The organism is Deinococcus metallilatus (assembly GCF_004758605.1).
GTDB classification, from domain to species: Bacteria; Deinococcota; Deinococci; order Deinococcales; family Deinococcaceae; genus Deinococcus; species Deinococcus metallilatus.
This window is the reverse complement of the sequence record NZ_CP038510.1, coordinates 84,689-139,871: the sequence shown is the minus strand read 5'-3', so window position 1 is coordinate 139,871 and position 55,183 is coordinate 84,689. Positions and strand designations below refer to the sequence as shown.

Here is a 55,183-nt window from a genome sequence, read left to right as displayed (position 1 = left end):
CCGACGGGGAACTTCAGGCCCCCGTACACCGCGTACAACACCACCAGATGCAGGCCGTAGACCTCGTTATACACGCGGACGAAGGGGAGATCGCGTCCCGTCTTCGGGACGCTGGTCAGGTCCACGCACAGCCGCAAGCGAGGATGATGTTTGCGCCGTGCCGCAAGGAGCAGGGCCTCCCATTGGGCCTGGACCAGGGTCGCCCAGCAAGCCGCCGTGTCCCATTCGTACACATTCAGCAGGCGACTCAGGGCACTGGCGCTGACTGTGTGAGCCCGGTGCAGCGCCTTTTTCGTCTTCAGGTCGAGGAAGAGCCCCAGCGCCGCCTTCAGGCTGCGCTGCTGATAGGAGCTGCTGGGGACAGCCAGGAGCGCGTCTGCCAAAATGGAGGCGCGCTCCCCGCGAAGCTTGAGGTTCCACACACCCTCTTTCTCGCGTCTGGGAGCGCTTTTTCGCCACCTATTCAGGTGCAAGTTCTAAGCATGACCCTTAATCTAGTTAAAAACGTTATTTACAAGATGCCTCTGGATGTTCTGCCTTATAGGCTTCTATAATTCTTGCTACGGCGCCTTCCATAGCGGATTCCGGTTCACCTGTTCCAAAATCAAATCCGTTTAACATACTGTATTGATTTTGGCCCACCGTAGTCTCCGGGTTATACAGATTATTGTAAGTCTCATACCCAGAGAAGCTAGGTACTCGACCCGACGGAAAAGACCAGTTCGGGTCATAAGCTAACCATAGAATGTAACGGCTAATATTCTTGTCCAACCCAACAGCTTCATACCTACAAAGCTCTCTTCCGTAGCTGATAACAGGTTGAGTCCTCCAAGTCCCTTCCCAGGGATAAGGCCTATAGCCTGGCCAATCAAAGCTAGCTTTGCACTCCACATTCACCTGCACAGTCTTCGCCTCCACCCCCACATCCGTACTCCCCACCGTCACCGTGTAGGTGCTTGTTCCCGCCACCTCACACAGCTTGCTGACGCTCACGCTGGCGGCCTGCTCGGCGTTGAGGGTGCCGCTGGTAGGCGAGAGCGTAAGGGCGAGGTCGGAGCTGGTGAGGGTGTAATGGAGGGTGGAGCCAGGGTCACCAGAGTTGTTGAAGGAGAAAGTGCCAGTGGCGGTTTGGCCGACGGCAGCAGAGATGGAGAGAGGATTAGGTGTTGAATCAGAGATGAGCGGCTTCAATTTGTCGTCATAACATTCTACTGAAACTGCGCCAGCTAGGTTGATGGGATCTGTCGCGTTAGTTGCTAGGACAATGTTGGAGACAAGATTGCCTACCTGAGTGCAGGTCCAAGATATAGGTAAAGCATGTCCTTCACCTGGCGCTAACAATCCCAAAGATTTAACTCCGTGAGTAATACTATCGCTATTGCTGCTAATGCTTGCCGACGATACCAATGTTGCGTTTGGGGGACGCTGCGTGTTGTTTGTGGTATTACTTATCAACAATTGGATAGTGTCAGAATTCCCCACAGGGGTACGACGCTGCACAAACGGTGGAATGTCGGCCCCAACAATACATTCTTGGTGAGTCCTTATGCAAAGTAGATAAAGCTTCCACATCTCTTTATAGGAGATGTCATAAGATCCCGCTTCTGGATCAATTATAACCAAAGCCCCTCCAACTTCTGGTGCGAAGACCGCAATTAATCCATCTTCAAAAAAACCAGCTACTCCACAAACAGCGTTTCGATAATACAAAGCGGCAGAGGCGCATGCTCCCCCACAGTCTGGGGGAGGAGGGAGGAGGAGGTTGCACAATCCGTCAGTAATTACTTGAGGAGTTAAGGTACTACTTGGTTGGGTAGAGCTTGAATTATATATGTTATTGTTAAGGAAGAGAACTAACCTTTTTTCAAAATTTGATTTCTGTTTAGAAGTTTGGCTTCCATCAGGGTTTATATACAAAGACACATCCCCTAAAATCTCTTTGGTTGAACCAATCTCATCCGTAAGAGTTATTATTGAGGAGTCTATATTTAGAGTATTAAGCATAATTAACTTATTATCTTTAACACCCGCCTCGATAAAGCCACTTTTGTTAGGCTTCGGGATATACAGGAAGAAGCTGCCGTTATTGAGCAAAACAGTCTTAGTTTTTAAGGGATCTGGAGTAATTCCCAGTAACTTGAACTTTGGGTCGCCTTGTAGAGCAGATAAAGCTATTTGATAATTAGACCCCGTGGGGTACATACCTGCAGTTGGTACAATTTGCTTTGACTGACTTTTGCTGCTCCATTCCAACTGTATGGTACCAGAATTTACAGTGCCTCTAAAGTAATCTATGCGAATATCATATTTATGGCCAGACAACAATTTGACAATGCCATTATTAGTCCTCTTGTTATGGTCGGACCAGTCATTTATTATGAGGTGACCGTTTACAAATAAGCGAGTCCCACCGCTTGAAGTTACGTAGAAGGTGTACTCTTCATTATAATTCGGTGTAATCTGTCCATTCCAACGAATACTATACGTTGTAGGGTCTATTCCCCCAACAGGTGCCGTGGTTCCCCAACTCTTGTTGATCGTCGCATCTATCTGGGTCACGGACGTTCCCGTGAAATCCATGTTGTTGTAGTAGGTGCCGGTCAATCCCGTGGTTCTGGCGGCCTGGGTCTCCAGCGTCTCTGACCCCGCTGGAAGAGTGGCGGCCGGTGTAGGCGCTTGCCCACACCCGACCAGGGCAGCTACCACGCTAAGGACAAAGAGCGAGGCCCACCACATTCTAAACGTTCGTACCATTCCTGCCTCCTGCTCCCTAGCAACTTCATGTGAGTTATCTGGGAAGACAGTGAAAGCATATATGAGCAGCATCCTCACGAAGCCGCACATCCGGCACCTGGCTACTCCTCAAAACGTCACAGAATGTCCTCACGGTAGCAATGGAACGGCGAACCAGCATATGGCCCTTTTTATTCGTGCAGCACGTCATCGGGGTCACGTAAAGGGCGCAGCCCACCCTGTTTCACCGCCTCGGCCAAGGTGAAGGCATACCGCCCCTCCAGGTGGATATGCTCGAACCGCAAGGGGGACAGCCGCTCCACATCCTCATCGCGCACCTCGCAGCCCTGAGCGCGCAGATGCTCGACGGCCAGCCCCAGATACCGGCTGTTCCACAAGGTGATGGCGTTCAGCACCAACCCGAGCGGACCCAATTGATCTTCCCGTCCCGCCCGGTAGGGCTGACGCAGCTCCCCACGCCGTCCCCCGAACACGGCGCGGACCAGGCTGTGCCTGGCCTCCTGCATGTTGCGCTGCGTCCCGATGGTGCGGCGATACTGCGGGTCGTCGTGATAGGTCAGCAGGTGCAGGGTGGCTGGAACGCGCCCGAAGGCTTCCAAAGCCCGTGCTAACGACCCCTTGGGCTTCACACCGATCACCTTCAGCAACTCCGACGCCTTGACGGTGCCCGTGACCAGAGAACCCGCGATCCGCAGCAGGTCGTCCCAGTGGGCCGCAATCAGGCGCGTGTCGATGCGGTGAGCGGCGAGGGCATTGAGCTTCCCATAGTCGGCCCCCCTGTCCATGCGCCAGTAGCGGCGCTCGGCGATGTCGGCGAGAAGCGGGCTGAACTGGTAGGACAGCAGTCGGAAGAGGCCGAACACCATCTCCGACGACGCGCCGGTATCCGAGATGAGCCGCTGGGGCTTCAGCGATGTGTTCTGTTCCAGCAGGCCGTCGAGGGCGTAGAGCGAGTCGCGCAGGGTGCCGGGCACGACGATGCCGTGAAAGCCGCTGAACTGAGGGTGACCCGGTTTTGCGCAGATGGAGATAAGCCTCGAAGATAGGGGGCACCATCATGACGAACCGCAGAATCCATACCGCCGAGTTCAAGCGTTACGGCCGTGCAACTCGCCCGAACCAGCGGCAATCTCTCGGGCACGGCCCGCGACCTGGGCATCAATGTCTCGCTGCTGCGCAAGTGGATGAACGCTGAGCAGGAGAAGGGGGAGGCGGCCTTTCCTGGTCAGGGGAAGCAGATTCTGACCCCGGAGCAGCAGGAGATCCAACGGCTCCGCAAAGAGAACGAAACCCTGCGACAGGAGCGTGAGATCCTGAAAAAAGCGGCGGCCTTCTTGCCCAGAGCAGGCCCCAAAGCGGTTTGGGGCCTTGGGCGCTTCTTCGCCAAAGCGACCACTCGCTGAGGTACCGCTTCATCAACGCTCACCGCGAGCAGTACCGCCTGGACGTTGTCGCCGCCGGGATAAATTGGTTCTGGCGCGATCTCGATACCGCTGGCAAACCTCCTGCGCCTCACCCCCGCGTCACTCGGCGGCTGTGAAGTGGAGGCAACGGAGGTCGAGTATGTCGATGAAGTCCTCGTCCGTGACCGTCGTGCCCGAAGACACTGCCCGCGTGGCGAAGGCGGTGTTCAAGAAGGGGAACCGCTACCTGACGTTGCGCGATACCTTCGGCGACCTCTTCGACGCCACCGAGTTTGCCCCGCTGTTCTCCAGCGAGGGCAAGCCCGCCGTCAATCCCGCGCGGCTGGCCCTGGTCACGATCATCCAGTTCGCTGAACAGCTCTCCGACGAGGTGATGGCCGACCAGGTGCGCAGCCGCATCGACCTCAAATACCTCCTGGCGCTGCCGCTGGATGATCCTGGGTTCGACGCCTCGGTCCTGAGCGAATTCCGGACCCGGCTGGTCGAAGGCCGGGCCGAGAAGCTGCTCTTCGAGCAGCTTTTGGCACGCTTCCGGGAACACAAGCTGCTGCGGGTTCGCGGGCCACAACGCACGGACAGCACGCACGTCCTGGCCGCGGTGCGTGCCCTGAACCGGGTAGAAGTCGTCACGGTCACCTTCCGCAACGCCCTCAATGCGCTTTCTGTAGCCGCCCCCGATTGGCTCACCGGCCATCTCCAGCCCGAATGGCGCGAGCGTTACGGGTACCGGCTCGAACCGGGACCCCGGCCACGCAACAAGGCCGAGCGTGCCCAGTTCGCTCAAACCGTTGGCGCGGACGGAATCGTGTTGTTCCGTGCCCTGTCGGCGGAAGATGCTCCTGGTTGGCTCTGGCAGCTTCCAGCCATCGAAACCCTTCGGCAGGTATGGCTCCAGAATTACGCTCCAACCCACGAGGGCGCGCTGAGCTTTCGTGAGCAGGACCATCCGCCCGCCGGGCGGTTTGTGAGCTCGCCTTTCGATGCTGACGCCAAGCTCGGCGTCAAGTACTCGACGTCGTGGGTTGGGTACAAGGTTTACCTGACCGAGAGTTGCGACGAGGATCTGCCCCACCTCGTGACGAATGTCGAGAGTTCGCCCGCCACGACGTCCGACATGGCCGTGCTACCGGAGGTCCATCGACATCTGGAGCTGCGAAATCTCTCGCCCGAACGCCACTTCGTGGACAGCGGGTTTATCGCGGCCGAGTCGCTGGTGCAGGCCGAGGATCAGGGCATCACCTTGCTGGGCCGAGCACGGCCGAACGTCCAAAGGCAGCTTTCGGGACCGGAACGGTTCTCGATCGAAGATTTTGTGGTGGACGACGCAGAGCAGCGAGTGACGTGCCCGGCGGGCAAGGTGAGCCAGAGTTGGACGTCTGCCCACAATCTCGACCAGGCCGTCATCAAGGTCAAGTTTTCCCGCACCGACTGCTTGCCCTGCCCATTCCGGGAGAGGTGCACCAACGACGCGCGGCGATCCATCACTCTTCGCCCACAGCGGGTTCGTGAGGCTTTGCAGCGGCGACGAGTCGAGCAGGAGACGCGGGAATTCATCCGCACCACGCGGATACGGGAGGGGATCGAAGGTACGATCTCGCAGGGCGTGCGGGCCTGTGGGATGAGGCGTTCACGCTATCGAGGGCTCGCCAAAACGCAGTTGCAGCACCTGGCGGTGAGTTCGGCGATTAACCTGCAACGGGTAGCGGATTGGCTGATGGGGGTGCCGCGCGAACTGACCCGACAGGCCGCCTTCGTTCGGCTCTACCCGACGGCCGCGTAGGTTTGCCAGCGGTATCGAGAGGGCGCCAGAACCATTTTTATGGGTCTCCCTAGCTTTTGGTGACGCGGGCTGCAGGATGCGGATACTCAGGGCATGGACCTCCAGCTCTGTCTCCCCGATCCCGAGCTGCTGGCACTGCAAGCCACGACGGTGCAGCCTGAAGTGTTGTGGCTCGACCTGGAAAGTCGAGCGCCGAGCGGCGTCTGCCCCAGGTGTGGTCAGCCTTCGTCTCACCGGCACAGCCGCTACACCCGCATCCTCAAGGACGTCGCCCTGCTGGGGCGACGGGTACGTTTGCGCCTGACGGTCCGCAAGTTCTTCTACAACTCGGTCGGATACGCGTAGCGCATCTTCTGTGAACGCTTGCCCTCAGTCGCCTTCCCCTGGCGGCGCAAGACGGTGCGGCTGGAGCGGCAGAACACCTTGGTCGCCTTGGAAGTGGGTGCCGAAAGTGCGGCCCGCGTCCTCGGGCACTGTGGCTGCCCGGTGAGTGCCGATACCCTGCTCGCCGGGATCCGGCGCCTGTCCCCCGCACCCAATGTCGTCCCAGTTCTATATCTGGGCATCGACGACTGGGCATGGTGCAAGGGGAAGGCGTACAGCACCATCCTATCCTGGTGGACCTGGAGCGGCACTGCGTCGTCGATCTGTTGCCGGATCGGGAAGCGGACACGCTGGCGGGGTGGCTCGCGAGCCACCCCGAAGTCGAACTGATCACCCGTAATCGTGGTGGGGCCCATCAGGAAGGGGCCGCGCGAGGGGCGCCTCAAGCCCAGCAAGTCGCCGACCGCTGGCATCTGCTCAAAAATCTGCGCGAGACCCTGGAGCGGTATTTCCAACGCACGCACACGACCTTCGCCGCTTTGCAGAAGGCTCTTTCCGCGTCCGATCCTGTGCCAGATGAAGCTGTAGAGGAAGGAACGCCGGAAGAGCCTGCCGCCCAGCCCCAGACTCAGCCTCATCCCCCTTCCGCCCACAAGCAGCACTGCTTCGAGGCGGTCAAACGCCTGCTGGCCCAGGGACGGTCGGTCAAGCAAACGGCCCGTGAGGCGGGCGTCGCCATCGGCACGGTCAGGAAATACGCCCAGTTCGAGCAGCATCCCGGCTCAGCGGCGCGGCCACCGCGCCGCCGCGTGGTTGCCCCCTACCAGACGTGGCTGACTGCGCAATGGCAGGCGGGCAGGTGCAACGCTATGACGTTGCACCAAGAGCTACGGGGGCAGGGCTACCCGGGCGGCTACACGGCGGTCCGTGAGTTCTGTCGACAACTTCGCCTGGCCGCGCTGCCAGGGACGCCGGGCAGCTCAGCCCAACGTCGCTTCGTCTGTCCCTCACCCAGGACGCTTTCCTGGGCTGTGTTGATTCCCGGAACCATTCGCGTATCGGAAGTGGGCGCGTTGCTGGAAGCGGGTCGGGCCACGGTGCCCGAGTTCGTGCAGGTGGAACGGCTGTTGACGACGGACTGGAAGCTGCTGGGGGGGCACGAGGCCCAGCCCCTGCGGGGCTGGCTGACGGAGCTGGAGAAAAGCGGGATCAAAGAACTTCAAGCGTTTGCGGTTGGGCTTGACCGCGACTTCGACGCCGTGATGGCGGCGTTGGAGACGTCGTACAGCGACGGACAGGTGGAGGGACAGGTCAACCGCCTCAAGACCATCAAGCGGGGGCTGTACGGTCGGGCGGGCCTGGACCTGCTCAAGGCCAGGGTGCTACACCGCGCCCACCGCCCGGCGGCCCGCGTCACCAAAAGCGAGAGATTTTGGGTCTTCGCAGATCTTGGTGAACCGACCTCAGGCTTCCATACTCGGGAATGGACGTGTCCGCTTACCTCCCGAATCCCGGCACCTTCACCCTCGTAAACACCCGGGTCACGTCCCAGGTCGTCTGGCTCGAAGTCGAGAGTCGAGCTTGCTCGACTCCCTGCCCCCGGTGCGGTGTGCCCTCCACCCGCCGTCACAGCCAGTACACCCGCATCCTCAAAGATCTGCCCCTCTTCGACTGTCGTGTTCGTTGGCAGCTGACGGTACGTAAGTTCTTCTGCGACGTCCTGGACTGTCCACAACGGATCTTCTGTGAGCGACTGCCAACGGTGACCGCCCCCTGGCGGCGGGCGACCTTGCGACTGGAAAGGCAGCAAGGCCGAGTCGCCTTGGAGGCAGGGGCACAAAGTGCGACCCACATTCTCAGAGAACTCGGCAGTGGGGCAAGTGCGAACACGCTGCTGGTGCGGCTCCGGGCGTCACCGACATCGGCCCCGCACCTGCCCGTCCGGTCGCTGGGAATCGACGACTGGGCGTGGCGCAAAGGACAACGGTACGGCACAATCCTGGTCGATCTGGAGCGACACCAGGTCGTCGATCTGCTTGCAGATCGAGAAGCAGCCCCGCTGGTCGCCTGGCTCAACCAGCATCCTGAAATCGAACTCATCACCCGCGACCGCTCCACGGCGTATCAAGAAGCGGTCACCCTCGGTGCGCCCCAAGCGGCTCAGGTGGCGGACCGCTGGCACCTCGTGAAAAACGTACGTGAGACGCTGGAACGGTTTGTCCTTCGCACCTATAACACTTTCCGAACCATCACCCGCACCTTACCCACAGACCCCGTCCCGCCCCCTCCGAGTCCTGCCGTTCAAGAACCGCTCCTCTCCATTGACGCTGCGCCTTCGGGGATGGGTCCACCGACGTCCAGGCAGACAGCGCGTTTTGTGGCGGTGAAAGACAAATTGCAGCAGGGGCTGTCTGCCAAACAAGTCGCCCGCGAAGCTGGGGTTGCTCTGGGAACCGTCAAGAAATATCTCCACCTGGAGCAGCATCCCGGTAATGCCCGGCCCAAGAGACGACCACGCGAACTCGCGCCATTTCACGGCTGGCTCCAACAACAGTGGGCCGGTGGGACAAGAAACGCCTCTGCGCTTCATGCGGAGCTTCGGACCAAGGGCTATACAGGTGGATATACCACTGTTCGAGAATACTGTCGGCAACTTCGTCTGGGAGATCCGACACAGCCCCGTCCCTGGGTTTGTCCGTCGCCCAGGACGTTGTCCTGGGCCATCCTTAACCCCCTGCTGATCCGGGCACCTCAACTCGTGACCTTGCTTGAACGGTGCGCGACCGAACATCCTGAATTCTCCAAGGTCGCTCAGATCCTCACGAACGGCTGGAACATGTTCAGGCGGACGTCAACGACCCCTTTGAGAGCATGGCTCACAGCCCTGACGGACAGTGGGGTTCAAGAGCTTCAAGCGTTCGCGGTCGGAATTGACCGCGATTACGACGCGGTCCAGCGCGCCTTGGAGACCGCGTACAGCAATGGCCAGGTGGAAGGTCAGGTGAATCGACTGACATCTTGCAGTTTTAAAAAAAGACGTCTGGAACGTGCTTTTGGCCCCATAGTGGGGTGTGTATCCAAAAGAACGGCGTCCCAGACGACTTTATTCTGACATCCTGCGCTGCTTTTCCCGTAAGCAGCACCGGGAGTCGTTCGAGGTCTTCCTCGACCTGCTGCTGGACGGTTCGGGCAGACCGCTGCCGGAACGGGCCACCGTCAAATCACCCTCGGCCCTCAGCCGCTTCCTCAACCATGCGGCTTGGGATACCCGGCGGCTCTGCCGGGTGATGCGTCGGCACGCCCAAGAGACCTTGCAGGACTTCTAGCGACAGCAGCCCCATCAGCGCCCCCGACTGGACCTGCTGGTGGACCTGACCAGCCTGGAAAAGACCGGCAAGTTCAGCGAACTTGCCGACTGGGTTCACACCTTCAACAGCGTCCACGGCGTACATCTCGTGGTGCTGTACCTGTGCTGTGGAGAGCTCCGGCTGCCCTGGGCCTTCCAAGTCTGGCGGGGGAAGGGGTCCCCTTCCCCCGCGCAGCTCGCGTTGAAGTTGCTCCGCACCGTTCCTGCCGCCCTGCTGGCTGGAAAACGGCGTCCCCGTCAGCGTGCAGACGGGGGATTCGAGAGCGCCCAATTTATCCAGGGTGTGTTGAGTCGAGGGTTGGACATCGTGGTGGGGGTGCGTTGCACCCGCAAGCTGGAGGATGGCCGCCAGATACGGGACCTGATGGTGCGAGACAGCCGAGTCAAGCCCCGTGGGCTTGACCCGACCATGTGCGTCTCCTGGGTCTGGTTGTACCGGAACAAGGAGCCAGAACAACGGTTCGTGATGTCGAATCTCGACCTGGGCGGCAAGTACCTGGCCCGGGTGGGGAAGCGCCGCTGGCGGATCGAAGCGTTCTTCAAAACAGTCAAGGGCCGCTTCGGACTCGAACGCTTCGCCCAACACAGCAAACAGGGGGTATTGCGCTGGTGGTGCCTCTCCGGGATGGCCTTCCTCCTTTGCCATTTCCAGGATCTCGACCTGTCTGTGGCGGTGCGGGAGACCTGGCCGGACTGGGGCAACTTGGCGAGAACCGTTCGGTTCTCGTTCGTCCCCGAGGTGCGTCGCCGAGCACTTCAACTGGAACTCATCGCGCTTGACGCCTTCCAGCACGCACTTTTTGCACCCTCAGCTTAAACTGCAAGATCTCAGTCGACTTAAGACGCTGAAACGGAGCATGTACGGTCGGGCGAGACTGGAGTTGCTCCGGGCACGGGTGTTGTACCGCTCGGGCTCCGCCTGAGGGCGGTTCACCAAGATCTGCGAAGACCCTTTATCCCGCCATCGTCAGTGGAGGGTTACCTTGTCGCCTCCTGCACCTCCAGCGTCCGCTCGCCGTCCTCGGTATCAAAGGTATAGGCGCGCACCGCCAACTCGTCGCACTCCTGCCGGAGCACCAGCAGGGGCCGGTGGCGGTCCACCAGTTGCAGCGCATGCGCCTGGCGCACCAGACGCGCTTCCTCCTCCGGGCCACCCACGCCGGTGGGAAAAGCCAACCACTGTCCCACCCAGTCGATGCTCGGGGAGACGGTCACCCGCAGCGCGTCCGTCCAGCCCAGGACGTACTCGGACTGCATCGCAAACGGCTGCCCGGGGTCGTACTCCACCCAGCGGATGTAGCCCGCCAGGGACGCACAGACGATCTGGAGCCGCTCGCCCTCCGCCTCCCAGTGTCCGAACACTGGGCCGCTACGGTAAGCCGGGGTCACCCCCAGTTGGTTGTGGAAGAAGGCCACGGCACCCTCACTCAAGGACACGCTTCTGGTCGGCTGACTGCCGGGGTGGTCCTGGGGCTCCCACGCTGGAGTCAACCCTAGGAAACGGCGGTGGGCACGGGCAAGTTCAAATTCCATAACTTCCTCCTCCAGAACATGAGTGACGGAGCAGGTGGTGGGCAACCAGCCGGAGAGAACCGTGAGGGAGGTCAGCAGGGTGACCGTGAGCATGCTCGTCCCGAGCTGACCACCCCTTTTGATCCTCAGAGCCGGCCGCCTCACTGCTTCTCGGCAGGTGAGGTCCAGGAGGGGTCGCAAGGAATCTCCTCGCCTTCCTCATCCCCAGACCAGGCCCGGATAATGGCCTGCTCCCGGGTGCGGCCCAACACGATCAGCGGACGCATCTCATCAATCAGCCCCCGGTCGTACGCCGCCCGTAAGAAGGCCTCCTGGTCGGTGTGGCTTCGACCCGACCACACCCAGTACCCCACCCAATCCACCTCGGCCCCCTGATTCAGCGCGTCCACCGCACCCAGCACATAGGGTGCATCCATCTCCAGGGGGCCACTGACCTGCCAGGGGTAGCCCCCGGCGATGAGGTGGGTCACCCACACCTCTCCCCCCTCCCGTCGGCCCAGAGCTGGACCCCCGGCTGCCAGCCCGGGCGGGCTGAGCAGGCCCTTGGCCTGCCGAACAGCGTCCGGTTCGAGCCGAACCCCGGTCACGGGTTCCGGGGTGGGACGGGGGACCACCAGGCCCAGCAGGCGGCAGTGCAGATCGGTGATCACGCGACCTCCCCGCCGTTCTCGACCCGCTGCACCAGTGACACCAGCACCGTGTGGATCACGGCCTGGAGCATCCAGTCGATCAGTGGCGGCCGCCTTCCGGGGAGCAGGATCACCAGCAGGTGATCCGGGGACAGCCGGGGGCGGACCACCACGGTCATCGGCGGGGTCATCCGCGCTCCCCGGCCATCTGGGCCTCCTCACGCATGGCGATCAGGCGCAGGGCGAGCAAGGCAGCCGTCGCGCAGCCGCTCAACTGCCAGTCGATGATGCCGCCCAGAGGCCGCTGGGCCGGATGGTAAAGCTCATAGTCGATGTCGCTGACGAGAAAGGGAGACTGACCTTCGTGAATCTCCCAGTCGACCTGCTCGTCGGTGATGACTTCGGCGCTGCGGGCGAGGAGGGTCAGCAGAACCTCCGGGCGGACGAGGTGCCGCCGGTAGACCCCGGGGCTGACGGTCAGGGTGGCCCGGGGATTCATGCCCGCACCTCCAGGGGGCGGATCGAGCGGACGTCATCCGAGCCGATGAGAATGCGGGCCGAACCGTTCTCCGCGTCGTAGAGGTCGATGTAGCGGTCGGTGATGGCCTCGACGGCGTAGCGCTCCCGGCGGTAGGTCACCAACTGACCGACGCCATACTCCGCGAGAATCGCCGTGGCTGGAGAGCCTGTGGGCGCAGCAGCCTGTGGCCGCGCCCGCCACGCCTCGGCACGCCCAAGGGCCTTGGGCAGCAGCGTGTCGATGCCAAAGCGCTTCGCGGTCCAGAAGCTGTCCTGCGCGACTTCCCTGGTGGCATCGGTCAGCAGCGAGAGAGCAGCCTCCAGGTCTCCGCCACAGTCGGACAGCAGGGTGTTCAGGGCCTTACGGCGGGGAGTACTCAGCCCGCTGGCCTCGGGCAACCCTCCCCGGTGCCTGTTCCAGGTGTCCAGCAGCCGGGCGAGCGCCTCCGTGCTTGCCAGTGGGATGCTGCACACGTCATCCTTGCCCTCTGGAGGCAGGAATTTCTTTTCAACCTTCTCTCTAAAGGAAGGGGGTGGGGTCTGCCGGACAACTGGCGGCTGGGTTTCCCCGTCACTGGAAACGGTGGGCAGCCCCGTCAAGGAAGCGCGGGGAGCAGTGGGTTCTGCTTCGCCTTTCTGCCGGGTTATCCCCTCCCCGACTTCCGCAGGGGTCTGAAGTGTCACCAGGCACTCCCGGATGTGTTCCGGGTTCACCCGGTAGAAGTTGCGGGCCGGAAGCCCCTTGCGCCTGACCTCGACCATCCCGGCGCAGACGCGCAGGCAGCGGCGGATCTGCTCCGGTGAGAGATTCAGGATTCTCCGCCAGGCCTCGTGCGATTGCTCGAACCAGCCTTCGGCGTCGGCAGCGTGTTCGCTGAGATAGCAGCACTGAGAAAGGAAGGCCGCAGCGGTGCAGTCGCCCAATATTTTGATGAACGGTGCCGGTACGGCGATCACGGGCTGCTGACCGAGGGTCTCCCTCACCAGCGTCACCGCCAGCCCCGTCCGCCCAACAGCGGTGTAGGATGTCATTTGATCCTCCAATACGTTGGATTCCCGAAGGGGAAGGTTTCCTAGGCCTTCTATCCCCTTCGGTGCAGTGATAGTAACATATTCTGTTACCATAGGTCAAGTTTCCTAACGTCTTGAGGTAGGCGGCAGTGATAACTTGACGGGGATGAACGAGGATGTCCGCGCATTCGTCAAGCAGGTCATGCTTGAGCAGGACATGTCTCAGGGAGAACTTGCTCGCAGGACTGGTCTAGCGCGCCCAGCAGTCACCAGACTCTTAAATGGCACGGTTGGCAAAATTCCCGAAAACTGGCAGCGCATCCTTGACGAACTCGGGATAGAGATCATCGCTGTCAAGAAATCTGATCGGTGAGGGGCGTTTCCGGCGTCGCCTTCTCCCCGTCAAAGGGCATCTACCGCACTCCTCTCCATATGGAGAGCTTTGATGGGGTAAGCTGACAGTAGAAACACAGCCCGCACCACAAAGGCAGCGGAAGGGACGAGTTTGGCCTCATCCCTCCCGTGTCGCCTGCTCACGGGTCTTCACTCCTCGCGCGGCATTGGCCCCCCGGCCTGTTGCAACGACCCCCAGCGGCTCACGCTGTTGGCCGCCAGATTGATGGTCAGGTTGTCCCAGGTCTGCCCCTCGTCGTTTGTGACGTGTAGGGTAAACGGCTTCCTGAGGTCCAGCTTGAGGCTCCCCCGCAGGCCACCGTCCACCCACAGCGGCTGCGGCTTCCCTCCCTGGGTGACCGAGATCGCCCCATGGCTGGGGCCGTCCAGCACGCTGATCCGGCCATTCCTGAGCGTGTAGGTGACCAGATCAAAGGCGCCCAGATCGATTGCCAGGGCGTCCTTCTTCGGCGTCCAGGCCAGCGGTCGCGGTGGTTGGGCGCTCCAGTGGACATCCAGATCGAGCATCTCCGGGTCAGTCCGCGACGAGGTCCACCACTTCATCAGGCGGGGATCACTCACGGTCAGCTTCATGCCCTCACAACTGGCCTTGAGCGTGCCCAGTTGAAACGAGGTCTTCGTGACCCTCGCGCCGCTCGCCTTGGCGTAACGGCCATCGTCATCGTCGCCGAGAACCTCCAGACCATCGCGACAGTTAAAGGTGAACTTCGTGGTGACCGAAGGTTTGGGGAAAGCGGCCGGGAAGGTCACATCCAGTTTCAGTTGCGGCACGGACAGACGATTCCCCAGCGCACTGTTTAGCGTGACGTTGCTGAGGGTCACGGCCGAGGCGGCAGAACTGGAGCACAGGGCCAGCACAAGCAATTTTTTCATGGGCACACTCCTTCGGTCTTCTCGAGATAGGGTTTTTCACGCAGGGCCGGGATCAAGTTGGCTTCGGCCAGGTGGAGGTCACCGCCAACACAGTTCATCGCCCCTCCGATTTCTGGTCACGGCCTTCCAGATGCCCCAGGGCACATGGACACATGGAGGCGGCGCTCGGTCGCGACTCCGGAAAAATCGAGGAGAGAGCGTTCACCCGCTGGAGAGCAACGAACCCAGACCCAGAGACTTTCTCCGGCAACACCTCCCCAACTCGCAGGCTTGCGCGTCCAGGCGTGCCCATCCTCAGCGCTTCTCTGCTTCCCAGGTGTCACCACTCTTGTAGAAAACGAGGGAGAGTGGGACATGGCTCGGGTCGTTACGGGTCGGCCCAAAGGCCGCCAGCACCTCGCGCGTGGCCCAGACCTCCGGCTCCAGGGTCAGCTTGCCGTCCGCGAGGTACTTGTCCGGCGCCGCCTGCCTGAGGTTGGACAGAGACGTCAGCCTGGATTTGCCGAAGCAGAAGCGGGGGATACCGTACGTGTCGATCCGGGCATGCTGGAGCAGAGCCTGATATTTGGCGGTAGGAGTCACTTTGTACTGCCCGTTGCCGAGGTCCGTCACAGCGAAATAGCCCGCCTTGATTGCCGCCTGGGTCTGGTCATCCTCATAGGACGACGCGCTGATCTTGGTCGGCGCTGCGGTGAAGATGGAGACGGTGCAGAACGTCCGCTCGCTGGTCGACGGCTTGGTCTGCGCCGCCTTCAGCAGGGTGTCCTTTATGCCGTCCCCGGTCTTCTGAGCTGGGGCGGCGCTCGGTGATTCCTGTGTGACCGCCTGTTTCGCTGGGCAGGCCGTCAGCAGCAGGGTCAGGGCAAAAAACAGGGGGGACAGGCTCTGGTTCACGGCGAACTCCAGGGATAGGAAACGGGGCACATTTCCAGTATTTTGACTATAAAAGAACCTTCTGTAAAGCGACGCTTCCTGGCAAGTCGCATGCGGGGTCGGCGCCCCACACCCTGAGGGGATGCCCCGCAAGCCCCGCAAGGTCCATCGGCCCGACGAAGACGAACTCGCCTTTCGCCGCGCGCTGGGTCAACGCATCCGCGACCTCCGTACACCAAAATTCAGTCAAGACGAGTTTGCGGACGAGATTGATGTGTTTCGCAGCCACATGAGCACCATTGAGCGCGGCAAGACCGACCTCAAACTCTCCACCGCCCGCCGGATCGCCAAAGCCCTCGGCATGGAACTCGATGAACTGCTGAAGCTGGAGAAGTGATCGGGGCTTGCAGCCACACTCACGGGGAGGAATCTGGGGCAGGGGCTGACACGGGCGCGGAACAGGACCGGCGGTGAGCGGTCAGCCTGGCGAGCAGCTCGGCTGAACCTGGCAAACACACCCACGGGCAGGCCATCCTGGAGTCATGACGGAGACAAGTACGGACCACGCCGCCACCGACCCGCAGTACAAGAAGCTCTCGGAAATCGCCCAGCAGTACCAGCCCGAAGACCTGCTGCTGATCCTCGATCCCTTCGGGGAGGGGCTGAGCAGTGCCGTGCAGGCGCTGCCCCTCGCGGACAAATTCGATGTGCGGGTAATGGAACAAGACGGCCAGATCAAGAAACGCCAGATGCCCGACGAGTTGGTAAGGCTCACCCCGGAAGGCGAAGCCTGGTTTGACCACAAGGCGCAGGAAACCCGCCAGGTTCACCTCGAAGAGCGGGGCAACATCGCCGTGAATGCGGAGCGCATCCTCTCCGGCCAGGATGATTTCGCCGCCCTCTTCGAGGCCCGCCGCAAGTTCATTGTCCAGAAACTCAAAGACGAGAAGAAGGGCAAGGCAGCGACCAGCACCACCACCGGCAAGAAAGCCAGCGGCAAAACCGCCACCGACAAAGCCACCCGAGCTTCCCAAACCAAACCCACCCAGAACGGCGGCGCACCTGCTTCCGCTCCCAGCGCCAGCCCCACGACGCCTGAAGCATGACCCGCGAAAAACGCCCCCCCAACCGCCAGCCCGTCCCCCTGATCACGCCGGGGGAGAAGCAACACCTGACGAAACTCTACATGGACGACGGTGCCTGGACCTACAGCGAGGCCGTCTCCTTCCTGGGGGAAGCCCGCTTCCGCGAGATGCTGCAAGACCGCCTGCTCGGCAGGCAGGACACCGAGATGGGGCCGGTGTACCACCTGCTTGCCCGGGGCAGGCTCGCGGCCTTCGGCACCGCCGATGAAGCCGCCTCGCTCACCAGACAACTGGACCTCGCCTACCTGCGGCTGAGCATGGCCGAACTGGGCTGGCGCTTCACGGACAAGACCTCGCCCTTCTACCGGGGATTCGACAAGCTCTTCCCCGGCCTCAAGTTCAGGGAGGCCGAAACCACTCTGGGCCGGGTGCTGCTGGCTGGCAAGCTGAGCGGCGGGGGCTACAGCGTGGACGGGATCGAGCGGCTGATGCGGCAGGTCAAGAGTACCGCCCTCTCCCGCAATCTGCTGTTTGTCATCCTGACGCCACACGCGCGCCGGGGCCAGCAGCGGGCACAGGTCCACAGTTCCGCGCTGCGCCTGATTCACCACCTACCCCGGGTGGGCGGGGCAACCTTACCCGCTTCAACCCGGTGTCAGGCCACAAGACAAACCCCGACCCCAACCCCATCCTGACCTCCGTGGGTGCCCAGAAGCAACGCGAACGCGGCGTCATCCCGGACCTCACCCTGGACATTCTGCAGATGAACCGCAAGGACCGAATCGAACAGGCACAAGCCGCCATCGAGGTAGATCAGGTCCTCTCGGAAGCCCAGCTCGCCCGGTACTACGGCCTGGGTCCCGCGGACCTCACGGGCCGCCTGGTCACCCAGGCCATCCTGCGGCCCAGCAAAAATCGGAGCGCACACGAAGTCCAACAACGGGTCGTGGTGGCCGACCGGCGGGTGGCACGGCTGGACGACAGCAACCTGAACCACCGCCTGACCACCGCACAGATGCGCCTGGACCTGGGCATCGCCGCCGACCCGGAACGCTGGCGCGTGGAACAGAGAAACGCCCTGAAACTGGAAGTCCCGGACGCAATTCACATCACCGGAGACGGCGAACGTTGGGCCATCGAAGCGGACACCGGGCAGTACAACATGCCCACCATCCTCCGCAAATTGCAGGCGTTCAAGGACCAGGAGTACGCCGAGATCATCTGGGGCACGCCGTCCAGTGTGCGGGTCAAGAATCTCACGCAGAAGATCGGACGCGATCTCCGGCCCACACTGAAACTCACCCAATGGTGGTGATTCATCTGCCCCAACAAAGCCGCTCTCCTGACCGGGAGTGGCCTTCTTCCTGGCCGCGACATCCTCACCTCTTCCTGCAGCACAGGCTCAACGGCAGGCCACGGACACGACCCGCTGTACCCGCCCTCATCGCTCCGGTCCACAGCCCATGAGACGGCTCCCGAAACGCTCCCTGTCTCTGGGTTGCGGCCTGTTCCTTGCCGTTCTGGGTCTGCTGCTGCTGGCATATCCGTTCGCCAATTCCTGGGTAACGGAAAGAATGGTGGCGCAAGATGAGCAGGCGGCGACCCTGTTACGAGTTCGGAAGGTGCAGGTTCTCCAGGCCTGCGAAGCACATCTCCACGCCAGAAAAGTGTCGGGACACGTCCTGCTCCCTCCCCAGAACAGCCTCATGCCAAGTGGCTACATGAGCCGTCTCAGCACCGGCAACCGCCACCTGTGGACGGTAAGCGGAGAGTGGCAGGACAGGGCTGGAACACCTCCCCGGTTCTTCACATGCTCCGCGACAGAAGACGAACATGGCCTCCGGATAAACCACGTGAACTGGAACTGAAGCCAGCACACGGACCCGGACAATGTGCCGGTTGGGGACTCCAGAGGTCGCGCATCAGCACCAGAAAAGGGCCGCCTCCAGTTCACAACCCTGTCCTCTCTGTTGCCCCTTCACCTCCAGTTCTGATCCACGAAACTGCACTGTGAACGTGCATGGCACACCCGGCAAGAGGACGAACTCTGATACGCTTCTTCTAGTTCGTCCTGCTTCCCGGAATTACCGTTCCTCACGAATCGCACCCTCTCACATAAAGAGAGCCGGGTCCAACTTCGTAGGAATAAAATGGGCCTTTGAGACCCTCAAGGCCAAACTTATCTGGAACGGGGAAGCGGAAATCAGACCCTCAAGGCCAAAGGTGTCTGGAAACGAAAGCGTTCCTACTACATAGATAGATTGCCCCAACCTTCCCCCCGCCCCCGGCATTCCCACCCTGGCCGGAAGGCTTGTGCATCCGCCCCCACGCCACCACCCGGCCCTGGTCAGGGTGCGAAACACGCCGACCTTCACTTCTGCCTTGGCCTCTCACGCTGCCTGCTTCTGCGTCTGCCTCAGCGTCTCCTCTGGCCCTGGGTGGAGCGGCGGTCTGGGGGCGGCAGCGCCCGGACCCTGCGGGTCCTGTGGGGCGCTGCGCTGGGCATCACAGGGGAGAGGCGTCACCCCTGGCGGGGTGCAGGCGGGCACCTCCGTGAACGGGAAAGGCAGGTGAGAGTTGACCGAGCGACGTGACGACCTCCACACCTGGGAAGCTTCGGCTTCCCATTTTTTTTGCCTGACTTGCCCCGAGCCGGGGGGGAGAGCGGGGACGCGGTTTCCCCGAGCGCCGTCCTGTCTTGAGGGGAGTGGCGTCACCCTGACGGGTGAAGGCAGGGGCAGTTCCGGAAGGACCGAAGGGCCAGCCGCGCCCGGTGTCCGCACGTCACCGAACTGGTCTTCCCCGCAGGCCGCCAGCGTTCACCCCACGCCTCTTTTCCGCCCGGCTCTCCCCTCCTCCGCGGGGCAAGGACGGTCCCCATGAAGTAACGCCACCCCCCACAATTCACGGGAAGTCTGCGCCGGGCTTCCCACTTTTTTTTGCCTGACTTGCCCCGAGCCGGAGAGAGAGGACGCGGTTTCCCCGAGCGCCAGCCTGTCTTCTGGGGAGCGGCGTCACCCTGACGGGTGAAGGCGGGCATGGGATACGACTTTCACGGTCAGTGGCACGCGGCGAACCCGGACGGCACCTTCGAGACGCTGGAGTTGGGGCGGAACGCGGAGCTGTTCTCCCTGTTCGGACTAAAGTGCTCGAACCTGGACCTCCCGCCCCTCCGGCAGGTGGAAGCGCCGACGGCGCTCGGCCTCCAGCGTTACCCGGACGCGCCGGTGCAGGGGTGCGTGACCCTCACGGACCTGCTCGCCTACGACTCGTAGTCGTAGGCGTGGCAGTAGCGAAAGTTCTTCTTGCTGGCTGGCAAACTGCCGGTGCCGGTGGGCACCCGATATCTCCGCGAGTGCATCCTGCCCCGCGTGCGGGAGCTGGCGCGGGGGCGCGAGGTGTACTGCACCTACGTGCGCGGGTCATCGACTCGGGAGGCCCGTACAGGGCTTCCCATTTTTTTCAGGGGCGCGGCGTCACCCCTTCACGGGGTGAAGGCACGCAGGAGGAACACCATGCATCAGATGCCCGACTTTGACTGCCACAGACCCGGATGCGGGGAGACGGTCACCGGTCCTTCATGCGGCCGACCCTCGATGCGGGCGGGCGCCAGCTGCGGGTGTACGCCACCGGCCGCGGCGGCAACCAGGCCAGCGCCGTGCAGGCGGTGAGCGTCGGCAAGCCCTGGACAGCCCCACGGCCTTTTTGAGAGGAGAGCTTTGGCACCGAGGCTCTCCTTCTTCCTGCGCCTCTCCGGTGCCAGCCTTCACGCCGCGCGCCTGGCCCTTACCGCGCCGTGATCCGGTCCACCTCGGCCAGTTCCCCGGCGCTGAGGGACCAGGTGACGGCGGCGACGTTCTGTTCGACCTGTTCGGGGCGGGTGGCCCCGGCGATCACGCTGCTCACCACGTCCTGCGCGGCCAGCCAACTGAAGGCCAGTTCAAGCAGGGTGTGCCCGTGCCCCCGGCTCTCCGCGAACTGGCGCAGGTCCTCGACCACCTGCCAGTTGCGCTCGTTCAGGTACCGGTCCTGGGCGCCGGGTGACCCGGCCAGACGGGTGCCCTCGGGAAGTGCCTCTCCCTGATGGTACTTGCCGCTCAGCAGACCGCTCGCCAGCGGGAAGTAGGGCAGCAGGCCCAGCCCCAGTTCGCGCATGGTCGGGAGCAGCTCCGCTTCCGCCCCCCGCACCAGCAGGCTGTACTCGTCCTGGCAGGACGTGAAGCGCGTCAGGTGCTGCCGCCGGGCGACGGCGTCCGCCTCACGGACCTGGGCGGCGGGCATGTTCGAGCAGCCGGTAAACCGGACCAGGCCGCGCTGCACCAGTTCATCCAGCGCGCCCAGCGTGTCCTCGATGGGCGTGTCGGGGTCGGGCCGGTGGAGCTGGTAAAGGTCGAGGTAATCGGTCCCCAGCCGCTGCAAGCTGGCCTCCACCGCCCGGCGGATATAGGCAGGCTTCGCGCCGCTCAGCTCGCCGTCTTCCCCCATCGGGGCACCGAACTTGCTCGCCAGGACGATGTTCGCGCGCTCCCGGCCCAGCGCCTTGCCCAGCATCACCTCCGAGCCGCCCCGGTTGCCGTAGATGTCCGCCGTGTCGAACAGGGTGATGCCCAGGTCCAGCGCCCGGCGCACCACCGCGTCCGTCCCCGCCTGGTCGAGCCGCCCCCCGAAGTTGTTGCAGCCCAGCCCCACGAGTGAAACCTGCAATCCGGAGTGTCCCAGCGCGCGTGTCTGCATACGGGCCATCCTTCCCGCGCGGGCAGGCGCGGAGAGTAATTCCGCCCACAGACCTGTCTTCGCGATTTCTAAGGAAAGACCACGCGGGCAGAGGACGCCCGGCCCGTCCGAACTCCGTCTGCCCGCGCCGACCAGGCACCTACACGCCCATCAGCTCCTGCACCAGCGCCCGGTTCTCCGCCAGGTGCGCGGCGTCGCCCTCGAAGGCGACGGTCCCGTGGTCGAGGACGTACACCCGGTCGGCCACCGCCAGCGCGAGGTCGAGGTTCTGCTCGGCCAGCAGGATCGTTTCGCCGCTTCCCCGCAGGGTGAGCAGCACGTCGCGCACGACCGTGACCATCAGGGGACTGAGGCCCTCGGTGGGTTCGTCGAGCAGCAGCACGTGGGGGTTCTGGAGGAGGGCGCGGCCGATGGCGACCATCTGCTGCTCGCCGCCGGAGAGGGTGGTGCTGAGGCTGTTCTTGCGCTCCAGCAGGCGCGGGAAGGTCTGGTAGACGCGCTCCAGCGTCCACTTGCCGGGGCGGGCGGCGAGGCGCAGTTCCTCGTCCACCGTCAGTTCGGCCATCACCCGGCGGCCCTGGGGGACCAGCGCGAGTCCGCGCCGCGCCAGAGCGGCGGGTGGGAGGCCCGCGACCGGCTGCCCATCCAGGTTGACGGTCCCCGCCCAGGGTTTGCGCCAGCCCATCAGGGTGGTCAGCAGCGTGGTCTTGCCCATGCCGTTGCGGCCCAGCACGGCGACCACCTCGCCGGGGCGCACGTCCAGCGAGGCGTTCTCGATGGCCTGCGCGCTGCCGTACCCGGCGGTCAGGCCGGACACGCTCAGCAGCGGCGGTTGGGCCATTTCCCCGGCGCTCACCTCGCGGCCCTGGCGTTCCAACGCCTCCCCCACGTACACGGCCTGCACGGCCTCATTCGCGCGAATCTCGGCGGGGGTGCCGGTCGCCAGGTGTTCGCCGTTGCTCAGCACGGTCACGTGGTCGGCAAAGGCCAGGCAGAAGGGCAGGTCGTGTTCGATCAGCACGGTGGTCAGGTCGCGCGGCAGGTTCAGGACGAGGTTCATCACATGGTCGCGTTCGTGCGCGCTGAGGCCCGCCAGCGGCTCGTCGAGCAGCAGCAGCCGGGGGTCCTGGGCCAGCACCATGCTCAACTCCAGTTGCCGTTTTTCCCCGTGCGAGAGGGAATCGGCGGGCGCAGCGGCCTGGGCGAGCAGACCCATCCGGTCCAGCGCCGCGTCGGCCAGCCGCCCGGCCTCGCGGTGGGCGGCGAGGGGTCGCCACAGGTCCCGGCGGGCGGGCGTGTGGGCCAGCACGGCCAGCACCACGTTCTCACGGACGCTCGCCTGGGGAAAGAGGCTGCTCGTCTGAAAGGACCGGGCCACACCCAGCGCCGCGATGCGGTTCGGCGGCAACCCGTTCACCTGGCGACCGTCCAGGCTGACGCTCCCCTCGCTCGGTGGGTATTCGCCGCTGATCACCCGGAAGAGGGTGCTCTTCCCGGCCCCGTTCGGCCCGATCACCGCGTGCCGCGCGCCGGGAGGCACCTCCAGGCTGATGTCCCGCAGAGCGGTCACGCCCCCGAAGCGGCGGGTGACGTGGCTGACCTTCAGGTCCAGCCCCTGCACGGCGGTCGTCATGCTTTCCTCCTCCGTGCGAACAGGGCCCACAGGCCGCCGCTGCCCGACAGCACCAGCGCGATCAGCAGCAGCCCGACCAGCCCCGCCCACAGGTCGGTGTGCGAACTCACCAGGGCTTGCAGCAGCGTGTACAGCACCGCGCCGATCACCGGCCCCCACAGCGAGCGCGCGCCGCCCAGCAGCACCATGATCAGCAGCACCGCGCTTTGCAGCCAGAACAGGTCGGTGGGCGTGACGATCCCGCGGTGATACGCCCCCAGCGCCCCCGCCAGCCCGATAAAGGCGGAGGCGATCAGCACCGCGCCGTACTTGTAGGCGAAGACTGGATAGCCCAGGGCGCGGGCGCGGGTTTCGTTCTGGCGGATGGCCTCCAGCACCCGGCCGAAGGGCGAGCGGGTCAGGCGCGTCAGCAGGAAGAGGGTCAGGGCCAGCGCGCCCAGCACGGTCAGGTACAGGCCCCAGTCGGGCAGACCCGATTTGAAGGTCAGGCCGTCGGTGCCGCCCGTCACGGCGCTCCACTTTTCGGCCAACGCCTGCATCATCTGCGCGAAGGCCAGCGTGATCATCAGGAAGAAGATGCCGCCCGCCCGCAGCGCCAGCGGCGCGGTCAGGGCCGAGTAGAGGGTGGCGATCAGGGCCGCCCCGGGCAGCACCAGCGCCAGCGGCACCCCCGCGCGCATGAGCAGCGCCGCCGTGTACCCGCCCAGCCCCCACATCGCGATATGGCCCAGCGGCGTCAGGCCCAGGTAGCCCACCAGCAGATCGAGGGCGGCGGCGGCCATCGCCCAGCACAGCGCCTCGGTGGCAAGGTACAGCGGGTAGCCGCCCAGCAGGAGCGGGACGATCAGGAGGACGGCGGCCCCGAGGGTCAGCCCGGCGCGCGGCAGCCCTGGGCGCACGGCAGGTGCAGCCTGCACGGTCATGCCGCCCCCAGTCGGCGGCCCAGCAGCCCCTGCGGACGCACGGCGATGACCAGGATCATCAGCGCGAACACCGCGATCTGCGCGAAGGCCGGGAAATACACCGCGCCGAAGCCGTTCACCAGCCCCACCAGGATCGCCGCCAGAAAGGCCCCCTCGATGCTGCCCAGCCCGCCGATCACCACCACGATCAGCGCGTACAGCGTCATGGTGGAGTCGAGGGTGGGTGTCAACGCGAGCTGCGGACTCCCCACCGCGCCCCCGAAGGCCGCCAGCCCGATCCCCGCCGCGAAGGTGAGCATCGAGATGCGCGCGACGGGCAGGCCCAGCGTGGCGCTCATCTGCGGGTCGGCGGTCACCGCGCGAATCTGCGCGCCCGCCAGCGTCCGGCGCAGCACCAGCCGGATCAGCCCGAACACCGCGAGCCCCAGCACGGTCAACACGAAGGGGTAACTGGGGAAGATCAGCCCGCCCAGCGTGATCGGCCCTTCAAAGGGGGCGGGCGGCGACACGCTCTTGATATCCGCCCCCCAGAAAAAGCGCACGGCGTCCGCGATCACGAAGGCCAGGCCCAGCGTGAGCAGCACCTGCCGCAGCTCGTGGCCGCGCAGGCGCGAGATCAGCGTGCGCTCGACGATCACCCCCAGCAGCGCACCCGCCAGCGTGGCGATCAGCACCCCCAACCAGAAATTGCCGCTCGCCTGCGCCACCGTGTACCCGATATAGGCGCTCAGCACGTAAAAGGCCCCGTGCGCCAGGTTCGCCACCCGCGCCACCCCGAAGATCAGCGAGAAGCCCGCCGACAGCAAAAACAGCAGCATCCCGAACGCCAGGCTGTTCAGGAGCTGAAACAGGATCAGTTGCATGTCACCTCTTTCGGAAGTCGGAAAACAGGCGGAGCGGCATCGGGAAAAGAGCCGGGTGCCACTCCGCCTCGGCATGGCCTTACTTGCCGGGGTCCGCGAAGCTGCCGAGGTTCGTGACGAACTTGTTCACCAGGCCCTGGGGCGTCTTCACGACCTGGCGGACATAGATCGGGTTCACCACATTCTGCGTGACCGGGTCGAAGCGGAAGGTGCCGCGTGGCGACTGGAAGTTCACGTCCCGCAGGGCCGCGAGGAGGGCCGCCTTGTCGGCGGTGTTGCCCCGGGTTTTCTTGAGGGCTTCGACGATCACGCGGGCGGTGTCCCAGCCGCGCAGGGCGTACACCCCCGGCACATCGTTGTATTTCTTCTTGTAGGCGTCGACGAAGATCTTGTTCTGGGCGACCGGCAGGTCCTGCACCCAGGGACCGACGCTGATCGCCCCGGCGATGCCGTCGCCCACCGAGTTGAGCAGCTTCTCGTCGACCATCTCGCCCGACACGGCCAGCTTGACGGACTTGTTCAGGCCGAACTGCGTCCACTGCTTCATAAAGAGCACCGCGTCGCTGCCGCTGAGGAAGGCGTAGACCGCTTCGGTCCTGGCCGCCGCGATCCGCGCCAGGTAGGGGCTGAAATCGGTGCTGCCCAGCGGCGTGTACACCTCTCCGGCTACTCGGCCGCCCGCCGCCGTGTAGGAATCCTTGAAGTCCGCGACCGACTCCTTGCCGAAGGCGTAGTCGGCGGCCAGCACGAAGGTGTTCTTGCTGACCTTGTCCGCCACGTACTTGCCGAAGGGATGGCTGAACTGCCAGCCGGAGCCGGAGGCGCGGAACACGTAGGGATTCTTGCGGTCGCGGGTCAGGGCGTTCCCCAGGGCATTGAAGACCACCAGCGGCGTCTTCGCCTCGGCCACCACCGGGGCCAGCGCGTAGGCGCTGGGGGTCAGCACGACACCCGCCAGGATGTCCACCTTGTCACTGTTGATCAGCTTGTTGGCCTTGCGCAGCGCGACCGCCGGATCGGCCTCCTCGTCCCCGCGGATAAGCTGGATCGGGTGGCCCGCCACCTTGTTGCCGATGGAATCCAGGTACAGGGTCATGCCGCGCATGCCTTCCTCGCCAAGCTGCGCGTACACGCCGGAAAAGGGCATGATCACGCCGATCTTGACGGGACTGGTCTGGGCCTGCGCGGTGGCTGTAAGGAGCAGGCCGAGCGAGAGGAACGGAAGGGAACGCTTCATGGTGGACCTCCTGGGGGTCAGCCTTTGGGCTGGGGAAAGGGTGAAGTTCGGGGGTCAGGCGTGATACAGCCACACCCCGTCCTCCCGGCGGCGCTGGAGTTGCCCCCTCAGCCGCAGGTATTCGAGGTGCGCGAGCGTTTCAGCGAGAGCAAAGCGCAAGTTGGCCTCGTTCAGCTCACGGGTGAACATGCGTCTGGAAAGGGTGTAGGCACTGCCCGGCGTCTCGCGGGCGACCCCGAGCAGGAACTCCAGCCGTTCATGATGATGGTCCCGCAGGCTCCGCGCGCGTTCGGCCACGCCCTCCAGCAGCGGGCCGTGATGCCCGACGACCGCGCGGCGGGGAGCCAGCACCTCCAGCCGGTCCAGCGTGCCGAAATAATCCCCCAGCGGATCGGGACGGCTGTAGGCATACAGGCCGATGTTGGGCGTGATCCGCGGCAGGATGGCGTCCCCCGCGATCAGCAGGCTCTCTTCAGCGTTCCAGAGGCCCAGGTGCCCGTCGGCGTGACCGGGCAGCCACAGCACCTCCCAAGCCCGGCCCGCGAGCGGCACGCTCTGCCCCTCGTGCAGCGGCGTCCACTGCCGGGCGGGGCGCAGCATGCGGCGAATGCGGCGGTGGAAGGTGTCCTGTGGCTCCCGCAGTTCGCGGGGCAGGCCGTGTTCCTGCATCTGATCGAGCAGTCGGGGCCGCCAGTTCTCCCAGTCCTGCCAGTAGCGGCCCCCGTGCTCGATCTCGGTGTCCAGCAGGTAGACCGGCGCTCCGCCCTCTTCCAGCTCCCCGGCGATGCCCAGGTGGTCCGGGTGGTGGTGCGTCAGGATCACGCGCTCCACGTCCGGGAGGCGCAGGCCGAGGTGCGCCAGGCCCGCTTCCAGCCCCGCCCGCGCTTCCGGCGTGTCCAGGCCCGCGTCGATCAGGGTGACTGGCCCAGCGGTGTCCACCAGCACGGTCACGGTCCGCATGGGAAAGGGAATGGGCACTTCCAGCACGTGCAGGGTGTCCAGCACACGGGTGACGGTCGGGAACGTGGCCGGGCCGGGCGGGGACGTCATCTCGCCTTCCGAACGGGTGGTGTGCCGATAGGTGCTGACTCTCCAGAATGTCGGGGCACGATCCTCTCTCTTTCTACGAAAAGATGCCTCAAAGCCGCATTACATACTCACGGGTATGTTCGGCGCAGACAAAACAGAGAACAGGCCTGGACTGCGAAACCCGGAAGAAGCCGTCTCAAACTGACATACTTGTGAGTTTGTTGATGTTACGTTGCCTGCCTGAGCCTGTCAAGGTCGCCCCTGAACCTCACCCGTGACCGCCGTGTCTGCCCTACGCAGGACCTCCGGTGGCCTGCGGTTCGTGGATCAAGAGGATTCCTCCAGCGCCACAATCCACGCCGGGTCCCGTTTCTCCAGAAAGGCCGCCACGCCCTCTCGCAGTTCCGCCCCGGAGCGGGCCAGCGCGTTGAGGTCCGCCGCGTAACGCAGCCCTTCCCCCAGGCCCATGCCAGGCGCGGCGGCGATCATGCCCTTGGTCATGGCGACGCTGCCGGGGGCGCTGCGGGTCATTTCCTGTGCCCGCGTCAGAGCGCGTTCCAGCACGTCCGCAGCAGGCGCGACCTCGTTGACCAGGCCCATCTGCCGTGCCTCGTCCGCAGAGAGCAGGCGGGCGCTGAGCAGCAGGTCACGCGCGTGCTTCTCCCCCACCAGCCGCACGATGAAGGCGGTTACGAGCGCCGCGACGAAGCCGATCCGCGCTTCCGTGAAGCCCATCTTCGCGCTGTCGGCCATTACCGTGAGGTCGCAGACGGCGGCCAGGCCCGCCCCCCCGGCGACCGCGTGGCCCTGCACGGCCGCCACCACGGGTTTCGGGAACAGGTAGAGGGCTTCCAGCAGCGACCGGAAGACCTCCGAGTCGGCGCGGTGCTGCTCGCTGGTGCGCCCTGCCATGCCGCGCAGTTCGTCCATATCCAGCCCGGCACAAAAGGCGGACCCGGCGCCGGTCAGCACCACCGCCCGGACCGCACTGTCCAGGCGCGCCTCATTCAGTGCAGCCAGCAGATCGTGCATCAGAGAAAGGCTCAGCGCGTTGCGGACCTGGGGACGGTTGAGGGTGAGGAGGCGCACTGGCCCCCGGTTCTCGCGGAGGATGACCGGCTCGCCGCTCACGCCCGCGCGTCCTGTTCCAGCACGAAGACGGTCAGGCGGGCCTCGGAAGTCTGCTTGCCCCGCTCGTCGTAGACGTGGATGGCCCAGACCTGGGTGCGGCGGCCGAGGTGGACCGGCTCGGCGCGGCCCGTGGCGACGCCCCCTTCCGCGATGGGCCGCAGGTGCGAGATGTTCAGCTCAGTGCCCACGCAGCGGTGCGTTTGCGGGTTCAGTGTCCTCATCGCGCCCACGCTCCCCAGCGTCTCGGCCAGCGCCGCCGACGCCCCGCCGTGCATCATGCGGTAGGGCTGCACCGTGCGCGCGTCGATGGGCATCTGGGCGACGATGTAATCCGGGCCGACCTCCGTCGCGACGATGCCCAGCCGTTCGGCCAGCGTGTTCGCGTGGTGGTCGTTCACGTCCTCGGGGGTGAAGGGCGCGAACCAGATGCTCTCCTTCACCGCCGCCTCGCCCGTCATCCGGCGTCCCTCAGGCGGAAGCGTTGAATCTTGCCGGTGCTGGTCTTGGGCAGTTCGTCCACGAAATGAATCTTACGGGGATACTTGTAGGGAGCGAGGCGGCCTTTGACATGGCTCTGGAGCGCCTGGGACAGTTCCTCGCAGGCCGCGTAGCCTTCCTGAAGGGTCACGAAGGCCTGGGTGCGTTGCAGGCCATCCCCGTCCGTGCCGATCACCACGGCGCATTCCAGCACGGCCGGGTGTTCGAGCAGCGTGTTTTCCACCTCGATAGGCGACACCCACTGGCCGCTCACCTTGAACATGTCGTCGCTGCGGCCCTCGTACCAGAAGAAGCCGTCCTCGTCCTGGTGATAGCGGTCCCCGGTAAACATCCACTCGCCGCGCATGGTCTTGGCGGTCTTTTCGGGCTGGTTCCAGTACTCGCGGGCCGCGCTGCCGCCGCGGATCAGCAGGTTGCCGGACTCGCCGCGCGGCACCTCCCGCCCGTCGAAGTCCTCGATGCGCGCCTCGTAGCCGGGCACGGGCAGGCCGCTGGAGCCGGGGCGGATCATTCCGGGGCGGTTGCTCAGGAAGATGTGCAGCATCTCGGTGGAGCCGATGCCGTCGAGGATATCCACCCCGAAGCGGTCCTTCCAGCGGCGGTAGATTTCCGGCGGCAGCGCCTCGGCGGCGGAGGCGCACAGCCGCACGCTGCTGAAGTCGTGCGGCTCCGGGTCTGCCAGCATCATCGTATAGAGCGTCGGGGAGGCAAAGAACAGCGTGGGCCGGAAGCGTTCGATGGCGGCGTAGACAGCGGCCGGTGTAGGCCTTCCCGGCAGGTACACCGTGCTCGCCCCCACACTGAAGGGGAAGGTCAGACCGTTCCCCAGCCCGTAGGCATGGAAGGTCTTGGAGGCCGTGAAGCACACGTCCCCCTCCTGGATGCCCAGCACGCCCTCCGCGTAGTTGCGGGTGGTGCAGCGGATGTCCTTGTGGGTGTGGACCACGCCCTTGGGGAAGCCGGTGCTGCCGCTGGAATACAGCCAGAAGGCTATGTCGTCGGGGCCGGTGGGTGCGGGGTCCAGGGTGGCCGGGGCGGCAGCAGCCAGGGCCTCCAGGCTGTGGGTCCCCTCCGGCAACATCCCGTCAATCACGAGGACATACTCCAATCCCGGACAGTTCGCGCACACGCTCGCCAGGACGGGGTGAAGGGATGCGCTGACCACCGCCGCCCGCGCGCCGCTGTCATTCAGGAAATAGGCGTAGTTGTCGGGGGGCAGGATGGTGTTCACCGGAATCGGCACCAGGCCCGCCCGCAGCGCCCCGAAGAACGTGGCCGGGAACGCGGGGCCGTCGTGCATCAGCATCAGCACCCGGTCCCCCGGCTTCAGGCCGAGGCCCAGCAGCGCGTTTCCGAAGCGGCTGGCCAGTTCGGCCAGTTCGGCGTAGGTGAGGCTCCGGTCCTCGCACTGCACGGCAACCTTCGCGCCGCGCCCGGCGTCCAGATTGTGGTAGAGGACCTCGCTGGCGTTGTAGCTGGTCCCGGCGCCCGGCGTCATGTTCGGAGTGGCCTGCGGCGGGTGCCGGGGCGGAGCGAGGGGTTCGGACGGGGTGCCCTGCATGTCGGTCATGGCTCCTCCTTGGCAACAACGCCCGGCACGTCAAAGGGGCCGGGCGGGACTCAGGAATGGGCGTCTGCGGGCTGCTCCGCGAAGCGGTCCACGCCCTCGGCGCGGTAGCGGGCCTGCATCGCGTGGTAGTCACGGGCGGCGAAGCCGGTCCAGTCGCGGGCGCGGCCTTGCAGGGGGCCTTTCACTTTGGCGGGCGCACCCGTCACCAGCACGCCCTCGGGAATCTCGGTGCGTTCAAGGACGACGCTGTTCGCGGCCACCAGGGACCCCGCGCCGATCACGGCGTAGGGAAGAACCACGGCCCCCACGCCGATCAGCGCCCCATCCCCGATGGCGCAGCCCTCCACGGTGGCGTTGTGCCCGATGGTCACGTTCCGCCCGATGAGCGTGGGGCAATCTGCGCCGGTATGGACGACCACGTTGTCCTGCACGCTGCTGCCCGCCCCGATGGTGATGGCGCCGAAGTCGCCGCGCAGCACCGCGCCGAACCAGACGCTCGCGCCCTCCTCCACCGTCACGTTGCCGATCAATACAGCGGTGGGGGCCAGGAACACATCCCGGCCGACGCGGGGCGAGTGCCCGCCGAAGGGGATGAGGAGCACCACCTCACTTCCCCTTGAACTGCGGGCGGCGCTTCTCGCGGAAGGCCTGCACGCCTTCCTTGTGGTCCTGCGTCTTGAGCAGGATGCTCTGCGCCAGGCCCTCCACGGCGATGGCCGCCGTCTGGTCCATGTTGGGGATGTTGTTGATCAGCTTCTTCGCCAATCCGAGGGACTGCGGCGCGCGCTTGAGAAGCTGCTGCGCGTACTCGCGGGCGGCGGGGAGGAGTTCCTCGTGGGGCACCACCTTGTTCAGGAAGCCCATCTGGTAGACCTCCTCGGCGGGGTACATGCTGCCCGTCCAGATCATCTCCTTGGCGCGGGCCGGGCCGATCTCGCGGACCAGGCGCGTCGTGCCGCCCACGCCGGGGATCAGCGAGATGAAGTTCTCGCGGAAGCCGATCCTGGCCTGATCGGAAGCGATGCGGATGTCGGCGGCCAGCGCCAGCTCGAAGCCCGCGCCGGTACACATGCCGTTGATCGCCACGATGATGGGCTTTTCCACGGCTTCCAGGTCGTCGAAGAACTTGGTCAGGCGGCGGCTGTTGGCGCGGAACTCGGGCGTGACCCAGTCGTGTTCGAAGTGGGACATGTCCCCGCCACCGGAAAAGCCCCGTCCGGCCCCGGTGAAGATCACGACTTTGATGTCGTTGTTGAAGAAGATTTCATCCATCAGCGCCGTGAAGTCCAGGCGCATCTGCATGTTCACCGAGTTCAGCTCGTCCGGGCGGTTCATCGTGACCAGGGCGATGCCCTGCTCGTCGAGTTCGAACAGCAGCGTCTCGTACTTCTTCTCGGTGTTCCGGTCCTGTGTGGCACTGTCACTCATGGGTGTTGTCCTTGCTGGCGGGTTGGCCCTCGCCCTCGTCGTCCGGCTCGTCCTCGTAGCGGATCACCTCGAAGACGGAACGGCAGTGGTTGCAGTAGTACTGGCTGCCCATCAGGGTCTGCCCGTAGAGGCTGAATTCCTCCGTGTCGGTGGAGTGGCAGAACACGCACGCCACCTGTTTCGGGCGGCGGTCGGGGGCCGTCATACCGGAATCAGCACTTCGCGGCGCTCGGCGTCCCAGTGGCTCCAGTCCGTGCGTTCCGCAGGGACGGTCAGGCCGGACTGCTGCACCTTGTCCTCCAGCTCGCGCCGCCAGCGGGGGCGAATGTCGCTCAGGCTCTCGCCCAGGATGCCCTCGCGCACCAGGTTGCTCTCAACCTCGTTCCCCAGCCACGCCTCCGCGATGGGGTAGGCCCAGTTCAGTTCTTTCTGGAGATGCTCCCGCGTCGTGTCGTCCAGGGCAGCCAGGCGGGCCAGCCAGGTGTCCCCGAAGACGCGGTGGAACTTCTCTTCCTGGTTGATCTTGACCGCCAGCGAGGCCAGAGGCGCGAAGGAGAAGTCGCGCGCGGCGCGGAACACTTCCTGAAGAGCGGCGTCCAGCGTCACGCTCATCGCAACCAGCTTCAGCCAGGTGTCCCAGCGGTTGTCGAGGGCGTCGGGATGCACCCGGACGCGGGTGGAACGCAGGTCGTTTTCCTCGTTCAGCGACTCGGGCGCCTCAGGGAAGGTCCGCAGCAGGGCGTAGAGGCTGCGGGCGTGGCCCAGCTCGTCCTGTGCCAGCGCCGCCGCGCCCACGGCCCCTTCCAGCGCGGGCGTGCCGGTGACCCAATGGGAAATCTGGAAGCCCAGCCGCTGCTTGGTATCGGTGAGGGCCAGCAGGAAGGCGAACAGCTCGGCGCGCAGGTCTTGTGGCAGGTCGTTCAGGGTGGCGTACTTGGCGGCCTTCGTCTCGGTCTGGGTCATGGCGGTCACCGTTTCAGCGCGACTTCCGTCACGTCCTCTTCCCTCGCGGCGACCAGTTCGATCCAGTCGTCGCCGTACTTGTCGAGGGCCTGGGTCTTCAGCTCGGCGTCGTCAGCCAATTCCAGCGGGGCCAGCAGTGTCAGTGGCTCGTTGTACGCCTTGCGGCCATACACCTGATAACGGGTCATGGGGAACCTCACTTCACCGGAATGATGTCGATCAGCTTCTCGCGCGGGATGATCCGCATCTCGGCCCAGCGCCACTCGTCGTACAGTTCCCCGGCGTACATCTGCGCCAGGTCGCTGTTCAGCGCGACGACACTGCCGATGTGATGCACCTCGTCCTCGCGGAAGCGGGCGAACACCTCGAAGACGAGGCCCTCGGCAGTGCGGGTGGGGGGCTGGGGGGCCACCCTTTCCTGGCGGTTCTGCACGGCTTCGCTCATGACGCCTCTCCTGTTCCCACGCCCCACTGCGCGAGCTGCGCGCGTCCGGCATCCGTCAGGCGCTGGCGCGTCCACGCGGGCGTCCAGACCACGTTCAATTCCACGCTCTGCACGTCCGGCTCCTGCAAGAGCCGCTCGCGGATGTCGCTGATGATGTACTCCATGCACGGGCAGCCCATGCTGGTGAAGGTGAGGTCCACGTTCACCGCGCCGCCCTGCTCCCGCACGCCGTAGATCAGGCCCATGTCCACCACGCTGATGGGGTACTCGGGGTCGGTCACCTCGGTCAGCGCGTGCCACAGCCGCTTCTCGGTCGGGGTGGCCTGCACGGTCAGGTCGTCCAGGGTGCGCCCGTTGCCCTTCTTCGCGGGCGGCATGGCGATGGGGAGGGCGGTGGTTCCGGTCAGGTCCATGACACTTCGCTCCTTCCCGCTCAGTTGATGATGTCGGCCCAGCGGCGCTCGCCGATCTGCTCGTCCTGGCGGCCATACAGTTCCTTGTAGCCGCGCTGAATCTCGGTGACGTACTGGCTGTTGCTGGGGCCACGGGCCTTCCAGCGGGTCATCACGCGGTCCCAGGAGATGGGCTTGCCCTCGAAGACCCAGCGCTTGTTCTCGGCGTCGAACTCGCTGGGGAAGGGGAAGGTCAGCACGTACTTCTGCTGCGCGTCGTCCCAGTAGGCGGGCACGTCGAGGTCCAGGCTCTTGAGGAAGGGCACGGCGGTACTCATCCAGCGTTGACGCAGTTCGTCATTGGTGTAGCCCTTGAAGCCGTAGTCGATCTGGATGTTGTGGCGCTTGTGGCTGTCGGGCAGGCCGAACCATTCCACCGTCAGCGGGAACATCCAGTCCACTGCGCGCTGGAGCTTGGCGAGGCCGCCTTCCTCCTTCGCGATGCGCTTCATCCAGTTCTCGCCGTGGCGCAGGTGGAACTGCTCTTCCTTGTCCACCTTCACGAGCGCGCGGTGCCAGGGGCCGTAGGTGGTGTGCTCGAAGACGTCACTCAGCAGCGTGTACCCGGCGCGGTCATACAGCGCGTTCGCCACGGCCAGCTCCACCCAGCTCTCCAGCGGCACGTCGAAGGCGTAGGGATACTTGAACTCCTCGGGGCGGCGCTCGTAGACGAGCTTCTGCTTGTCCACGCCCAGGTCCTCCAGCATCCGGTAGGCGATGTGCGCGTGCGCCATCTCGTCCTGAATGATGCTGAGGGCCGAGAGGTAGGCGTTGGTGCTGGGGGCGTCCTGCGCGGCGCGGTAGTAGGCCGGGGCGCTGATGAGTTCGGTGTCGGCGCTGACGGTCAGGATGCGCTTGATGCCGTCCAGATAGGTCTGGTCCATCTGGTTGATGTTCTCGATCATCCGGCCGTGCCCGAGCCGCTCGCGGACCTCCGCTTCAGTCAGGGGTGCGAGGGTGCGGCGGGGCGTGAAGTCGTGTTGCTGCGTCATGGTGTCCTCCTCACTTGCCCTGGTAGACGGGCTGGCGCTTTTCACCGAAGGCGGCGAAGCCTTCCTTGGCGTCGGTGGTGTCGTACAGCGGTTCGATCAGTTCACGTTCAAGGGCCAGGCCGTCATGCAGGGGCCGGGTGAAGCCGTCGTACACGGCCCGCTTGATCGCCCCGATAGCGAGCGTCGGCCCGTCCGCGAGCTTCTGCGCGTAGTCCCGGACGCTCTGGTCGAAGTTCTCGGCGGGGAGCAGCTTGTTGACCAGTCCCAGGCGCAGCGCTTCCTCCGGGCTGACGCGCTCGCCGTTCACCATCATTTCCAGCGCCTTGCTGACGCCAATCAGGCGGGGGAGGCGCTGGGTGCCGCCGTTGCCCGGCAACACGCCCAGCGTGACTTCCGGCAGGCCCAGCAGGTACTTGCCTTCCTTGGCGAGGCGCAGGTCGGCGGCCAGCGCCATCTCCAGACCGCCGCCGAGGGCATGCCCGTTGATTGCGGCGATGAAGAGCTTGTCGCTGGCGGCCATCTTCTCCAGCGCCGCGTGCGCCGTGCGGATCATGTCCATGCTCTGCGCGGTGGTGCTGGCCGCGAAGGTCTTGATGTCCGCGCCCGCCGAGAAGAACTTCTCCGATCCGCTCCGCAGGACGATGACGTTGGCGTCGGAAGCGTCCGCCTCGTCAATCGCGCGGTCCAGTTCCCGCATGAAGTTGATGTCGTAGGAGTTGGCGGGCGGGTTGTCGAGGGTGATGAAGCCGAGCTTGCCCTCCTGGGTGAACGTGACTGGCATCCTCAGCCCTCCAGCCCGCCGAAGACGGCACCCTTGTCTTCGAGGTAGTAGTCCACCGCTTCCGGCCCATGCTCGCGGCCCAGGCCCGACGCCTTCACGCCGCCGAAGGGCAACTCGTCGTAGCCGTAGTGGATCATGTTGATCCAGGTCACGCCCGCCTCGATCTCGCGGACGGCCTTGTTCGCCCAGATCATGTTGTTGGTCCAGATGGAGCTGCCCAGGCCCCAGGGCGAGTTGTTCGCCTTCTGGATCGCCTCGTCCAACGTCTTCACGCGGAACACCGGCAGCACCGGGCCGAAGACTTCCTCGGTCACGAGGCGGCTGTCTTCCGGCACATCCGTCACAATGGTCGGCTGGAAGTAGAAGCCCTGGTCCAGTCCTTCCGGGCGCTTGCCGCCCAGGACCACCTTCGCGCCCTTCGCCACGGCGTCGGCCAGTTGCTCCTCGATCTCGCGGCGCTGGAACTCGGCGTGCATCGGCCCCATGCGGACCTTCGGCTTCTCGGCGGGGGTGGAAGGGTCGCCCAGTTCATAGCGGCTTACCTTGTCGATCAGGCCGGACAGGAACTCCTCGTAGACTTCCTCGAACACGTAGAGGCGCTTGACGGCGAGGCACTGCTGCCCGGCGTTCCAGAAGCGGCCCACCATCGCGCCGTTGATCGCGGCCTTGAGGTTGGCGTCGGGGCAGACGATCATCGGGTCGGAGCCGCCCAGTTCCAGTGTGACGCGCTTGAAGTCGCGGCCCGCCAGTTCCATCACGCGCCGCCCGGTGTTGCTGCTGCCGGTGAGGGCCACGCGGCGCACGGCGGGATGGGTGATGAGCGGTTCACCCAGTTCCGAGCCGGAGCCAGTCACGCATTGCAGCACGCCCGGCGGCAGCCCCGCCTCGTTCAGCAGCTCCACGACGCGCAGGGTGGCGAGGGGCGTGGTCTGCGCGGGCTTGATGATGATCGGGCAGCCCGCGATCAGGGCCGGGCCGACCTTGGTGCCCATCAGCGTGAGGGGGAAGTTCCAGGGGGTGATGCCCACCGCCACGCCGACCGGGCGGCGGAAGAGGACGCCGTAGGAATACTTGCCCATCGCGGGCGGCAGCGGCACCTCGGCCCCGCGAATCTTGCTGGACAGGCCCGCGTAGAAGGTCAGGCCGTGGATGAGGTGGTGGACCTCGCCCTTGGCCTCGAAGACCGGCTTGCCCTGTTCCTGACTCAGCAGGCGGACGATCTCCTTCTCGTTGGCCTTGAGCAGCGCGATGCCCTTGAAGAGCAGTTCGGCGCGGTCGTCCGGGCTGGTTTCGGCCCAGCCGCGGAAGGCAGCCTGCGCGGCCTCGACGGCCCGGTTCGCGTCCTCGACGGTGGCCTGGGGCACGGCACCCACGACCTGACCGTTGGCGGGGTTGCGGACCTCGTAGGTGCGGCCCGTGCTGCTGAGGGTGGGCTGGCCGCCGATGATCATCGGGGTGGTTTCAACGCTGGCAGTCTGGGTCATGCGGTGCCTCCTTGGGAACTGGGAACGGGAGTGGAGCGGTGGCCGGGTGTGGCGACACCGTTCAGGAACTGGTCGGTGATGTGGCGGGCCATCTCTTCCGGTCCCTCGAAACGCTGGCGGGCGTAGTCACTGAGGTACACCTCGACGTGCGCGACGAACACGCGGGCGAGGAGTTGCGCGTCGCCCAGGACGATCTCGCCCGCCTCCATCCCGGCGGTCAGGATTTCCTCGATCTGGTTGGGCAGCGCTTCCTGGTAGGTGTGAATCAGCTTGCGGCGGGCCTCGCCGTGAAACCGCTGGCTGTCGCGGCGCACGAGCTGGATCACGCGCTGTTCGAGCAGCGGTTTGCTGAGGTAGAGGTACGTCAGGCGGTACAGGCGGTCACGGGTGGTGGTGCCGTAACTCAACGCGGGGCGCAGGTCCTCGCGGAAAGCGCGCAGCTTGCGGTCCATCATCGAGAGGAAGACGTCTTCCTTGCTGTCGAAATGGTGGTAGATGGCTCCCTTGGTCACGCCGGAGGCCCGGGCGACGTCGGTGAGCTTGATGTCGTCGTAGGCGCGCGACACGAACAGTTGCGCGGCAGCTTCGAGCAGGTCGCTGATGGTGGCTTCGGGATTACGGGCCATGCTTCTCCTCGTGTTCAGAAATGGCTGCGCCCAGGCGGCGTAACATACTCGTGGGTATGTCCAGTGGAAGTGGGGCGGGGTCTGGGTACGCTACAGATGCCGGGACGCAGACGGAGACTTACATACTCGTGGGTATGTTGATGTTACGCTGGGTTCATGGCCCTGTCAAGTCAAGGTGACCTTCCCGAAGCCGCCCATCAGCCTGTCATCGGCGGCCACCCGCTTGAGGTGCAGTGGCACGGTCCCTCCCCCGCCGAGGCGCCCACGCTGGTCTTTCTGCACGAGGGCCTGGGCAGCGCCTCCCTCTGGCGCGACTTCCCCCGGCGCCTCGCGGAGGCCACCGGCTGCGGCGCGCTGGTCTACAGCCGCGCGGGCTACGGGCAGAGCGGCCCCGTTCCCCTCCCCCGCCCCACCCGCTACATGCACCACGAGGGCCTGGAGGTACTGCCGGAACTGCTGGAACAGTTCGGGGTGAGGGAACATCTCCTGATCGGCCACTCGGACGGCGGCAGCATCGCGCTGATCAATGCGGGCGGCGCGCCCCGCCCAGGCCTCCTGGGGGTCATCACCGAGGCGGCCCACGTCTTCAATGAGGACCTGAGTGTGGCGTCCATCGCGGAGGCGAAGGAGGCTTATGAACATACGGACCTGCGTGCAAGGCTCGCCCGGCACCACCGCGACGTGGACAACGCCTTCCGGGGCTGGAACGACGTATGGCTCTCCCCCGACTTCGAGAGGTGGAACATCGAGGAATATTTGCCGGGCATCACCGTGCCGCTGCTGGTGATCCAGGGCGAAGAGGACCAGTACGGTACATCCGCCCAGGTACAGGCCATCGTGCAGCGAACGGGGGGACCCGCCGAGGCCCTGATGCTGCCGGACTGCGCCCATACCCCTCACCGGGAGCAACCGGAACGGACCTTCGAGGCCATGCGGGCCTTTGTCGGGCGCCTGACGGCAGGCAGAACGGAAGGGTTGTCCCAGCCCTGAAGGCGTCCCGCCAGACGCGCCGCCGTGGCTCCCGGCGGTCCAGCCTTCGGTGCCCAGGCCAACGTCTCCCAGGGCCAGCGAGCACCCTGTCTGTGCAGGGCCGCGCCTGCCCGGCTGCCCAGCGGGAGACTCACGCATGGCTGCCTCTCCCCGCGGTTCCTCCGGCTCTCCTCCCCTTCCCCACCTGGCCCTGATCGGCACCGGCCGGATGGGCCGCCCGGTCGCTGAGAACCTGCTGCGCGCCGGGTTTCCTCTCACCGTGTACAACCGCTCCGCCGCGAGTCTGGCGGCGCTGGGGGAACTGGGGGCCAGAGTCGCGGGCAGTGCCGCCGAGGCCACAGCAGAAGGCGAACGGATCATCACCCTGCTGCCCAACGGCGGCGTGGTCACCGAGGTGCTGCTGGGTGGAGCCTTCGCCGCCGCGCGCCCGGGTACGCTGTTCGTTGACATGAGCAGCATTCACCCGGCCACGGCCCGTGACCTGGGCACGCGGGCACAGGCGTTGGGGCTGCGGTTTCTGGATGCCCCGGTCAGCGGCGGGACGGCTGGCGCGGCGCGCGGCGAGCTGGCGATCATGGCGGGCGGGCCGCAGGAGTGGATCGACGAGGCCCGGCCGGTGCTGGACGTGCTGGGGCGGGTCACCCGGGTTGGGCCGCTGGGCAGCGGGCAGCTCGCCAAGCTGGTCAACCAGGCCATCGTGGGCGTGACCATCGGCGCGGTCGCCGAGGGGCTGACGCTGGCCCGCGCAGGTGGGGCCGACCCGGCGCAGGTGCGCGAGGCCATCCTGGGCGGCTTCTGCCAGAGCCGCATCCTGACCGAACACGGGGCGCGGATGCTGGAACGCAACTTCATCCCCGGTGGAACGGTCGCCACCCAGCTCAAGGACCTGGACACCGTGCTCGAAGTGGCGGCGGAGGTCGGCGCCGCGCTGCCGCTCACCACGCTGGCCCGCCAGCTCTATGCCGAGTATGCGGCGGGGGACAGCGGGCGAACCGGGGAAGACCACAGCGCCCTGGTCCGTCACATCGAGGCCCTCAGCGGGCTGCTGGTGGAAGAGGGAACCGGGATGTGAGCCGCGCCCGTTGGGGTCGGCCGAACCTGCTCTTAACGTTAAGAGCGTTTCGCTTTCGGCCCGGTGGGCTGACCGAGCAGGCCCTCCAGCTCGTGTTCGACTACACGGAGGCCATCTTCCGCCCCGCCGTGTGGTGTGCCTGCCAGAATGCGAACGTGCCCTATTCCCCACCCTCGCGGCTGAGGCTCGCGGGGCTGCGGGACCACGGCGAACAGCTCAGGCGCCGGGATGCGGGTTTTCTGGGACAGTACGCCTTCGAGCAGGCCAAGCGCATCGCGCAGTCCCTCGAAACGGAGGAATGAAGACCATTCGCACCCAGAGGCCCCGGCCACGTCCCAGCGTCAAGGATGGCCTGGGACGTAGCTGATACGGTAGATCAGGCCATTCCCGTCATCCGTAAGGAAGAGGGCACCATCGGGCGCGACCTGGAGGTCCACCGGGCGGCCGGTGGTCGTCAGTCCCTTCAGAAAGCCGGTCAGGAAATCCCGCACCTCGCCGGTCTGGGGGTTGACCGTGATGACCTTGTATCCCGACTTCGGTTCACGGTCCCACGAGCCGTGCAGGGCCACGAACATCAGGCCCCGGTACTCGTTCGGGAAGGCCGTACCGGTGTAGAACGCCAATCCCAGGGGTGCGGCGTGGGCGGTGGTGGTGGCGAAGGCGGGCTCCGCCGCGTCGCAGTACGCCTGGTTCTTCTTGCCGAAGGCCTCGTCCCAGACCTGCCTGCCGTTCAGGGGGTAGCAGTAGGGCCAGCCGTAATTCCCACCGTCACGCAGGCGGAAAAAGGCTTCCGGGGGCAGGTCGTTGCCCAACAGGTCCCGCCCGTTGGCCGTGGCGTAGAGCGCCCCGCCGAACCATTCCAGGCCCACGGCGTTCCGCAGTCCCGTGGCAAAGGGGCGGCCATGTTGCCCGTCGGCGTCATAAACCCACACGGCGGCCCGCCGGGGGTCACTCTCCTCGCACACGTTGCAACTGCTGCCCGCCGCCACATACATCCGGTCGTCCGGCCCGAACACCAGCGTCCGTGTCGTGTGCCGCCCCCCGGTCGGCAGGTCAAGGATTTTTTCCGGCGCGGCGGCCGCCCTCAGATCGCCCGGGGTGTAGCGGAAGCGCACCACGCTGTCGGTGTCCGCCACATACAGGAAACCGCCGTGAAACGCCAGGCCGTGCGGCTCGTTGAGGCCCTCCGCGAAGACCTCGCGCCCATCGGCCTGTCCATTCGCGTCACGGTCGGGCAGCACATACACCCGGCCCGCCGCGCTGTCGCTCACGAACAGGTCGCCATTCGGAGCCAGGGCCATCAGACGCGGCTTTTTCATCCCGTCCGCATAGACAGTCACCTGAAAACCGGGAGGAAGGGTCAATCCGGCGTTGGGGCTGGAGGTGTCCGGCTGCCGGACGATGGCACAGGAAGGCAGCAGGAGACCGAGCAGGCCCGCAGACAACCCCGCTTGCCGGAGAGCAGGAAGACGCATACCTCATCTGAAGGCCCCCGGATGAGGGCCTTGAGCTGGAACGATGAAGTCAGGCCCCAGGATTCCGCCAGCGGCGGGCACTTTCCCACGAGAGTAAGGGGTGGTTTAAGGAAGAGCCACCGTTGGCGAGCTCGGCGGATGCGGCGCACACTGAGAAATGCAGGGAGCCGGATATCCAGCGGAACTCGAAAAGTGGGCGGGAAGATAACGCGGTCAAGGAGTAAGACGATGAACATCATCCGAAGTGGGACACGCGCCTCCGGGAAGGGGCCAGCGGAGTGGTTTACCGGCAACGTGCGGATTGACCCGCTGCTTCAGACCGAAGCGCCCGCCCGCGCTACAGGCTCAAGCGTGACCTTCGAGCCGGGCGCACGGACGGCCTGGCATACGCACCCACTTGGCCAAACGCTCATCGTCACCGGTGGCCGTGGCCTGGTCCAGCGCGAGGGCGGCCCCATCGAGGAGATTCACCCCGGGGACGTGGTGTGGTTCCCACCTGGCGAGAAGCACTGGCACGGCGCCGCACCGCAGGCCGCCATGACCCACATCGCCATTCAGGAAGAACTGGACGGCAAGGCGGTGGACTGGCTGGAACACGTCACCGACGAGCAGTATTCCGGGGCCTGACCACCTTCGCCCGGTGGGGTGGGCGCTGGAAGACTTCTCCCGGCGGGGCGACCCCGCGACTTACCCGGGGAGGGCTCCGGCGTCGGAGCGGCTTCATGAGTGACACCGACCTGCGGCCACGCTCACGCTGCCAGTGTGGCCGGACAGGAGCGGGTGTCAGCGCGTGGAGAAGGCGTAGACGGTGCGGGAAGAGAAGTGCTGGCCGGGCAGGAGCACCGCTGGTGGAAACTGCGGCTGGTTGGGGGAATCGGGGAAGTGCTGCGCTTCCAGACACACCGCCCAGCGGTGCCCGTACCGCTGTCCGCCCTTCCCGGTGATGCGGCCGTCCAGAAAGTTCCCGGAGTACACCTGGAGGCCCGGTTCGGTCGTGCTGACCTCCACCTGCCGTCCCGTTGCCGGGTCATACAGCCTCGCCGCCGGGTGGAGCGCCGCTCCGCCACGCAGCACAAAATTATGGTCGTAACCTCCCGCGTACCGCAGCTGCTCGTCGCCCTCGTCCACGCGCGCCCCGATCCGCCGCGCTTCCCGGAAGTCGAAGGGCGTTCCCGCGACCTCCCTCAGTTCACCGGTGGGAATCAGGCCAGCGTCGACCGGCGTGATGGCCTCCGCCTGCACGGTCAACTCGTGACCGAGGATGTCCCGGCCAGCGTTGCCGGTGAGGTTCCAGTAGGTGTGGTTGGTGAGGTTCACAGGGGTCGGGGCGTCGGTGGTGGCGGCGTAATCGATTCGCAGGGCACCGGCCAGCGTGAGGGTATAGGTCACCCGAACGGCCAGGTTGCCGGGATAGCCTTCCTCCCCGTCGGGGCTGAGGTAGGTCAGCATCACGCCGGGGCCGTCCTCCCCGACAAAGGCGTGTCCGTCCCACAGGCGCTGGTCGAACCCCCGCTCGCCCCCGTGGAGCGCGTTGGGGCCGTCGTTCTGTGCGAGCTGGTAGGTCCGGCCCTGCAAGGTGAAGCGGCCCCCGGCAATCCGGTTGGCGTAGCGGCCGATCAGGGCACCGAAGAACGGGGACGAGGTCCGGTCAAAGTACGGTTCCGGGCGGTCATGTCCGAGAACGATGTCGCCGGGGAGGCCGTGCCGGTCGGGAGTGAACAGGCGGACCAGCACGCCGCCGTAGGTCATGATCCCGGCCCGCAGGCCGCCCGGTGTCTCCAATTCATAGAGGGTGATGCTCCGGCCATCCGGCGTTTCCCCCCAGGGACGCTCGCTGACCGTCCCGGCCCGGTCCGCCGAGATGTCCTGATGCTGCGCCCCCGTCTCCCCATCTCCTGCCATGTCCTCCCCCTCCAGCGGTCAGCCGACATTCACAAGTCTCCTGCCGCGCAGGCCCGGCCGCAGCCAACGTACCCCAAATGAGCCCAGGGGAGAGAGCGGCCGGAGGACCGGCGCTTTCGCGGCGTGACCGCTCCCCCTACACTGATGCATGGACGCTGAAGCCACGCGGCGTGCTGCGCCCCCGCCCGCGCTCGCCCGGCTGGATCGCCGGACGGCGGCGCTGGTCGCGGTGCTCTCGCTGGAAGGGCCCACCTCGCGCTCACGGCTCGCGGGGCTGCTCTGGCCCGAGGTGGCCGAGGCCACGGCCCGCAACAACCTCAGCCAGATGCTGCGCCGCCTGCGCCTGCTGCCCGGTCTGCCCCGGGTCGGGGGTGACGCGCGGCTCTGCCTGTCCGGGCCGCTGGCTCCCACCGAGGCGCTGGCCCTGCTGGACGGCCACGAGTACGGGGACCTGCCCGACCTGAGCGACTGGCTGCTGGCGGTCCGGGAGCGCCAGCGCACCGCCCGGCTGCGGGAACTGCGCGCCGAACTGGAGGAGGCGCAGCAGGCGGGCGAGCTGCGCGCCGCCCTCGACCTCTGCGCGGTGCTGCTGGACCTCGACCCCCTCAGCGAGGAACTCTGGCGCCTCCAGATGCGCCTCTCTCACCTGCACGGCGACCGGGCCGCGGCCCTGGCGGCCTACCACCGCTGCCAGGCGCTGCTGCGGCGGGAGATGGGCCTGGACCCCAGCCCCGAGACGGTCGCCCTGGCACGCGAGGTGGAGCGCGGCCGGGTGCCGGTGCAGCGCGCGGCGGTCCTCCCGCTGTCGGTGCAGCGCCCGCCGCGCCTGATCGGCCGGGACGAGGTCTGGCAGGCGATGCAGCGGGCCTGGGACGAGGGCCAGGGTATCCTCCTGCAAGGCGAGCCGGGGGTGGGCAAGTCGCGGCTGATGCACGACTTCGTGGCGGCCCACGGCGGCGCGGTGGTCTTCGAGGGTCGGCCCGGAGACCGGCTGGTGCCGTACAGCACCCATGCCCGGACCTACCGCGCGCTGCTGCGGGCGTTTCCGGGGCTGGACCTGCCGCCCTGGGTGCGGCGGGAACTGGCGCGAATCGTGCCCGAGCTGGGCGAGCCCCCCCCGCCGATCACGGAGGACTCGCAGCGGCTGCGCTTCTATCAGGCCAAGACCGAGGTGCTGCTGCTGGCAGCGGCGGCGGGCCTGCGGGTGGTGGCGCTCGACGACCTGCAATTCGTGGACCAGGCCAGCGTCGAGGCGGGCGAACACAGCCTCTCGGCGCTGTGGGGGAAGGCCGGGGCGCCCCTGCGCACCATCCACGTCTACCGCAGCGGCCAGCTGGCCCCGGCGCTGGAGCGGCGGCTCGGGGACCTCGTCTCCGCGGGCCTGGCCGTGCGGCTGACCCTCACGCCGCTGACGGCCGCGCAGGTGATGGACCTGGTGGGCAGCCTGGAGGTGCCGGAGCTGCGGGGGCAGGGCGAGGCCATCGCGCTGGCGTCCGGGGGCAATCCGCTGATGGTGCTGGAAACGGCCCGGCACCTGCTCACCTCGGGTGACGCGGCAGGCCAGCCCTCCCGGCTCGGAAGCCTGCTCGGCCAGCGGCTGGAACACCTCTCCTCGGCGGCCCTGAACCTGGCCCGGGCGGCGGCGGTGCTGGGGGTGGACTTCGGCCCCGAAACGGCGGCGGCCATGCTGGACCAGCCGCCGCTGGCGCTGAGCGCCGCCTGGCAGGAGCTGGAGGCCGCCCAGGTGCTGCGCGACGCCGCCTTTCTCCACGACCTGCTGGCCGAGGGCGTGCTCGGCGGCCTGCCCTCGGCCCTGGGCGCCCTGCTGCACCGCCGGGCGGCGGCGGCCCTGGAAGCGTTCACGGGCGCCCCCGCGCGGATCGCGGGCCACTGGCAGGCCGGAGGCGAGCCGCGCCGCGCGGCCCCCCACTGGCTCGCCGCCGCCCGGGAAGCCGTGGGCCAGTTCCGGCTGGCCGAGGCGGCGACGCTGTTCGGTCAGGCCGCCAGCGCCTTCGAGGCGGCGGGCGACACGGGCGCGGCCCTCGGGGCGCTGGAGCAGCAGTCGGAGGCGCTGCTGGAAGCCGACCACGGCGCCGGGCACGAGGCGGTGGTGGCGCGCATGGAGGCGCTGGCCCACACGCCGGAGCAGCGCGCACGGGCGCACGGCCACCGCGCGCAGTTGCAGCACCGCCAGCAGGACCCGCTCGCCGCCGAGGCCACCGCCCGCGCCGGGCTGGACCTCCTCGCGGACACGGCCGCCCCCGAACTCCGGGCCCGCCTGCTGGGCACGGTCGCCCTGAGCCTGTGGTCGCAGGGACGGCTGGACGAGGCCGCCGCGGGGTACGCGCAGGTGGAGGTCATGTTCGGGGAACTGGGCCTGGTTTCGGCGCAGGCCGACACCATCAACGACCTGGCCCTGGTGCTGGACTACCAGGGCCGCCGCCAGGAGGCCGCCCGGCGCTACGCCCAGGTCGAGCGGCTGTTCGCGGCGCTGGGGCAAAAGGACCACCGCGCCATCGTGCTGGGCAACTGGGGCGGCAGCCTCCTCCAGGGCGGGCGCGCCCGTGAGGCGGTGCCGCGCTTTCTGGAGGCGCTGGAGGTGTGCCGCGACCTCCAGGGCGCCCCCAATATCGAGCGGCGGGTGCGGACCCAGCTGGGCGCGGCCCTGTCACAGCTCGGCCACTTCGGCGAGGCGGAAGACCACCTGGCGGCGGCCCTGCACCTGGCCCGGGCGCACGGTCTGCCGCAGGCCTATGCCCACACGGCACTGGCCGACCTGTGGGCTTCCCTGGGCCGCTTCCGCGAGGCCCACGGCGCGCTGGCACTCGCGGAGGCCGAGCACACCCGCGACGCCGAACGGCTGCTGGTGCACCTCAGCGAGGTGCGGGCCTGCGCGCTGGCGGGGAGCGATCCGGCGGCGGCCCTCGCCCGGGCCGGGCAACGGCTGGGCGAGGGTGGCCCGGCCACCACCCGCTTGCGCCTGCGCCTGTGGCAGGCGCGCTGGGCCGCGCCCGACGAGGCGCTGGCGACGGCGCGGCCCGCCATCCGCGAGGCGCAGGCCCTGGACCACGGCGGCCTTCAGGCCTGTGCCCACACCCGCGCCGCCCAGGCCCTCCTGGCGCTCGGGCAGGCGGCGGAGGCGCTCGACCACGCCGACCAGGCGTGCACCCTGCTCCGGACCTACAGCACCGCCGACCTCCCGTGGCCCGAGGCCGAGGCGGCCCGGGTGGCGGCGCTGGACCGCCTGGGCGACCCGGCGGCCGGTCAGGCGCGAACCGCGGCGCAAGACCGCCTGCTCGGTCAGGCCGACGCGCACGTTCCGCCCGAGCACCGCGCGGCCTTTCTGGCGCTGCCGCTGCACCGTGCCCTGCTGTCGGGGGAGGCGTCCGGCCCCCCCGCCTGGCACCCCCTGACGGACGCGCAGTGGACCCAGGTGCAGGAACTGCTGACGGTGACAGGCCCGGGCACCGGTCGGCCCCGGCGCGACACGCGCGCGGTGCTGGACGGCGTGCTCTGGGCGCTGAGCAGCGGCGCGGCCTGGCACCGCCCCTTCCCGGCCCACCTGCCCTCGGCGGCCACCTGCTACCGCCGTTACCGTGAGTGGCAGGCCAGCGGCGCCCTGCGCGCCGTGCTGACCCGCCTCCAGCAGCAACCGGAGAGCCGGGCCCTCGCCGCCCGGCTGCTGGGCCGCCTGGACCCCCCCGGCCCCTGAAGGCCCTTTTGAAATGACCCGGCCAGCGCGGGCGGTTTTGATATGGCGTGCCGGGCGGCCGCCTCCGCTCGCTTGGCCCGGGCCGTCACTGGCGGGTCATGGTGCCTTTCTTACCCTGGGTTACAGGCGGACGGGAGCACGCTCCAGCCCCGCCTCGGGAGGCTGAAGCCGCGAATCCCGCTGTCCTCATCCGCCCAGTGGCTCCACCATTCTTGGCTGGCGCTCAGGCTTGCCCCGCCCCGGAAGGAGGCCCATGGCAGACGCTCAGGAGCAGGTGTATGTGCTGCGCCTGTCGACCGAATCCACCCCGCCGGACGGCGGCCACATCAGCCTCTATCACGTCGGCAGCGGTCTGCGCCTGTACTTCGGCTCGCTGGCCGGGCTGCTGGAGTACCTGAAGGCCCACCTCGGCCGCGATCCCCGGACACCCCACGAGCCGCCCCGGCGGTCCCAGGAGGAAGCATGAACCACGTGCAGTTGCTGGCCCCCCTCGTCCTCGCCCTCGGCACGGCCTCGGCGGCCCCGACTGTGCTGAACCTGACCGCCACCGGCCAGGGCTACGCCGGTCCCGCCACGGTGCAGGCGGGCTACGTCCAGGTGAACCTCCAGAACACGTCCGGGATGCCGGTGGACGTGGGGGTCTTCCGCCTCAAGCCCGGCGTCACCGAGGCGCAGTTCCGGGCCGCCGGAACCGCCGTGGCGACCATGGCGGCCAAGGACGCCGACTACAACCTCGGTCAGATGGTGGACGTGCTGGGCGGGGTCGGGGACGTGCAGCCGGGCAAAAGTGACTCGGCGGTCCTCCATCTGCCGCCCGGCACGTACATCCTGGCCTCCCTCGACGCCGACGAGGCCACCCACAAGACCGCCCTCTCCCTGGGCTACGAGAAGCCCCTCACCGTGACCGGTCCGGAACTGAGCAACGCGCCTGCGGGAGCCGACTACACCGTGAATATGGTGGACTACCGCTTCGTGCTGCCCACGAACGTGACGGCAGGCCCCCACACCTGGCACGTCATGAACTCCGGTCAGGAGCCGCACTTCGCGCTGCTCGCCAGGCTGCTGCCCGGCAAGACGATGCAGGACGTGATGAACGCCATCATGAGCAGCGACCAGTCCGGGCCGCCCCCGGTGGACTTCGAGCACTCGGTCTTCGCCCAGGTGCTCACCACCGGCCAGGCCGAGGACGTGACCTGGAACCTCACCCCCGGCCAGTACGCGGTGGTGTGCTTCGTGGCCAGCAAGAACGGCATGGAGCACGCCCGGATGGGGATGCTCCAGGAACTGACGGTCAAGTAACGGCTGAAGCAGGGGGGCCAGGCGCGGCAACGTGTTCCTGGCCCCCAGCGCCATTCGTTCTCACAGAACGTAAGGAGTGAGCCTGATGATCCAGCCTTCGGCGACCAGCAACCTGACCCGCCCCACCCACCGCATCGGGGCCCTCAGCGTCACCACCCTGATTTCCGGGAGTCAGACTGCCGGTGCCTTCGCCCTGCTCGAACATGTGCTCGAAGTCGGCGCGCTGGGGTCGCCGCCCCACACCCACAGCCACGAGGACGAGTGGTCGTACGTACTGGAAGGTGAACTGACGGTGGACTTCGGCGGACAGGCGGTGCGGGCTTCCCCCGACGAGCTGGTATTCAAACCGCGCCGCCAGCCGCATACCTTCCTGAATCTGGGCGATGTGCCGGTACGTTTTCTGGAACTGATCGCGCCTGCCCCCTTCGAGCGTTACTTCGAGCAGCTCGCCCCACTGGTCCCCGAGCATGCTCCGCCGGACGTGCCCGCCATCCTCGGCCTGGCCGCCCGCTACGGCCTGGAGATGCACCTGAACGATCTGCCCCGCCTCGCCCAGCAGTACCGGCTCACCCTGCCTGGCCTGCTGGCGGAATGAACCCGGCTGGGGGATTCAGCGTCCGGCTCCCTGGCTGGAGGCCTGAAACAGCTTCCGACACGAGGACCGAGGCGGCCACCCCTTCGACCTGACCGACAGATACACCCCTTAAGGAGCGCCCATGAACCCTCTGCTCGTCCTGACCGCCCTCGCCCTGAACTCGCTGGCCCTGGCCGCCCCCGACCCCTGCAAGCTGCTCACGCCCGGCGAGGTGCAGTCCAGCCTGGGCGCCCCCACCGTGACCGCCAAGCCCGCCACCGATCAGGACATCCCCACCTGCAACTTCGACTTCAAAGACGGCGGTCTGAGCCTGGGCGTCACCGCCGGGGCCGGGAAGATGCTGGGCGGCAAGTCTCTGCTGTCACTCCTCCAGAGCGGAGGGGAGGGGGGGACCCCCATGAAAGGGGTTAAAGCTGTGCCCGGTGTGGGGGACGAGGCGGCGGGCGGCGGGGCCTCGCAGACCACTTCGGGCGTGCCGCAGGACTTCGCCACCCTCTATCTGCGTAAGGGAGACACGCTGCTGGTGTTCATGGCCGTCTCCAGCAACCACGCCGCCAGCAAACTCAACCTCCAAAGTCTGACCCTGCTCGCCAGACGCGCCCTGTTGCGGCTGCCTTAGCGGCAACCTGACCCCGTCAGAACAGCCGGAGCCAACTGCCGGAGGTTCTCGGCTCAGGGCCTCACCTGCCACCACGTCAGCCTGTTGCCGTCCCGCACGAGCAGGCGGCCATCCGGGGCAAAGGCCGCGTCAGGTGAGGGCAGGGCGCGGCCACAGCCCCCCTGCCGGTTGAAGCCACGGGCGAGGGCGTCCGGCGTGGGCAGCCACTTTCCGGTGTGCAGGTCTGCCAGCGTGTACCCGTAGAGTGCCCAGCCGCATCCGTCCCCACTGCCCTCACGCAGCAGGGCGAGGCGGCCCTCCGCGCTCAGCGCCGCGATCCCCCGGCCGGAGTTGGGATCGGTCGTGGTCGGCTTCAGCCGCAGCGGCGGCCCGGCCTGCCCGCTCGACGTGTTCACCCGCCAGAACTCCATGTCCACCGGGTCGCGGCGTGCGTCCGGGACGTGGCTGGACAGGGCCACCCAGTGCCCATCTGCCGACACCGCCAGCCCAAAGCCGCCCGACCGCCAGTCCGTCTTCCACAGGGGCTTCCCGGTGAGGTCGGTGGCGGCGAGGCGCTCGCGGTAGGCACTCTCGGGGCCGTTCTTGTCGTTCGCCTCACTCAGGATGACGCGGGAGACGGGAAAGACGGTCCCGGCGGGCAATTTGAGCGGCTGGCCGTCCCGTGACCACGCCTGCACCCGCTGCTGCCCGTTCCGGGGGTCCCAGACCTGGGCGGACACCACCGCGCCGCCGGGACTGAAGGCGAGTCGCTGGACGTTCCCGCCAGCGTTCCACTGCGCCAGCACCCGGCCCCAGAAGTCGTGAATGCGGACCAGATTGTCCTGCGCGGAGGCGAAGCGTTCCTCCTCCCAGACAGCGAGGGCACCCGCGTTGATGGGGGCGACGGTCTGGAGGCCCTGTCCGCTCAGCACCGCGACCCGTCCGGCCCCGCCGCCCCGCTCCAGGGCCACCAGCGTCCGCTGCCCGGCCAGGGGAACGGAGGCCGTCACTGCCTCGCCCAACCCACGCAGGAACTCCCCGTCCAAGAGGCGGCGCACCTCCGGCACGCTCCCCTGGCGGATGGTCACGAGGGCCTGCCCGTCCGGCGAGGGCCACGCCCCCCGCAAGCCCACCTGCGGCGAAAGGTCCCACACCCTTGAGCCGTCCTCGCGGTAGAGGGCGAGGAACTGCCCGTCCCGCAGCCCGCCCGTCTGCCGGTCATAGGCGTTGACGGCGAGGAGGAGGCTGTACCCCGCCGAAGCGTTCCCCACCCAGGTCAGCGAGGGGGCGGTGCCTTCCAGCAGCATCTGACCCAGCGGGACCGACTTGAGCCGCTCGCCCCGCCAGACGAACAGGGTCGCGGGGCCGTGCAGGCCGGAGGGGTCCCCGGGCGTGATCGCCAGCAGGGCCAGCCGCTCCCCGTTGTCGCTGAGGGCGAGGGCCACCGGTTTCACTCCGGCGGGCAGGGGGAGGCGGGTGGTCCGGCCGCCCCCGACCTTGACGATCTCCCGCCCCTCCACCCGCGCCCGCACCTGACCGCCCCGGGTGCAGACCTGCAAGGACAGCCGCGAGGTGGGGCAGGGGTCACTGAGGAAGGTCTTCCCGCTCCGGGGGTTGAGGAGGTACCGCAGGCGCACGGGCCGGTTCTGCCGCCAGCCCCGCGCTTCCAGTTGCAGGAACTCGCCGTTCCAGCCCAGCAGACTCAGGACGGGGGCCTCCCCCGCCGCCTCTGGCGCCCCGATCACCTGACGGCCCAGTGGCCTCCCAGTCGCGGCCTGCCAGCGCCGCAGTTCCCCGGTGGTGTCCAGCGTGTAGATTTCGCGGCTGTCGGGCGACCACGCCGCGCCCCCCGCAGGCGTCCACTCCGGCACCGAGAGGTGGCCGAAGCTGCCTGCCGCGTGTCCCTGAACGGTGAGGGTTCCCGTGAGGCCAGCGGCAGAGGCGACGGGCAGAGCCAGCAGAAGCGAGGTCAGCAGCAGGCGCATGGATTCAGCCTGCGGGACGGAAGCTGACGGGGCATGAGCGGGCAGGCGGAACGAGTCCCCACGTCAGGCGACGCCTCTGCGGGAGGGCCCACTGATGCCAACTTCGGGGGAGGCGCAGACGCGGGGCAAGAAGAACTTGGCGACTTGCGGCGGCAGGCAGCGCGCCCCAGCGTTATACGGACGCCCGCTCCGGGCCGCCCCATGTCACGCGCGTATCACGTTCGGCCCCGCACACTGACCCGGAGCGTTCAGGCGGGTGGGCCGACTCCAGGGTTCGCCGGAAAGGAAGGGACGACGATAGGGTCGCCGTCCCCGCCGGGCTGTTCGGGCGGCAGACCGGGCGCGAGGAGAGATTCACCGTCCCCACGAGGAGGCCAGGGATGCACGCCAGGGTGGTTACCGTCCAGATTCGGCAAGGCCGCGGGGACATCGTCGGCATCTTCCGCGCCGCGCTGGTCCCGGCGCGGCGTGAGCAAGCGGGCTTCTGCGGCGCGCGCCTGCTGACCGACGCGGCGCAGATGCGGGTGAACGAGGCCAGCGGCTTCTTCCGCGAGCAGCTCGCGCGCTTCGCGCCGGTGCTCAGTGCGCCGCCCAGCGCCGAGCACTACGAGGTGAACGTGAGCGAGTAGGGACGGGGAACGGACACGGGGCAGCATTTCAGCCTGGAGGCCAGCATATGATCACTTTCTCTTCCTCACGACATGGCCCTCGCCCAGGGCACTCCCCCCTGAGCCTGGCGCTCGGCGCGGTGGTCACTGCCGCCCTGCTGACGGGCTGTGGCCGGAACACGCCGCCCTCCGCCGACGCGCCCCGGGCGCTCATCCACGGCGCGGTGAGCAGCCCCGTGTTCGAGGCGCTCCAGCCCCTGGTCCGGCAGGTGAGCGGCGACACCCAGCCGGACCCCGGCGAGTTCGATCTGGTGATCGTGGACGGTGACAGCTTCACCGGGGGGCAGCTCCGGGACGACCCGTTGATCCAGCGCGCCCTGCGGAGTGGGGTGTGGGTGGTCGGCCTGGACATGTCGGAGGACGACAAGAAGGACGGCCTCGGGGGGCTCATCGGGGCCTCGACCCCGCAGGCCAGCCGCTTTTACATGGTCAGGCAAAGCCGCCCCGGCGGGCGCCTGGTCTACACCATCGTTGACCCGGCGGCCGGGGCGCAGACGGACCGCCAGGCGGCCGGGCAGATCTTCAAGGCGGTGAGGAACTCCGGGGTCTTCCCGCAGGACGCTCCGGCGGCCCCCGTCCCGCCGCGCCTGATCAACGTGACCTATCAACTGGTCAAGCCGTACGACCCGCTCCTGCCCGAGAACATGAATCCGGTGTTCAACGGAACCTACCCGGCGTGCTACCCCGGGAGAGTCTGGGGGTGCAGCTACAGCGGTGCCCAGCCACAGCAGCAGGCTTCCTGGTCGGCCACCCACACGATTCAGCTTTTCCTGGACGCGGGCAACAACCCCCAGGGAGACTTTCAGCACGTGCTGGTCACGAGCGAAGGCTCGGCCAACCCCGGTCCCACCGCCGTCAACAACCGGGACAGTTGCAGTGATTACAACGATCAGTGCGAGATCGCCTGGACCCAGACCCGCTTTGACGCCGGGCACAGTTTCGCGCCGGGAAGCGGCCTGCTCATCAAGAGTTCCTCACCGGCCAACGTCAACAATGCCCAGACCGTCACCACGGGGTCCACCTTCAGCATCGGGTATAGCCAGGATGCGGGGCTGAACGCCTCATACACCTACTCGGACTCGGTCAGCAAGACCATCACCGCCTGGCAGGCCCTCAACAACTCCACCACCTACGCCGCGAGCTGGGCGTTCGCCTCGAACAGTCCGTACAACGGCCTCCTCTCCAGCGGCTACGACAGCAGCATGTGGTTCTACTACTTCGGGGGGGTGGCTCCCCAGGGGCCCAACACGCTGTCACAGTCGAACTTCCAGTACCAGACCCAGACCCACTGGATCAACTCGCAGGTTTCGCGAAACGTCCTCCTGCTCAGCGGGACCGACAACGCCTACTACAACGACACCTGGGTGGTGGGCGCCCAGTCGGACAGCGACCCCAACGGCAACAACCCGTACTGCACGTGGGCGTTGTGTGGTGGCACGACCCAGCACTACTCGCAGTACGTGAACGGCCAGCCCTGGGCGCTGAACCTGGACATGTCCACGGTCATCCCGGTGAACACCCAGTCGCTCACCTTCAGCCCCAACCCGGTCACCGCCGGGCAGACCGCCACGGCGACCCTGACCCTGGCCTCCCGGACGCCGGTGGACGCCACCTTCACCGTCAAGTCCGACACGTCGGGCATCACCCCCGAACACGACACCTACACCATCCCCGCCGGGCAGGCCTCCCTCACCTTCAAGGTGCTGACGGGGGCCCAGGGCTGCCAGCCGCAGTCGGCGACCATCTCCGCCTTCTACGCCGACGGCCAGAACGGCGTCCTCAGCGTCAACCCGCCGCAGAACTGCCCACACGGCTAAGCCTCAAGAAAGGAAGCGCCATGAGGATGAGCCTCCGCGTCGCCACCGCTGCCCTGCTGACCCTGTCCACCCCGCTCCCGGCGGCCGCCCAGCCCGCCCCGGCCACCCACCTCACCGCCGCCCTGACCCGGCTCGAACAGGACGCCCTGAAGGCGACGGGCCCCGGGGGCATTCCCGGCATGGCGATTGCGGTCGTCGATCACGACCGGGTGATCTACCTCAAGGGGTTCGGGGTGCGCGAGGTCGGCCAGCCCGGGCGGGTGGACCCGGACACGGTGTTTCAGATCGCCTCGGTGTCCAAGCCCATCGCCTCGACGGTGGTGGCGCGGCTGGTGGGTGAGGGGGTGGTGGGCTGGGACGACCCGGTGATCGCGCACGACCCCGGCTTCGAGCTTTCCGAGCCTGCGGCCACCCGCGAGGTGACCCTGCGCGACCTGTTCTCGCACCACAGCGGCCTGCCCGAACTCGCCCCCGACCTGCTGGAGGACCTGGGCTTCAGCCGCAGCCAGATTCTCTACCGCCTGCGGTACCTGCCGCTCCCGAAGGGCTTCCGGGGCCAGTACGCCTACTCCAACTACGGCCTGACCGAGGCGGGCGTAGCGGCGGCAAAAGCAGCCGGGAAAGCCTGGGAGGACCTGGCCGCCGAGAAGCTCTACCGGCCGCTGGGCATGACCTCCACGAGTTCGCGGGTGGCCGACTACCGCGCCGCGAAGGACCGCGCCTCGCTGCACGTGCTGGTGGACGGCAAATATGTCGCCAGATTCCAGCGCGACCCCGACACCGAATCTCCCGCCGGGGGCGTGAGTTCGACCGTCCGGGACCTCGCCCAGTGGGTGCGGCTGCATCTGGCGGGCGGCAAGTTCAATGGGCAGCAGCTCATTCCCACGAACGTCCTGCGCGAAACCTACGTGCCCGAGGTGGTGAGTTCGCCGCCGGGCAACCCCGCCACCGACCGGGCGGGCTTCTACGGCCTGGGCTGGGATGTCGATTACGACACGGCGGGCCGGGTGCGGCTCAGCCACTCCGGCGCCTTCTCGCTGGGGGCGGCCACCAACGTCACGCTGGTGCCGTCGGCGGGGCTGGGTATCGTCATCCTGACGAACGCCGCGCCCATCGGGGTCCCGGAGACGCTGGCCCACACCTTTATGGATATCGCGCTGGACGGCAAGCCCGAGCGTGACTGGGGCCCCCTGTACCGGCAGGCCTTCGCGGAGCTGTTCGCCTCCATGCAGGGGAGCACCGACTACAGCCGTCCCCCAGCGACCCCCGCGCCCGCCCTGCCGCCCGCGAGCTACGTCGGCACGTACACCAATCCCTTCTACGGGGACGTGCAGGTGGTGGAGCGCGGCGGCGTGCTGACGCTGCTGGAGGGGCCGCAGGACATGGCCTTCCCGCTGCGGCACTACAGCCGCGACCTGTTCACCTACCAGCCGCGCGGGGAGTCGGCGTCGGGCCTGAGCGGCGTCACCTTCCTGATCGGCCCCGGGCAAAGAGCGGCGAGCATGGTGATCGAGAACCTGGACGTGGCGGGCCAAGGGACATTCACGCGGGTGGCGAGCGGGGGCCGGTGATGCCCTGGGAACGCGCCGCCGCCTGACGCGGGCGCCCGCTCTGCAAGCGGCGGTCACCCCTGCTGGACCAAGGGCTCCCGGTTTCCCGGCCTCTGCCACCCCGTACGGCCCCAATGAATTGTTC

Annotated in this window: 57 protein-coding genes and 1 pseudogene (1 of these 58 only partly in view); 25 read left to right on the top strand and 33 right to left on the bottom strand. The window is 66.7% G+C overall.

Features of this window, described 5'->3' with window-relative positions; translation table 11 throughout:
• From E5F05_RS00630 to E5F05_RS00620, 3 genes are all read right to left on the bottom strand, one after another.
• Positions 1-422 carry the beginning of a transposase gene (locus E5F05_RS00630; protein ID WP_129117115.1) on the bottom strand. It extends 670 nt beyond the left edge of the window, so 422 of the gene's 1,092 nt are visible here — the first part of the coding sequence; its start codon is at positions 420-422; its stop codon lies off the left edge, out of view.
• A gap of 85 nt (positions 423-507) precedes the next feature.
• A complete protein-coding gene (locus E5F05_RS00625; RefSeq protein WP_241687037.1) occupies positions 508-2,826 on the bottom strand; it encodes a PA14 domain-containing protein in 2,319 nt (772 codons plus the stop codon).
• A gap of 98 nt (positions 2,827-2,924) precedes the next feature.
• Positions 2,925-3,728 carry a Tn3 family transposase gene (locus E5F05_RS00620; protein WP_164973275.1) on the bottom strand — a complete coding sequence of 268 codons (804 nt, stop codon included), beginning with the start codon at positions 3,726-3,728 and terminating at the stop codon, positions 2,925-2,927.
• Positions 3,729-3,811: 83 nt separating this feature from the next.
• Between E5F05_RS00620 and E5F05_RS00615 the strand changes: the two are divergent.
• From E5F05_RS00615 to E5F05_RS00590, 6 genes and pseudogenes are all read left to right on the top strand, one after another.
• Positions 3,812-4,207, top strand: a pseudogene (locus tag E5F05_RS00615) (transposase); the annotation flags it as partial.
• Positions 4,208-4,317: 110 nt separating this feature from the next.
• Positions 4,318-5,958, top strand: coding sequence for an IS1182 family transposase (locus tag E5F05_RS00610; protein ID WP_129117112.1), 1,641 nt, complete (start codon positions 4,318-4,320; stop codon positions 5,956-5,958).
• Positions 5,959-6,051: 93 nt separating this feature from the next.
• Complete coding sequence (locus E5F05_RS00605) at positions 6,052-6,303, top strand: transposase family protein (RefSeq protein WP_129117111.1); 252 nt, start codon at positions 6,052-6,054, stop codon at positions 6,301-6,303.
• A 272-nt stretch (positions 6,304-6,575) separates the two neighbouring features.
• The gene (locus E5F05_RS00600; RefSeq protein ID WP_164973274.1) at positions 6,576-7,814 is read left to right on the top strand and encodes a transposase; all 1,239 of its coding nucleotides are present in this window, start codon (positions 6,576-6,578) and stop codon (positions 7,812-7,814) included.
• A 77-nt stretch (positions 7,815-7,891) separates the two neighbouring features.
• Positions 7,892-9,394, top strand: coding sequence for an ISL3 family transposase (locus tag E5F05_RS00595; protein WP_241687014.1), 1,503 nt, complete (start codon positions 7,892-7,894; stop codon positions 9,392-9,394).
• A gap of 253 nt (positions 9,395-9,647) precedes the next feature.
• Positions 9,648-10,466, top strand: a complete 819-nt coding sequence (locus E5F05_RS00590; protein WP_164973273.1) for a transposase — start codon at positions 9,648-9,650, stop codon at positions 10,464-10,466.
• Positions 10,467-10,627: 161 nt separating this feature from the next.
• Here the strand turns inward: E5F05_RS00590 and E5F05_RS00585 are convergent, their stop codons facing one another.
• The 5 genes from E5F05_RS00585 to E5F05_RS00570 form a co-directional block, all read right to left on the bottom strand.
• Positions 10,628-11,080, bottom strand: coding sequence for a hypothetical protein (locus E5F05_RS00585; RefSeq protein WP_129117107.1), 453 nt, complete (start codon positions 11,078-11,080; stop codon positions 10,628-10,630).
• 242 nt (positions 11,081-11,322) lie between these two features.
• Positions 11,323-11,832, bottom strand: a complete 510-nt coding sequence (locus E5F05_RS00580) for a hypothetical protein (RefSeq protein ID WP_129117106.1) — start codon at positions 11,830-11,832, stop codon at positions 11,323-11,325.
• Entirely contained in the window at positions 11,829-12,002 is a 174-nt protein-coding gene (locus E5F05_RS21060) for a hypothetical protein (protein ID WP_164973272.1), read from the bottom strand. Before E5F05_RS21060 ends, E5F05_RS00580 begins: the two co-directional genes overlap by 4 nt.
• Positions 11,999-12,310 carry a hypothetical protein gene (locus tag E5F05_RS00575; protein ID WP_129117105.1) on the bottom strand — a complete coding sequence of 104 codons (312 nt, stop codon included), beginning with the start codon at positions 12,308-12,310 and terminating at the stop codon, positions 11,999-12,001. Before E5F05_RS00575 ends, E5F05_RS21060 begins: the two co-directional genes overlap by 4 nt.
• On the bottom strand, positions 12,307-13,362 hold the full coding sequence (locus tag E5F05_RS00570; RefSeq protein WP_129117104.1) for a helix-turn-helix domain-containing protein: 1,056 nt from the start codon (positions 13,360-13,362) through the stop codon (positions 12,307-12,309). The genes E5F05_RS00575 and E5F05_RS00570 overlap by 4 nt, the downstream gene beginning before the upstream one ends.
• A gap of 145 nt (positions 13,363-13,507) precedes the next feature.
• On the opposite strand from E5F05_RS00570, the gene E5F05_RS00565 reads away from it, so the two are divergent.
• Positions 13,508-13,714: a helix-turn-helix domain-containing protein gene (locus E5F05_RS00565; RefSeq protein WP_241687013.1), complete on the top strand. Its 207-nt coding sequence runs from the start codon at positions 13,508-13,510 to the stop codon at positions 13,712-13,714.
• A gap of 170 nt (positions 13,715-13,884) precedes the next feature.
• Here the strand turns inward: E5F05_RS00565 and E5F05_RS00560 are convergent, their stop codons facing one another.
• Positions 13,885-14,628 carry a hypothetical protein gene (locus tag E5F05_RS00560; RefSeq protein ID WP_129117102.1) on the bottom strand — a complete coding sequence of 248 codons (744 nt, stop codon included), beginning with the start codon at positions 14,626-14,628 and terminating at the stop codon, positions 13,885-13,887.
• A 294-nt stretch (positions 14,629-14,922) separates the two neighbouring features.
• Positions 14,923-15,522, bottom strand: coding sequence for a hypothetical protein (locus tag E5F05_RS00555; RefSeq protein WP_129117101.1), 600 nt, complete (start codon positions 15,520-15,522; stop codon positions 14,923-14,925).
• A gap of 121 nt (positions 15,523-15,643) precedes the next feature.
• Here E5F05_RS00555 and E5F05_RS00550 point away from each other — a divergent pair, with 121 nt between their 5' ends.
• From E5F05_RS00550 to E5F05_RS21810, 6 genes are all read left to right on the top strand, one after another.
• Positions 15,644-15,898: a helix-turn-helix transcriptional regulator gene (locus tag E5F05_RS00550; protein WP_129117100.1), complete on the top strand. Its 255-nt coding sequence runs from the start codon at positions 15,644-15,646 to the stop codon at positions 15,896-15,898.
• Positions 15,899-16,043: 145 nt separating this feature from the next.
• Positions 16,044-16,607, top strand: coding sequence for a hypothetical protein (locus E5F05_RS00545; protein ID WP_129117099.1), 564 nt, complete (start codon positions 16,044-16,046; stop codon positions 16,605-16,607).
• Positions 16,604-17,281, top strand: coding sequence for a hypothetical protein (locus tag E5F05_RS00540; protein ID WP_129117098.1), 678 nt, complete (start codon positions 16,604-16,606; stop codon positions 17,279-17,281). Before E5F05_RS00545 ends, E5F05_RS00540 begins: the two co-directional genes overlap by 4 nt.
• A 5-nt stretch (positions 17,282-17,286) precedes the next feature.
• The gene (locus E5F05_RS00535) at positions 17,287-17,901 is read left to right on the top strand and encodes a replication-relaxation family protein (RefSeq protein WP_129117097.1); all 615 of its coding nucleotides are present in this window, start codon (positions 17,287-17,289) and stop codon (positions 17,899-17,901) included.
• 1,723 nt (positions 17,902-19,624) lie between these two features.
• Complete coding sequence (locus tag E5F05_RS00530) at positions 19,625-19,861, top strand: hypothetical protein (RefSeq protein ID WP_129117096.1); 237 nt, start codon at positions 19,625-19,627, stop codon at positions 19,859-19,861.
• 305 nt (positions 19,862-20,166) lie between these two features.
• The gene (locus E5F05_RS21810; RefSeq protein WP_260177009.1) at positions 20,167-20,295 is read left to right on the top strand and encodes a hypothetical protein; all 129 of its coding nucleotides are present in this window, start codon (positions 20,167-20,169) and stop codon (positions 20,293-20,295) included.
• Positions 20,296-20,372: 77 nt separating this feature from the next.
• On the opposite strand, the gene E5F05_RS00525 is transcribed toward E5F05_RS21810, so the two are convergent.
• The 20 genes from E5F05_RS00525 to E5F05_RS00430 form a co-directional block, all read right to left on the bottom strand.
• Complete coding sequence (locus E5F05_RS00525) at positions 20,373-21,320, bottom strand: aldo/keto reductase (RefSeq protein ID WP_129117095.1); 948 nt, start codon at positions 21,318-21,320, stop codon at positions 20,373-20,375.
• Between the two features lie 139 nt (positions 21,321-21,459).
• The gene (locus E5F05_RS00520) at positions 21,460-22,953 is read right to left on the bottom strand and encodes an ATP-binding cassette domain-containing protein (protein ID WP_129117094.1); all 1,494 of its coding nucleotides are present in this window, start codon (positions 22,951-22,953) and stop codon (positions 21,460-21,462) included.
• Positions 22,950-23,876, bottom strand: coding sequence for a branched-chain amino acid ABC transporter permease (locus tag E5F05_RS00515; protein ID WP_129117093.1), 927 nt, complete (start codon positions 23,874-23,876; stop codon positions 22,950-22,952). Before E5F05_RS00515 ends, E5F05_RS00520 begins: the two co-directional genes overlap by 4 nt.
• A complete protein-coding gene (locus E5F05_RS00510) occupies positions 23,873-24,739 on the bottom strand; it encodes a branched-chain amino acid ABC transporter permease (RefSeq protein WP_129117092.1) in 867 nt (288 codons plus the stop codon). Before E5F05_RS00510 ends, E5F05_RS00515 begins: the two co-directional genes overlap by 4 nt.
• Before the next feature lie 79 nt (positions 24,740-24,818).
• Positions 24,819-25,976 carry an ABC transporter substrate-binding protein gene (locus E5F05_RS00505; protein WP_129117091.1) on the bottom strand — a complete coding sequence of 386 codons (1,158 nt, stop codon included), beginning with the start codon at positions 25,974-25,976 and terminating at the stop codon, positions 24,819-24,821.
• Between the two features lie 54 nt (positions 25,977-26,030).
• Entirely contained in the window at positions 26,031-27,026 is a 996-nt protein-coding gene (locus E5F05_RS00500; protein WP_129117090.1) for an MBL fold metallo-hydrolase, read from the bottom strand.
• 306 nt (positions 27,027-27,332) lie between these two features.
• A complete protein-coding gene (locus E5F05_RS00495; protein ID WP_206732962.1) occupies positions 27,333-28,136 on the bottom strand; it encodes an enoyl-CoA hydratase/isomerase family protein in 804 nt (267 codons plus the stop codon).
• Positions 28,133-28,594, bottom strand: coding sequence for a hotdog fold thioesterase (locus tag E5F05_RS00490; protein WP_129117089.1), 462 nt, complete (start codon positions 28,592-28,594; stop codon positions 28,133-28,135). The genes E5F05_RS00495 and E5F05_RS00490 overlap by 4 nt, the downstream gene beginning before the upstream one ends.
• The gene (locus tag E5F05_RS00485; RefSeq protein ID WP_206732961.1) at positions 28,591-30,204 is read right to left on the bottom strand and encodes a benzoate-CoA ligase family protein; all 1,614 of its coding nucleotides are present in this window, start codon (positions 30,202-30,204) and stop codon (positions 28,591-28,593) included. The genes E5F05_RS00490 and E5F05_RS00485 overlap by 4 nt, the downstream gene beginning before the upstream one ends.
• Before the next feature lie 50 nt (positions 30,205-30,254).
• The gene (locus E5F05_RS00480; RefSeq protein WP_206732960.1) at positions 30,255-30,809 is read right to left on the bottom strand and encodes a gamma carbonic anhydrase family protein; all 555 of its coding nucleotides are present in this window, start codon (positions 30,807-30,809) and stop codon (positions 30,255-30,257) included.
• A 1-nt stretch (position 30,810) separates the two neighbouring features.
• Entirely contained in the window at positions 30,811-31,632 is an 822-nt protein-coding gene (locus tag E5F05_RS00475; RefSeq protein WP_129117088.1) for an enoyl-CoA hydratase/isomerase family protein, read from the bottom strand.
• Complete coding sequence (locus E5F05_RS00470; protein WP_129117087.1) at positions 31,625-31,837, bottom strand: PaaD-like zinc ribbon domain-containing protein; 213 nt, start codon at positions 31,835-31,837, stop codon at positions 31,625-31,627. Before E5F05_RS00470 ends, E5F05_RS00475 begins: the two co-directional genes overlap by 8 nt.
• On the bottom strand, positions 31,834-32,595 hold the full coding sequence (locus E5F05_RS00465) for a Phenylacetic acid catabolic protein (protein ID WP_129117086.1): 762 nt from the start codon (positions 32,593-32,595) through the stop codon (positions 31,834-31,836). The genes E5F05_RS00470 and E5F05_RS00465 overlap by 4 nt, the downstream gene beginning before the upstream one ends.
• Positions 32,596-32,600: 5 nt before the next feature.
• Positions 32,601-32,783 (bottom strand): hypothetical protein, encoded by a 183-nt coding sequence (locus tag E5F05_RS00460; protein WP_129117085.1) that lies wholly within the window; start codon positions 32,781-32,783, stop codon positions 32,601-32,603.
• Positions 32,784-32,791: 8 nt separating this feature from the next.
• On the bottom strand, positions 32,792-33,040 hold the full coding sequence (locus tag E5F05_RS00455; RefSeq protein WP_206732959.1) for a hypothetical protein: 249 nt from the start codon (positions 33,038-33,040) through the stop codon (positions 32,792-32,794).
• Positions 33,037-33,453: a metal-sulfur cluster assembly factor gene (locus tag E5F05_RS00450; protein ID WP_206732958.1), complete on the bottom strand. Its 417-nt coding sequence runs from the start codon at positions 33,451-33,453 to the stop codon at positions 33,037-33,039. Before E5F05_RS00450 ends, E5F05_RS00455 begins: the two co-directional genes overlap by 4 nt.
• A 20-nt stretch (positions 33,454-33,473) precedes the next feature.
• Entirely contained in the window at positions 33,474-34,484 is a 1,011-nt protein-coding gene (locus E5F05_RS00445) for a Phenylacetic acid catabolic protein (protein WP_206732957.1), read from the bottom strand.
• 10 nt (positions 34,485-34,494) lie between these two features.
• Entirely contained in the window at positions 34,495-35,265 is a 771-nt protein-coding gene (locus E5F05_RS00440; protein ID WP_129117084.1) for an enoyl-CoA hydratase/isomerase family protein, read from the bottom strand.
• Positions 35,266-35,267: 2 nt separating this feature from the next.
• A complete protein-coding gene (locus E5F05_RS00435) occupies positions 35,268-36,749 on the bottom strand; it encodes an aldehyde dehydrogenase family protein (RefSeq protein ID WP_206732956.1) in 1,482 nt (493 codons plus the stop codon).
• Positions 36,746-37,375: a TetR/AcrR family transcriptional regulator gene (locus tag E5F05_RS00430; RefSeq protein WP_129117083.1), complete on the bottom strand. Its 630-nt coding sequence runs from the start codon at positions 37,373-37,375 to the stop codon at positions 36,746-36,748. The genes E5F05_RS00435 and E5F05_RS00430 overlap by 4 nt, the downstream gene beginning before the upstream one ends.
• A 156-nt stretch (positions 37,376-37,531) precedes the next feature.
• Between E5F05_RS00430 and E5F05_RS00425 the strand changes: the two genes are divergently transcribed.
• The 3 genes from E5F05_RS00425 (at position 37,532) to E5F05_RS00415 (ending at position 39,739) form a co-directional block, all read left to right on the top strand.
• A complete protein-coding gene (locus E5F05_RS00425) occupies positions 37,532-38,365 on the top strand; it encodes an alpha/beta fold hydrolase (protein WP_129117082.1) in 834 nt (277 codons plus the stop codon).
• A gap of 136 nt (positions 38,366-38,501) precedes the next feature.
• Positions 38,502-39,437, top strand: a complete 936-nt coding sequence (locus E5F05_RS00420) for an NAD(P)-dependent oxidoreductase (protein ID WP_129117081.1) — start codon at positions 38,502-38,504, stop codon at positions 39,435-39,437.
• 92 nt (positions 39,438-39,529) lie between these two features.
• Positions 39,530-39,739 carry a hypothetical protein gene (locus E5F05_RS00415; protein WP_129117080.1) on the top strand — a complete coding sequence of 70 codons (210 nt, stop codon included), beginning with the start codon at positions 39,530-39,532 and terminating at the stop codon, positions 39,737-39,739.
• Positions 39,740-39,778: 39 nt separating this feature from the next.
• Here E5F05_RS00415 and E5F05_RS00410 read toward each other — a convergent pair whose 3' ends face one another.
• On the bottom strand, positions 39,779-40,912 hold the full coding sequence (locus tag E5F05_RS00410; RefSeq protein WP_129117079.1) for a PQQ-dependent sugar dehydrogenase: 1,134 nt from the start codon (positions 40,910-40,912) through the stop codon (positions 39,779-39,781).
• A 228-nt stretch (positions 40,913-41,140) separates the two neighbouring features.
• On the opposite strand from E5F05_RS00410, the gene E5F05_RS00405 reads away from it, so the two are divergent.
• Positions 41,141-41,539, top strand: a complete 399-nt coding sequence (locus E5F05_RS00405) for a (R)-mandelonitrile lyase (protein WP_129117078.1) — start codon at positions 41,141-41,143, stop codon at positions 41,537-41,539.
• 156 nt (positions 41,540-41,695) lie between these two features.
• On the opposite strand, the gene E5F05_RS00400 is transcribed toward E5F05_RS00405, so the two are convergent.
• On the bottom strand, positions 41,696-42,814 hold the full coding sequence (locus tag E5F05_RS00400) for an aldose epimerase family protein (protein ID WP_129117077.1): 1,119 nt from the start codon (positions 42,812-42,814) through the stop codon (positions 41,696-41,698).
• A gap of 148 nt (positions 42,815-42,962) precedes the next feature.
• Here E5F05_RS00400 and E5F05_RS00395 point away from each other — a divergent pair, with 148 nt between their 5' ends.
• From E5F05_RS00395 to E5F05_RS00375, 5 genes are all read left to right on the top strand, one after another.
• Positions 42,963-46,526: a transposase gene (locus tag E5F05_RS00395; RefSeq protein ID WP_138223645.1), complete on the top strand. Its 3,564-nt coding sequence runs from the start codon at positions 42,963-42,965 to the stop codon at positions 46,524-46,526.
• Positions 46,527-46,779: 253 nt separating this feature from the next.
• A complete protein-coding gene (locus E5F05_RS00390; RefSeq protein WP_129117411.1) occupies positions 46,780-46,992 on the top strand; it encodes a hypothetical protein in 213 nt (70 codons plus the stop codon).
• The gene (locus E5F05_RS00385; RefSeq protein WP_129117410.1) at positions 46,989-47,825 is read left to right on the top strand and encodes a hypothetical protein; all 837 of its coding nucleotides are present in this window, start codon (positions 46,989-46,991) and stop codon (positions 47,823-47,825) included. Before E5F05_RS00390 ends, E5F05_RS00385 begins: the two co-directional genes overlap by 4 nt.
• An 85-nt stretch (positions 47,826-47,910) precedes the next feature.
• Positions 47,911-48,420 carry a cupin domain-containing protein gene (locus E5F05_RS00380; protein WP_129117409.1) on the top strand — a complete coding sequence of 170 codons (510 nt, stop codon included), beginning with the start codon at positions 47,911-47,913 and terminating at the stop codon, positions 48,418-48,420.
• Between the two features lie 121 nt (positions 48,421-48,541).
• On the top strand, positions 48,542-49,039 hold the full coding sequence (locus tag E5F05_RS00375) for a hypothetical protein (protein ID WP_129117408.1): 498 nt from the start codon (positions 48,542-48,544) through the stop codon (positions 49,037-49,039).
• 53 nt (positions 49,040-49,092) lie between these two features.
• Here the strand turns inward: E5F05_RS00375 and E5F05_RS00370 are convergent, their stop codons facing one another.
• Entirely contained in the window at positions 49,093-51,003 is a 1,911-nt protein-coding gene (locus E5F05_RS00370) for a WD40 repeat domain-containing protein (protein ID WP_129117407.1), read from the bottom strand.
• Between the two features lie 380 nt (positions 51,004-51,383).
• Here E5F05_RS00370 and E5F05_RS00365 point away from each other — a divergent pair, with 380 nt between their 5' ends.
• The 3 genes from E5F05_RS00365 to E5F05_RS00355 are packed head-to-tail and all read left to right on the top strand — an operon-like array spanning position 51,384 to position 55,059.
• Entirely contained in the window at positions 51,384-51,632 is a 249-nt protein-coding gene (locus tag E5F05_RS00365) for a hypothetical protein (RefSeq protein ID WP_129117406.1), read from the top strand.
• A gap of 47 nt (positions 51,633-51,679) precedes the next feature.
• Complete coding sequence (locus tag E5F05_RS21805) at positions 51,680-53,488, top strand: hypothetical protein (RefSeq protein ID WP_129117405.1); 1,809 nt, start codon at positions 51,680-51,682, stop codon at positions 53,486-53,488.
• Positions 53,489-53,508: 20 nt separating this feature from the next.
• Complete coding sequence (locus E5F05_RS00355) at positions 53,509-55,059, top strand: serine hydrolase (protein WP_129117404.1); 1,551 nt, start codon at positions 53,509-53,511, stop codon at positions 55,057-55,059.
• The last annotated feature ends 124 nt before the right edge of the window (positions 55,060-55,183 follow it).

Excerpts from the sequence above, each read along its gene's own strand:
- E5F05_RS00530 (WP_129117096.1), top strand. The coding sequence starts at position 19,625 with ATGGGATACGACTTTCACGGTCAGTGGCACGCGGCGAACCCGGACGGC.
- E5F05_RS00510 (WP_129117092.1), bottom strand. The coding sequence starts at position 24,739 with ATGCAACTGATCCTGTTTCAGCTCCTGAACAGCCTGGCGTTCGGGATG.
- E5F05_RS00355 (WP_129117404.1), top strand. The coding sequence starts at position 53,509 with ATGAGGATGAGCCTCCGCGTCGCCACCGCTGCCCTGCTGACCCTGTCC.
- E5F05_RS00400 (WP_129117077.1), bottom strand. The coding sequence starts at position 42,814 with ATGGCAGGAGATGGGGAGACGGGGGCGCAGCATCAGGACATCTCGGCG.
- E5F05_RS00375 (WP_129117408.1), top strand. The coding sequence starts at position 48,542 with ATGAACCCTCTGCTCGTCCTGACCGCCCTCGCCCTGAACTCGCTGGCC.
- E5F05_RS00515 (WP_129117093.1), bottom strand. The coding sequence starts at position 23,876 with ATGACCGTGCAGGCTGCACCTGCCGTGCGCCCAGGGCTGCCGCGCGCC.
- E5F05_RS00450 (WP_206732958.1), bottom strand. The coding sequence starts at position 33,453 with ATGGACCTGACCGGAACCACCGCCCTCCCCATCGCCATGCCGCCCGCG.
- E5F05_RS00405 (WP_129117078.1), top strand. The coding sequence starts at position 41,141 with ATGAACATCATCCGAAGTGGGACACGCGCCTCCGGGAAGGGGCCAGCG.
- E5F05_RS00605 (WP_129117111.1), top strand. The coding sequence starts at position 6,052 with ATGGACCTCCAGCTCTGTCTCCCCGATCCCGAGCTGCTGGCACTGCAA.
- E5F05_RS21810 (WP_260177009.1), top strand. The coding sequence starts at position 20,167 with ATGCGGCCGACCCTCGATGCGGGCGGGCGCCAGCTGCGGGTGTACGCC.
- E5F05_RS00445 (WP_206732957.1), bottom strand. The coding sequence starts at position 34,484 with ATGACGCAGCAACACGACTTCACGCCCCGCCGCACCCTCGCACCCCTG.
- E5F05_RS00610 (WP_129117112.1), top strand. The coding sequence starts at position 4,318 with ATGTCGATGAAGTCCTCGTCCGTGACCGTCGTGCCCGAAGACACTGCC.
- E5F05_RS00380 (WP_129117409.1), top strand. The coding sequence starts at position 47,911 with ATGATCCAGCCTTCGGCGACCAGCAACCTGACCCGCCCCACCCACCGC.
- E5F05_RS00575 (WP_129117105.1), bottom strand. The coding sequence starts at position 12,310 with ATGAATCCCCGGGCCACCCTGACCGTCAGCCCCGGGGTCTACCGGCGG.
- E5F05_RS00570 (WP_129117104.1), bottom strand. The coding sequence starts at position 13,362 with ATGACATCCTACACCGCTGTTGGGCGGACGGGGCTGGCGGTGACGCTG.
- E5F05_RS00475 (WP_129117088.1), bottom strand. The coding sequence starts at position 31,632 with ATGAGTGACAGTGCCACACAGGACCGGAACACCGAGAAGAAGTACGAG.
- E5F05_RS00500 (WP_129117090.1), bottom strand. The coding sequence starts at position 27,026 with ATGACGTCCCCGCCCGGCCCGGCCACGTTCCCGACCGTCACCCGTGTG.
- E5F05_RS00365 (WP_129117406.1), top strand. The coding sequence starts at position 51,384 with ATGCACGCCAGGGTGGTTACCGTCCAGATTCGGCAAGGCCGCGGGGAC.
- E5F05_RS00420 (WP_129117081.1), top strand. The coding sequence starts at position 38,502 with ATGGCTGCCTCTCCCCGCGGTTCCTCCGGCTCTCCTCCCCTTCCCCAC.
- E5F05_RS00525 (WP_129117095.1), bottom strand. The coding sequence starts at position 21,320 with ATGCAGACACGCGCGCTGGGACACTCCGGATTGCAGGTTTCACTCGTG.
- E5F05_RS00440 (WP_129117084.1), bottom strand. The coding sequence starts at position 35,265 with ATGCCAGTCACGTTCACCCAGGAGGGCAAGCTCGGCTTCATCACCCTC.
- E5F05_RS21060 (WP_164973272.1), bottom strand. The coding sequence starts at position 12,002 with ATGACCCCGCCGATGACCGTGGTGGTCCGCCCCCGGCTGTCCCCGGAT.
- E5F05_RS00385 (WP_129117410.1), top strand. The coding sequence starts at position 46,989 with ATGAACCACGTGCAGTTGCTGGCCCCCCTCGTCCTCGCCCTCGGCACG.
- E5F05_RS00410 (WP_129117079.1), bottom strand. The coding sequence starts at position 40,912 with ATGCGTCTTCCTGCTCTCCGGCAAGCGGGGTTGTCTGCGGGCCTGCTC.
- E5F05_RS00625 (WP_241687037.1), bottom strand. The coding sequence starts at position 2,826 with ATGCTGCTCATATATGCTTTCACTGTCTTCCCAGATAACTCACATGAA.
- E5F05_RS00540 (WP_129117098.1), top strand. The coding sequence starts at position 16,604 with ATGACCCGCGAAAAACGCCCCCCCAACCGCCAGCCCGTCCCCCTGATC.
- E5F05_RS00395 (WP_138223645.1), top strand. The coding sequence starts at position 42,963 with ATGGACGCTGAAGCCACGCGGCGTGCTGCGCCCCCGCCCGCGCTCGCC.
- E5F05_RS00560 (WP_129117102.1), bottom strand. The coding sequence starts at position 14,628 with ATGAAAAAATTGCTTGTGCTGGCCCTGTGCTCCAGTTCTGCCGCCTCG.
- E5F05_RS00545 (WP_129117099.1), top strand. The coding sequence starts at position 16,044 with ATGACGGAGACAAGTACGGACCACGCCGCCACCGACCCGCAGTACAAG.
- E5F05_RS00370 (WP_129117407.1), bottom strand. The coding sequence starts at position 51,003 with ATGCGCCTGCTGCTGACCTCGCTTCTGCTGGCTCTGCCCGTCGCCTCT.
- E5F05_RS00485 (WP_206732961.1), bottom strand. The coding sequence starts at position 30,204 with ATGACCGACATGCAGGGCACCCCGTCCGAACCCCTCGCTCCGCCCCGG.
- E5F05_RS00490 (WP_129117089.1), bottom strand. The coding sequence starts at position 28,594 with ATGACGGGCGAGGCGGCGGTGAAGGAGAGCATCTGGTTCGCGCCCTTC.
- E5F05_RS00460 (WP_129117085.1), bottom strand. The coding sequence starts at position 32,783 with ATGACCCGTTATCAGGTGTATGGCCGCAAGGCGTACAACGAGCCACTG.
- E5F05_RS00465 (WP_129117086.1), bottom strand. The coding sequence starts at position 32,595 with ATGACCCAGACCGAGACGAAGGCCGCCAAGTACGCCACCCTGAACGAC.
- E5F05_RS00430 (WP_129117083.1), bottom strand. The coding sequence starts at position 37,375 with ATGGCCCGTAATCCCGAAGCCACCATCAGCGACCTGCTCGAAGCTGCC.
- E5F05_RS00435 (WP_206732956.1), bottom strand. The coding sequence starts at position 36,749 with ATGACCCAGACTGCCAGCGTTGAAACCACCCCGATGATCATCGGCGGC.
- E5F05_RS00520 (WP_129117094.1), bottom strand. The coding sequence starts at position 22,953 with ATGACGACCGCCGTGCAGGGGCTGGACCTGAAGGTCAGCCACGTCACC.
- E5F05_RS00455 (WP_206732959.1), bottom strand. The coding sequence starts at position 33,040 with ATGAGCGAAGCCGTGCAGAACCGCCAGGAAAGGGTGGCCCCCCAGCCC.
- E5F05_RS00470 (WP_129117087.1), bottom strand. The coding sequence starts at position 31,837 with ATGACGGCCCCCGACCGCCGCCCGAAACAGGTGGCGTGCGTGTTCTGC.
- E5F05_RS00390 (WP_129117411.1), top strand. The coding sequence starts at position 46,780 with ATGGCAGACGCTCAGGAGCAGGTGTATGTGCTGCGCCTGTCGACCGAA.
- E5F05_RS00550 (WP_129117100.1), top strand. The coding sequence starts at position 15,644 with ATGCCCCGCAAGCCCCGCAAGGTCCATCGGCCCGACGAAGACGAACTC.
- E5F05_RS00565 (WP_241687013.1), top strand. The coding sequence starts at position 13,508 with ATGAACGAGGATGTCCGCGCATTCGTCAAGCAGGTCATGCTTGAGCAG.
- E5F05_RS00505 (WP_129117091.1), bottom strand. The coding sequence starts at position 25,976 with ATGAAGCGTTCCCTTCCGTTCCTCTCGCTCGGCCTGCTCCTTACAGCC.
- E5F05_RS00425 (WP_129117082.1), top strand. The coding sequence starts at position 37,532 with ATGGCCCTGTCAAGTCAAGGTGACCTTCCCGAAGCCGCCCATCAGCCT.
- E5F05_RS21805 (WP_129117405.1), top strand. The coding sequence starts at position 51,680 with ATGATCACTTTCTCTTCCTCACGACATGGCCCTCGCCCAGGGCACTCC.